The organism is Massilia sp. CMS3.1 (genome assembly GCF_051262535.1).
Taxonomy (GTDB): Bacteria; Pseudomonadota; Gammaproteobacteria; order Burkholderiales; family Burkholderiaceae_D; genus Telluria.
This window is the reverse complement of the sequence record NZ_JBIMES010000004.1, coordinates 288,357-345,566: the sequence shown is the minus strand read 5'-3', so window position 1 is coordinate 345,566 and position 57,210 is coordinate 288,357. Positions and strand designations below refer to the sequence as shown.

At 63.6% G+C, this 57,210-nt stretch carries 50 protein-coding genes (2 of these 50 running past the window's edge); 19 read left to right on the top strand and 31 right to left on the bottom strand.

The features are described 5' to 3' along the window. On the top strand, nt 1–1,269 hold the 3' end of the coding sequence (gene secA / locus ACHAC9_RS09260; RefSeq protein WP_435759357.1) for a preprotein translocase subunit SecA. It extends 1,512 nt beyond the left edge of the window; only the last 1,269 of its 2,781 coding nucleotides appear in the window; the start codon falls outside the window, past its left edge; its stop codon occupies nt 1,267–1,269. A 133-nt stretch (nt 1,270–1,402) separates the two neighbouring features. On the opposite strand, the gene ACHAC9_RS09255 is transcribed toward secA, so the two are convergent. Further along, entirely contained in the window at nt 1,403–2,425 is a 1,023-nt protein-coding gene (locus tag ACHAC9_RS09255; RefSeq protein WP_435759355.1) for a peptidoglycan recognition protein family protein, read from the bottom strand. A 12-nt stretch (nt 2,426–2,437) separates the two neighbouring features. Then, nucleotides 2,438–3,172, bottom strand: coding sequence for a hypothetical protein (locus ACHAC9_RS09250; RefSeq protein WP_435759353.1), 735 nt, complete (start codon nt 3,170–3,172; stop codon nt 2,438–2,440). Between the two features lie 289 nt (nt 3,173–3,461). On the opposite strand from ACHAC9_RS09250, the gene argJ reads away from it, so the two are divergent. The 4 genes from argJ to ACHAC9_RS09230 all read left to right on the top strand — a co-directional run bounded on the left by argJ (nt 3,462) and on the right by ACHAC9_RS09230 (nt 7,456). After that, complete coding sequence (gene argJ / locus ACHAC9_RS09245) at nt 3,462–4,700, top strand: bifunctional glutamate N-acetyltransferase/amino-acid acetyltransferase ArgJ (RefSeq protein WP_435759351.1); 1,239 nt, start codon at nt 3,462–3,464, stop codon at nt 4,698–4,700. A 5-nt stretch (nt 4,701–4,705) separates the two neighbouring features. Then, on the top strand, nt 4,706–5,593 hold the full coding sequence (locus tag ACHAC9_RS09240) for an ATP-binding protein (protein WP_435759349.1): 888 nt from the start codon (nt 4,706–4,708) through the stop codon (nt 5,591–5,593). Nucleotides 5,594–5,711: 118 nt separating this feature from the next. Next, complete coding sequence (locus ACHAC9_RS09235; RefSeq protein ID WP_435759347.1) at nt 5,712–6,122, top strand: NUDIX domain-containing protein; 411 nt, start codon at nt 5,712–5,714, stop codon at nt 6,120–6,122. 32 nt (nt 6,123–6,154) lie between these two features. Further along, entirely contained in the window at nt 6,155–7,456 is a 1,302-nt protein-coding gene (locus ACHAC9_RS09230; protein ID WP_435759345.1) for a D-amino acid dehydrogenase, read from the top strand. A gap of 201 nt (nt 7,457–7,657) precedes the next feature. Here ACHAC9_RS09230 and yacG read toward each other — a convergent pair whose 3' ends face one another. From yacG to ACHAC9_RS09210, 4 genes are all read right to left on the bottom strand, one after another. Next, nucleotides 7,658–7,849 (bottom strand): DNA gyrase inhibitor YacG, encoded by a 192-nt coding sequence (gene yacG, locus ACHAC9_RS09225; RefSeq protein ID WP_435759343.1) that lies wholly within the window; start codon nt 7,847–7,849, stop codon nt 7,658–7,660. Between the two features lie 17 nt (nt 7,850–7,866). Then, entirely contained in the window at nt 7,867–8,622 is a 756-nt protein-coding gene (gene zapD, locus ACHAC9_RS09220) for a cell division protein ZapD (RefSeq protein ID WP_435759341.1), read from the bottom strand. Between the two features lie 64 nt (nt 8,623–8,686). Continuing rightward, nucleotides 8,687–9,334, bottom strand: a complete 648-nt coding sequence (gene coaE / locus ACHAC9_RS09215) for a dephospho-CoA kinase (RefSeq protein ID WP_435759339.1) — start codon at nt 9,332–9,334, stop codon at nt 8,687–8,689. A gap of 4 nt (nt 9,335–9,338) precedes the next feature. Next, complete coding sequence (locus ACHAC9_RS09210) at nt 9,339–10,202, bottom strand: prepilin peptidase (protein WP_435759337.1); 864 nt, start codon at nt 10,200–10,202, stop codon at nt 9,339–9,341. A 176-nt stretch (nt 10,203–10,378) separates the two neighbouring features. Between ACHAC9_RS09210 and ACHAC9_RS09205 the strand changes: the two genes are divergently transcribed. The 3 genes from ACHAC9_RS09205 (at nt 10,379) to ACHAC9_RS09195 (ending at nt 12,985) form a co-directional block, all read left to right on the top strand. Next, nucleotides 10,379–11,053, top strand: a complete 675-nt coding sequence (locus ACHAC9_RS09205; protein ID WP_435759335.1) for a hypothetical protein — start codon at nt 10,379–10,381, stop codon at nt 11,051–11,053. Next, nucleotides 11,046–11,741 (top strand): RES family NAD+ phosphorylase, encoded by a 696-nt coding sequence (locus tag ACHAC9_RS09200; RefSeq protein ID WP_435759333.1) that lies wholly within the window; start codon nt 11,046–11,048, stop codon nt 11,739–11,741. The genes ACHAC9_RS09205 and ACHAC9_RS09200 overlap by 8 nt, the downstream gene beginning before the upstream one ends. Before the next feature lie 65 nt (nt 11,742–11,806). Beyond that, nucleotides 11,807–12,985 (top strand): pyridoxal phosphate-dependent aminotransferase, encoded by a 1,179-nt coding sequence (locus ACHAC9_RS09195; RefSeq protein WP_435759331.1) that lies wholly within the window; start codon nt 11,807–11,809, stop codon nt 12,983–12,985. Between the two features lie 20 nt (nt 12,986–13,005). On the opposite strand, the gene ACHAC9_RS09190 is transcribed toward ACHAC9_RS09195, so the two are convergent. The 6 genes from ACHAC9_RS09190 to ACHAC9_RS09165 all read right to left on the bottom strand — a co-directional run bounded on the left by ACHAC9_RS09190 (nt 13,006) and on the right by ACHAC9_RS09165 (nt 18,978). Continuing rightward, nucleotides 13,006–14,364: an ATP-binding protein gene (locus tag ACHAC9_RS09190; protein WP_435759329.1), complete on the bottom strand. Its 1,359-nt coding sequence runs from the start codon at nt 14,362–14,364 to the stop codon at nt 13,006–13,008. Next, entirely contained in the window at nt 14,340–15,002 is a 663-nt protein-coding gene (locus tag ACHAC9_RS09185) for a response regulator transcription factor (protein ID WP_435759327.1), read from the bottom strand. The genes ACHAC9_RS09190 and ACHAC9_RS09185 overlap by 25 nt, the downstream gene beginning before the upstream one ends. Continuing rightward, nucleotides 14,999–16,213: a YbdK family carboxylate-amine ligase gene (locus ACHAC9_RS09180; protein WP_435759325.1), complete on the bottom strand. Its 1,215-nt coding sequence runs from the start codon at nt 16,211–16,213 to the stop codon at nt 14,999–15,001. Before ACHAC9_RS09180 ends, ACHAC9_RS09185 begins: the two co-directional genes overlap by 4 nt. Next, nucleotides 16,210–17,409 carry a cation:proton antiporter domain-containing protein gene (locus ACHAC9_RS09175; RefSeq protein ID WP_435759323.1) on the bottom strand — a complete coding sequence of 400 codons (1,200 nt, stop codon included), beginning with the start codon at nt 17,407–17,409 and terminating at the stop codon, nt 16,210–16,212. The genes ACHAC9_RS09180 and ACHAC9_RS09175 overlap by 4 nt, the downstream gene beginning before the upstream one ends. A gap of 1 nt (nt 17,410) precedes the next feature. Next, complete coding sequence (locus tag ACHAC9_RS09170) at nt 17,411–18,415, bottom strand: hypothetical protein (protein ID WP_435759321.1); 1,005 nt, start codon at nt 18,413–18,415, stop codon at nt 17,411–17,413. A gap of 326 nt (nt 18,416–18,741) precedes the next feature. Next, a complete protein-coding gene (locus ACHAC9_RS09165; RefSeq protein ID WP_435759482.1) occupies nt 18,742–18,978 on the bottom strand; it encodes a hypothetical protein in 237 nt (78 codons plus the stop codon). Between ACHAC9_RS09165 and ACHAC9_RS09160 the strand changes: the two genes are divergently transcribed. Next, entirely contained in the window at nt 18,958–19,653 is a 696-nt protein-coding gene (locus ACHAC9_RS09160; RefSeq protein WP_435759472.1) for a serine hydrolase, read from the top strand. The two genes, ACHAC9_RS09165 and ACHAC9_RS09160, sit on opposite strands and share 21 nt — an antisense overlap. A gap of 107 nt (nt 19,654–19,760) precedes the next feature. On the opposite strand, the gene ACHAC9_RS09155 is transcribed toward ACHAC9_RS09160, so the two are convergent. The 9 genes from ACHAC9_RS09155 to ACHAC9_RS09115 form a co-directional block, all read right to left on the bottom strand. Next, nucleotides 19,761–21,737, bottom strand: a complete 1,977-nt coding sequence (locus tag ACHAC9_RS09155) for a TonB-dependent receptor (protein WP_435759319.1) — start codon at nt 21,735–21,737, stop codon at nt 19,761–19,763. Nucleotides 21,738–21,814: 77 nt separating this feature from the next. Continuing rightward, on the bottom strand, nt 21,815–22,168 hold the full coding sequence (locus tag ACHAC9_RS09150; protein ID WP_435759317.1) for a hypothetical protein: 354 nt from the start codon (nt 22,166–22,168) through the stop codon (nt 21,815–21,817). 37 nt (nt 22,169–22,205) lie between these two features. Then, nucleotides 22,206–22,556, bottom strand: coding sequence for a DUF3147 family protein (locus ACHAC9_RS09145; protein ID WP_435759315.1), 351 nt, complete (start codon nt 22,554–22,556; stop codon nt 22,206–22,208). 59 nt (nt 22,557–22,615) lie between these two features. Further along, nucleotides 22,616–22,990 carry a hypothetical protein gene (locus tag ACHAC9_RS09140; protein ID WP_435759313.1) on the bottom strand — a complete coding sequence of 125 codons (375 nt, stop codon included), beginning with the start codon at nt 22,988–22,990 and terminating at the stop codon, nt 22,616–22,618. Between the two features lie 60 nt (nt 22,991–23,050). Then, nucleotides 23,051–26,149 carry an efflux RND transporter permease subunit gene (locus tag ACHAC9_RS09135; protein ID WP_435759311.1) on the bottom strand — a complete coding sequence of 1,033 codons (3,099 nt, stop codon included), beginning with the start codon at nt 26,147–26,149 and terminating at the stop codon, nt 23,051–23,053. Between the two features lie 19 nt (nt 26,150–26,168). After that, nucleotides 26,169–27,284 carry an efflux RND transporter periplasmic adaptor subunit gene (locus ACHAC9_RS09130; protein ID WP_435759309.1) on the bottom strand — a complete coding sequence of 372 codons (1,116 nt, stop codon included), beginning with the start codon at nt 27,282–27,284 and terminating at the stop codon, nt 26,169–26,171. A gap of 1 nt (nt 27,285) precedes the next feature. Next, nucleotides 27,286–27,837, bottom strand: a complete 552-nt coding sequence (locus tag ACHAC9_RS09125) for a hypothetical protein (RefSeq protein ID WP_435759307.1) — start codon at nt 27,835–27,837, stop codon at nt 27,286–27,288. Beyond that, nucleotides 27,834–29,060: a TolC family protein gene (locus tag ACHAC9_RS09120; protein ID WP_435759305.1), complete on the bottom strand. Its 1,227-nt coding sequence runs from the start codon at nt 29,058–29,060 to the stop codon at nt 27,834–27,836. The genes ACHAC9_RS09125 and ACHAC9_RS09120 overlap by 4 nt, the downstream gene beginning before the upstream one ends. A gap of 78 nt (nt 29,061–29,138) precedes the next feature. Continuing rightward, entirely contained in the window at nt 29,139–29,465 is a 327-nt protein-coding gene (locus ACHAC9_RS09115; protein ID WP_435759303.1) for a hypothetical protein, read from the bottom strand. 247 nt (nt 29,466–29,712) lie between these two features. Between ACHAC9_RS09115 and ACHAC9_RS09110 the strand changes: the two genes are divergently transcribed. From ACHAC9_RS09110 to ACHAC9_RS09090, 5 genes are all read left to right on the top strand, one after another. After that, nucleotides 29,713–30,120 (top strand): hypothetical protein, encoded by a 408-nt coding sequence (locus ACHAC9_RS09110; RefSeq protein WP_435759301.1) that lies wholly within the window; start codon nt 29,713–29,715, stop codon nt 30,118–30,120. 77 nt (nt 30,121–30,197) lie between these two features. After that, nucleotides 30,198–31,490 (top strand): TolC family protein, encoded by a 1,293-nt coding sequence (locus ACHAC9_RS09105; RefSeq protein ID WP_435759299.1) that lies wholly within the window; start codon nt 30,198–30,200, stop codon nt 31,488–31,490. Then, nucleotides 31,487–32,695, top strand: a complete 1,209-nt coding sequence (locus ACHAC9_RS09100) for an efflux RND transporter periplasmic adaptor subunit (RefSeq protein WP_435759297.1) — start codon at nt 31,487–31,489, stop codon at nt 32,693–32,695. The genes ACHAC9_RS09105 and ACHAC9_RS09100 overlap by 4 nt, the downstream gene beginning before the upstream one ends. A gap of 10 nt (nt 32,696–32,705) precedes the next feature. After that, nucleotides 32,706–35,849 (top strand): efflux RND transporter permease subunit, encoded by a 3,144-nt coding sequence (locus ACHAC9_RS09095; RefSeq protein WP_435759295.1) that lies wholly within the window; start codon nt 32,706–32,708, stop codon nt 35,847–35,849. A gap of 372 nt (nt 35,850–36,221) precedes the next feature. Further along, complete coding sequence (locus tag ACHAC9_RS09090; protein ID WP_435759293.1) at nt 36,222–38,318, top strand: TonB-dependent receptor; 2,097 nt, start codon at nt 36,222–36,224, stop codon at nt 38,316–38,318. A 48-nt stretch (nt 38,319–38,366) separates the two neighbouring features. Here ACHAC9_RS09090 and ACHAC9_RS09085 read toward each other — a convergent pair whose 3' ends face one another. Continuing rightward, nucleotides 38,367–39,416: an ABC transporter ATP-binding protein gene (locus tag ACHAC9_RS09085; protein WP_435759291.1), complete on the bottom strand. Its 1,050-nt coding sequence runs from the start codon at nt 39,414–39,416 to the stop codon at nt 38,367–38,369. Between the two features lie 55 nt (nt 39,417–39,471). On the opposite strand from ACHAC9_RS09085, the gene ACHAC9_RS09080 reads away from it, so the two are divergent. Further along, complete coding sequence (locus tag ACHAC9_RS09080) at nt 39,472–41,112, top strand: ABC transporter permease (RefSeq protein WP_435759289.1); 1,641 nt, start codon at nt 39,472–39,474, stop codon at nt 41,110–41,112. An 85-nt stretch (nt 41,113–41,197) separates the two neighbouring features. Here the strand turns inward: ACHAC9_RS09080 and ACHAC9_RS09075 are convergent, their stop codons facing one another. Further along, nucleotides 41,198–42,220 (bottom strand): Fe(3+) ABC transporter substrate-binding protein, encoded by a 1,023-nt coding sequence (locus tag ACHAC9_RS09075; protein ID WP_435759287.1) that lies wholly within the window; start codon nt 42,218–42,220, stop codon nt 41,198–41,200. A 288-nt stretch (nt 42,221–42,508) separates the two neighbouring features. Beyond that, complete coding sequence (locus ACHAC9_RS09070) at nt 42,509–43,051, bottom strand: hypothetical protein (RefSeq protein ID WP_435759285.1); 543 nt, start codon at nt 43,049–43,051, stop codon at nt 42,509–42,511. A gap of 1,223 nt (nt 43,052–44,274) precedes the next feature. Between ACHAC9_RS09070 and ACHAC9_RS09065 the strand changes: the two genes are divergently transcribed. Then, nucleotides 44,275–46,251, top strand: coding sequence for an ice-binding family protein (locus ACHAC9_RS09065; RefSeq protein ID WP_435759283.1), 1,977 nt, complete (start codon nt 44,275–44,277; stop codon nt 46,249–46,251). A 264-nt stretch (nt 46,252–46,515) separates the two neighbouring features. On the opposite strand, the gene ACHAC9_RS09060 is transcribed toward ACHAC9_RS09065, so the two are convergent. The 7 genes from ACHAC9_RS09060 to uraH form a co-directional block, all read right to left on the bottom strand. Next, entirely contained in the window at nt 46,516–47,751 is a 1,236-nt protein-coding gene (locus ACHAC9_RS09060) for a type II secretion system F family protein (RefSeq protein ID WP_435759281.1), read from the bottom strand. 19 nt (nt 47,752–47,770) lie between these two features. Then, nucleotides 47,771–49,507, bottom strand: coding sequence for a type IV-A pilus assembly ATPase PilB (pilB, locus tag ACHAC9_RS09055; protein ID WP_435759279.1), 1,737 nt, complete (start codon nt 49,505–49,507; stop codon nt 47,771–47,773). Between the two features lie 321 nt (nt 49,508–49,828). After that, the gene (locus ACHAC9_RS09050) at nt 49,829–51,394 is read right to left on the bottom strand and encodes a methyl-accepting chemotaxis protein (protein WP_435759277.1); all 1,566 of its coding nucleotides are present in this window, start codon (nt 51,392–51,394) and stop codon (nt 49,829–49,831) included. Nucleotides 51,395–51,521: 127 nt separating this feature from the next. Then, nucleotides 51,522–51,929, bottom strand: coding sequence for a hypothetical protein (locus tag ACHAC9_RS09045; protein ID WP_435759275.1), 408 nt, complete (start codon nt 51,927–51,929; stop codon nt 51,522–51,524). Between the two features lie 10 nt (nt 51,930–51,939). Beyond that, the gene (locus ACHAC9_RS09040) at nt 51,940–53,166 is read right to left on the bottom strand and encodes a hypothetical protein (RefSeq protein WP_435759273.1); all 1,227 of its coding nucleotides are present in this window, start codon (nt 53,164–53,166) and stop codon (nt 51,940–51,942) included. Between the two features lie 237 nt (nt 53,167–53,403). Continuing rightward, nucleotides 53,404–53,961, bottom strand: a complete 558-nt coding sequence (locus ACHAC9_RS09035) for a ClpP family protease (protein ID WP_435759272.1) — start codon at nt 53,959–53,961, stop codon at nt 53,404–53,406. Nucleotides 53,962–54,042: 81 nt separating this feature from the next. Further along, on the bottom strand, nt 54,043–54,396 hold the full coding sequence (gene uraH / locus ACHAC9_RS09030) for a hydroxyisourate hydrolase (RefSeq protein WP_435759270.1): 354 nt from the start codon (nt 54,394–54,396) through the stop codon (nt 54,043–54,045). A gap of 107 nt (nt 54,397–54,503) precedes the next feature. Here uraH and puuE point away from each other — a divergent pair, with 107 nt between their 5' ends. The 3 genes from puuE to xdhB all read left to right on the top strand — a co-directional run. After that, nucleotides 54,504–55,451, top strand: coding sequence for an allantoinase PuuE (puuE, locus tag ACHAC9_RS09025; protein WP_435759268.1), 948 nt, complete (start codon nt 54,504–54,506; stop codon nt 55,449–55,451). A 96-nt stretch (nt 55,452–55,547) separates the two neighbouring features. Continuing rightward, nucleotides 55,548–57,014, top strand: a complete 1,467-nt coding sequence (gene xdhA, locus ACHAC9_RS09020; RefSeq protein ID WP_435759266.1) for a xanthine dehydrogenase small subunit — start codon at nt 55,548–55,550, stop codon at nt 57,012–57,014. Nucleotides 57,015–57,024: 10 nt separating this feature from the next. Beyond that, nucleotides 57,025–57,210: the beginning of a xanthine dehydrogenase molybdopterin binding subunit gene (gene xdhB / locus ACHAC9_RS09015; protein WP_435759264.1), read on the top strand. 2,154 nt of this gene lie beyond the right edge of the window; only the first 186 of its 2,340 coding nucleotides appear in the window; the start codon lies at nt 57,025–57,027; its stop codon lies beyond the right edge, outside the window.

Here is a 57,210-nt window from a genome sequence, read left to right as displayed (position 1 = left end):
GCGACCAACATGGCCGGCCGCGGTACCGACATCGTCCTGGGTGGCAACGTCGAGAAGCAGATCCAGATCATCGAAGCGAATGACACGCTGTCGGAAGCCGAGCAGGCGCATCAATCGCAGCAGCTGCGCGACGAATGGCAATCGCTGCACGACCATGTGGTGGGCGCGGGTGGCCTGCACATCGTCGGTACCGAGCGCCACGAGTCGCGTCGTGTCGACAACCAGCTGCGCGGCCGTTCGGGCCGCCAGGGCGACCCGGGCTCCTCGCGTTTCTATCTGTGCCTGGATGACACGCTGCTGCGCATCTTCGCCGGCGACCGCGTGCGCGCCATCATGGAACGCCTGAAAATGCCGGAAGGCGAGCCGATCGAGGCGGGCATCGTGAGCCGTTCGATCGAGACCGCCCAGCGCAAGGTCGAGGCCCGCAACTTCGACATCAGGAAGCAGCTGCTCGAGTATGACGACGTCGCCAACGACCAGCGCAAGGTGATCTACACCCAGCGTAACGAGTTGCTGGAAGCGGCCGACATCTCGGAACTGATCGCCTCCCTGCGTGCCGGCACCTACACCGACGTGGTGCGCACCCACGTGCCGGCCGAATCGGTCGAAGAGCAGTGGGACATCAAGTCCTTGCAGTCGGTACTGGCTTCGGAATGGGCGCTCGACGTCCCGCTCGAGCAGATGCTGGTCGACGAGCCGAACCTGAACGACGACGACATCCTGGAAAAGGTGCTGGCCGCGGCCGAGGCCTCGTACAGCAGCAAGATCGCTGTCGTCGGCAAGGAATCCTTCGGCGGCTTCGAGCGCAACGTCATGCTGCAAAGCGTCGACACCCACTGGCGCGAACACCTGGCCGCGCTCGACCATCTGCGCCAGGGCATCCACCTGCGCGGTTATGCGCAGAAGAACCCGAAGCAGGAATACAAGCGCGAAGCGTTCGAGCTGTTCGGCAGCATGCTGGACCAGATCAAGAACGAAGTCATTCGCACCGTGATGACGGTTCGCATCCAGTCGCGCGAAGAAGTCGAGGCGGCGGAAGCGGCCATGGCGGCGCAGCATGCGCAGCTGGAGAACATCAACTACCAGCACTCCGACTTCAACCCGTCGGCCGCGCCCGAGGAACTGCTGGCGCCGATCGCCACGCCGTCCTCCACGCCGGTCGCCGCCGAAGACCACAGCACCTACCTGGGTGTGAAGGTCGGCCGCAACGATCCATGCCCTTGCGGCAGCGGCAGGAAGTTCAAGCAGTGTCACGGCAAGCTGGCGTAAGCCTGCGCTCGTAGCATGAGGAGGCGCCCTGCGGGGCGCCTTTTTTTATGTCAGATGGGAGAACAAACCCGTAGGCTTGCTGGCAAAAAAAGCCCGCCAGGCGCAAACCGGGCGGGCTTTCTCACACCGGCAATCACCAGGCCATCTTGCTCCAGGTGTTGTCGCCGACGATGCCGTCCACGCCCAGTCCCTTCGAGCTCTGGAAGCTGCGCACCGCCGTATTCGTGCCGGCCCCAAAAACGCCGTCCACGGTCAGCCCATAGCCGCTTTCATTCAACTGGCTCTGCACCGCACGCACCTTCGCGCCCGAATCGCCCTGCTGGGTGACGACCGTCAGCGCCGGCCAGGTGGCGTTACCGACGATGCCGTCGGCGCCGAGACCGCGCGAGGACTGGAAGTTTTTCACCGCGTTCTGGGTGGCGGTGTCGAAGCTGCCGTTGACGGTGAGCGTGTAGCCCCATTGCTGGAGCAGGTACTGGATCGTGCGCACGCGTTCGCCCGTGTTGCCATACTGGACCAGCGGCCAGGTGAGCGCCGCATCGCTGCCGCCACCGCCACTCGTTCCCCCTGCGACAAGCGTCTTGTAGCGCGGCCAGTCCCAGCCCGAACCCGGATCCGTATGGCTCTGGCTGGCGAAGTTGACGTGGCCTTTGACGTTGTAGACGGAGTCGGACGGCACCGCGTTCCAGCCGCTGCTGCCGTCATACACCTTCTGCGACAGACCGCGCGAAGCGAGGATGTCGCGCGTCAGCGCGGCCGAGGCGTTGTACATGGCGCTGGTGTACCAAGTGGACGGGGCGTTCACATAGCCCTCGTGCTCGATGCCGATCGTGTAGCCGTTCGAGTTACCGACGTGCCAGGCCTTGTCGGTTTCGCGCACCATCTGCGTTACCTGGCCGTCCGAGGAGCGCACCACATAGTGCGCGCTGACGCCGGCCTGACAGTTCTGGAACCACGAGATCGAGCCCGCATACGAGCCTTGCGTGGTGTGGATCGTCACGTGGCTGATCGCCGCCGTGCGCGTCGAGTAGTTGCAGGTCGCTGCCGGGTTCCAGATCGCCGGCGGATAGTCGGTCGAGGCGCTGGCGGGGAGGGCCTGCAGGACAGAAGCGCCCAGGGCCAGGCTCGCGAGCAAGCCATTCATGCTTGTTTTCATGGATCGGTCTCCTTATTTGTTCTTGGCTGGCGCGTCGCTGAAATCGGGTGCCGAGATCTTCGGATCGGGCACGCCGGTCTCGATCGTGATGCGGCGCGCGGACAGCTTTTTCAGCTTGTCCTTGCCGTAGACTTTTTCCATCTCCACATGGCGCTGGTTGATTTTGTAGCCGCTGTCTTCGCGTCCCTGGCGGATCGCGGTCAGGATTTCATAGGTGTAGATCTGGGCGATCTCGGGCTGCGGGATGCCGGAAAGGCGCGCCACGGCGCCTTCCCAGTCCTCGAGCGGGAAGTGTTTGGTCTTGCGCGCGCCATACTGGGAGAGCAGGGCGGCGGCGGCGCGGATATTGCTGCGCGCGTCAGTAATGACGACATCGGGCGAGACCCGGATCAGGGCCGCTCCCTGCGTCAGGGAGCTGCCGAACCAGGTGTCGTTGCGCAGGCCCATGATGCCGTAGCTGGGCGGCATGCCGTGGTGCGGATCGGGATCGATTTCGATCTGCGGCTCGCCATTCTTTTTCAGTTGACCCTTCGGCACGTGCGAGGTCCAGCGGGTTTCGGCATAGGCGATCGATTCGAGCAGTTCGACCGGCACGTCGAACTCCTTGGACGCTTCCTGGAAGTATTGCTTGTAGAGCTTGGCGGACGCCGTCAGCTGGCGCGGCTGGCCATCGGCAAACACGGCGGGCGCGGCTGCGAGGCCGGCGCAGAGCGCGGCAAGCAGCCGCACTTTCATGGTGAACTTCATTTTCCGTCTCCTGATTTTTGATTTTCTAAGCCCGTGGAGGCCACAGGCACGCACCAGGCGACAGCCCGAACGAACGCCGCGCCAAGCCCGATCGAGTATAGGTATGTTGCTCTCGCGCACGATTGCACTGATGTATTTTATTGACGCTTCAAACGCGTAGTTGACAAAATACACATTCCAGACGTAAACGAAACCGGAGCATGGGAGGGCGCATGGCCGCCAGCGCCGCGCACCGCGTCCCGCGCGCGCAGTACAATATCGGATTCGAAATTTTTCCACTGAGACCACCATGGCCGTGAATTCCCCCCTGCCCGTCGCCGCCGACCTGAAACCGGTCGCCGGCATCGAGATCGGCTTTGCCCAAGCCGGCATCAAGAAGCCCAACCGCAAGGACGTGCTGGTGATGCGCCTGACTGACGGCGCCACCGTCGCCGGCGTGTTCACCCTGAATCGCTTCTGCGCGGCGCCCGTGCAGGTCAGCAAGGCCAACCTGGCAGCCGTCCAGAACGGCGGCAAGCCGATTCGCGCGCTGGTGGTCAACACCGGCAATGCGAACGCCGGTACCGGCGAACCGGGCCTGGCCAGTGCGCAGGCCACCTGCGCCGAAGTGGCGAAATTGTTGGGGTGCGACGCGCAGCAGGTGCTGCCGTTTTCGACCGGGGTCATCCTCGAGCCGCTGCCGGTGGCGAAAATCGTCGCCGGCCTGCCGGCTGCGGTGGCCAATCTCACCGCGGACAACTGGTTCAATGCCGCCGAAGCGATCATGACCACCGACACCCAGCCGAAGGCCGCCTCGCGTACCGTGACGATCGGCGGCCACACGGTCACCATGACCGGCATCAGCAAGGGCGCCGGCATGATCAAGCCGAACATGGCGACCATGCTCGGCTACCTGGCGTTCGACGCGAAAGTGGCGCAGCCGGTGCTCGACGAACTGGTGAAGTACGCCGCCGACCGCTCGTTCAACAGCATCACGATCGATGGCGATACCTCGACCAACGACTCCTTCATGCTGATCGCTACCGGCGCAGGCAGCCTGGTCGTGAATGAAGCGAGCGGACCTGATTACGAAGCCTTGAAGGAAGCGGTCACCGATATCTCGCGCAACCTGGCGCAGCAGATCATCCGCGACGGCGAAGGCGCGACCAAGTTCATCACCATCACGGTGGAAGAGGGCAATACGCTGGAGGAGTGCCGAAAGATCGCCTATGCGATTGCCCACTCGCCGCTGGTCAAGACCGCCTTCTTCGCCTCCGACCCGAACCTGGGCCGCATCCTGGCGGCTGTCGGTTACGCCGGCGTCGACGACCTCGACGTCACCAAGCTCGACCTGTACCTGGACGACGTCTGGGTCGCAAAAGCGGGTGGACGCAATCCGGGCTACCAGGAAGCGGACGGCCAGCGCGTGATGAAGCAGGCCGAGATCCTGGTGCGCGTGACCCTCGGACGCGGCGACGCCAGCGCCACCGTGTGGACTTGCGACCTGTCGCATGACTACGTGACCATCAACGCCGACTACCGCTCGTAACTCGCATGACGCCGCTCGAACAGTTCCTGCACCGCGCCGAAGGCTTGCTGGCACGGGTCGAGGCGGTGCTGCCGCCGGCGCCGCGCGAGCCCGACTTCAAACGCGCATTCGCCTTCCGCTGGCGCCGGCGCGCCACGGGCGGCGGCTGTTATCTGCAGCCCGTGCTGCACGCGTCGACCATCCGCTTCGAGGACTTGCAGCATGTGGAGGCGCAAAAAGCGCAGATCGAGCAGAACACGCGCCAGTTCGTGGCACGCCGGCCGGCGAACAACGTCCTGCTCACCGGCGCGCGCGGTACCGGTAAATCGTCCCTGATCAAGGCTTGCCTGAACGGCTTTGCCGACCAGGGCCTGCGCCTGATCGAGGTCGACAAGGCCGATCTGGCCGATCTGCCCGACATCGTCGACCTGGTGGCGGCGCGCCCCGAGCGTTTCGTCATCTTTTGCGATGACCTCTCGTTCGAGGAAGGAGAAGCCGGCTACAAGGCGCTGAAGGTGGCTCTGGATGGCAGCATCGCGACCCAGTCGGACAATGTGCTGATCTACGCGACCTCGAACCGGCGCCACCTGATGCCCGAGAAAATGTCGGACAACACGGGCTACGGCCACGGCGACGATGGCGAGCTGCATCCGGGTGAAGCGGTGGAGGAAAAGATTTCGCTGTCGGAGCGCTTCGGGTTGTGGCTGTCGTTCTATCCGTTCCGGCAGGACGATTACCTCGGGATCGTAGCGCACTGGCTGGCCAGTTTTGGCTGTACGCCTGAACAGATCGAGGCGGCGCGCGGCGCGGCGCTGCAATGGGCCTTGGCGCGCGGCTCGCGCTCGGGCCGCGTCGCTTGGCAGTTTGCGAAAGACTACGCCGGCAAGCTCGCCGACGCGGCTGATCGGGCGTAAGCGTTCTCCATTCATCCAGGTTATTCCACTCCTCCTTTTTGTACCGCCCACAGCATCGGCAGGCATGCCCTGCGCATCAGCCTAGCGTACAATATCGGATTTTCCGGACGGACCCGCCATGCAGGAAGTGACAGCCCGGCCGATCGATGTGGCGGTCGGCATCTTGATGCGCCCGAACGGCGACGTGCTGCTCGGCCAGCGTCCGGCGGGCAAACCCTATGCAGGCTACTGGGAATTCCCCGGCGGTAAAGTCGAGGCGGGCGAGGATATCTTTGCCGCCCTCCAGCGCGAATTCGTCGAGGAACTGGGCATCGGGATCGTCAGTGGCGAACCCTGGTGCTGCGTCGAACACGTCTACGAGCACGCCCATGTGCGGCTCCATTTTTATATCAGCCGCGACTGGCGCGGCGAACCGCAAAGCCTGGAAGGCCAGGCCTTTGCGTGGCAAGGGACAGTCGGCCTTATCCCGCTGCTGCCCGCCACCATCCCCCTGCTCGCGTGGCTCGATCAGCTGCGCTATGCGGGGTAAAAAGCAGTCAACCAATCTGTTGAAGGATCCCTGTGAAAATCATCGTCTTGGGTAGTGGTGTCATCGGCACCACCACGGCGTATTACCTGGCCCAGGCCGGGCACGACGTCACCGTCATCGACCGCCAGCCGGCCGCCGGCATGGAAACGAGTTATGGCAACGCAGGCGAGATCTCGCCCGGCTATGCGTCCCCGTGGGCCGGTCCCGGCGTGCCGATGAAGGCCGTCAAATGGCTGTCGATGCAGCACAGCCCCCTGGTCGTGCGTCCGAAACTCGATCCTGTTCAATGGCGCTGGATGCTCCAGATGCTGGCCAACTGCAATCACAAGAGCTACGCCATCAACAAGGGCCGCATGGTGCGCCTGGCCGAGTACAGCCGCGACGTGCTGGTGCAACTGCGCGCCGACACCGGCATCGCCTACGACGAACGCAGCCAGGGTACCCTGCAGCTGTTCCGCACCCAGAAGCAGCTCGATGGCGCGGCGACCGACATCGCCGTGCTGCAGCAGTATGGCGTGCCGTATAAAGTGCTGGACCCGGCCGGCTGCGAGGCGTATGAGCCGGCGCTGGCCAAGGTCCGCGGCAAGTTCGTCGGCGGCCTGCTGCTGCCGAACGACGAGACCGGCGACTGCTTCAAGTTCACCCAGTCGCTGGCGAAAATGGCGCAGGAGCTGGGCGTGAAATTCCGCCACGGCGTCGAGATCAAACGCCTCTCGATCGAAGGCGACCGCGTCACCGGCGTCGTGACCTCGCAGGGCGAGCTGAAAGCCGATTCCTTCGTGCTGGCGCTGGGCAGCTATTCGCCGCTGATCCTGAAGCAGATCGGCATCCATATTCCGGTCTATCCGGTGAAGGGCTATTCGATCACGGTGCCGATCACGGACGCCGCCGGCGCGCCGGAGTCGACCGTGATGGACGAGACCTTCAAGGTGGCGATCACGCGCCTCGGCGACCGCATCCGCGTTGGCGGCACCGCCGAGATCGCCGGCTACGACCTGAGCCTGCACAAGGCGCGCCGCGACACGCTGGAACACTCGGTGACCGACCTGTTCCCGCAGGGCGGCGACGTGTCGAAGGCCGAGTTCTGGTGCGGCCTGCGTCCGATGACGCCGGACGGCACGCCGGTCGTCGGCCCGACCCCGTACCGCAACCTGTTCCTGAACACGGGACACGGCACCCTGGGCTGGACCATGGCCTGCGGCTCGGGGCGTGTGCTGGCCGATATGGTATCGGGGCGCCAGCCGGAGATCGGGCTGGAAGGGCTGTTCATGGACCGCTACGGCCGCCGCAACAAGCCGGTGCTGGTGCCTGGCGGGATCAGCGTAACGGCGTAACGAAGCACGTCATTCTTCTTAGGGGGGCCGGGCGGCGAACCGCTCTCGAGCCCACGCGGTACCACGGGTAATAGTCGAAACGTGTCGGCGGGATGCCAAATCAATGATCCACTTCCGTACCGCGTGGGCACAAGTGCCCGGTGAACCCGTCGTTGAGGCCATTGGCCTCAACGACCCCATACGGTGCGCTATCGTTGCAGGCTAGTGCTTGTCTTCGTCGTCCAGCGGATTGTCCTGCAGCTCGTTCGGCGCAGCACCCGGGATGGTGTACTTCTCTTCGGCCCAGGCGCCCAGGTCGATCTGTTGGCAGCGCTCGGAGCAGAACGGGCGGAATTTGTTCTCCGCGGTCCATTCGACTTTCTTGGCGCAGGTGGGGCAGGCTACAACGGTCATGGCGGTACTTTACGACTTTAGAAATTACAGAGCGTCAGCTCGAACGGGACGTCTTCTTCCAGCGACTTCGGCTTCAAATCGCCGCCTTGCGTGGTGAAGCGTACCCATAGCATGTATTTGTTGGCCGAGATCTCGGGAATCGCGCCAAGCGACTCGTCCAGGCCCAGGCGCAGCATGTGGTAGACCTTCCCCTGCAGCATCTGCTGATAACTGCCGGCGGCGGCGATCATCTTGGTCGGGCGTCCCGAATCGCGCAGCAGGCGCAGCACGAGGGCGAGCGCATCGCACAGCGGAATCAAGGGGCCGAACCAGCCCATGATTTCGGCATGGCGCTGCTCGAACGGGCGTGTCTGCCAGGCGTGGTAGGAGGGCAGGTCGAATTCGCAAGCGCCGCCCGGAATGATGGTGCGGCCGCGGATGCTCATCAGCCACTCGTTGTCGCGCACGTTCTGGCCGGTCTTGCCCTGGCTTGCCACGAGGGCGCTGCTGACCTGGTCGAGTTCGGCGAGGATGGCGTCGAGCGCTTCGGGCGCGACATTCGGATTGCTGCGGTAGGCCAGCAGGCTCTGCTTCTGGCGTTCGAGTTCCTGCAGCAGGTCCGATTTCAGGTCGGCGCGGCCGGCCACTTCCAGCATGTCGAAGATCGTCGAGAGCGCGACATGGTGCTGCATCGGATGTTCCTGACGTACAAAGAACTTGAATTTCTCGTACAGGTCCTCCAGCCGCAACAACGTGCGAATGCGCTCGTTGAAAGGATATTCGTAGACGATCAAAGTGACATTCCCCGTAATGTGGGCTGGCGAGCAGCTCCGTGATTCTGAACCATGCGGAGCAAAATTACAAACCCTGCATCGTTGAAGCGGCGAGACGCGCAGTCTCGGCCATGTAAAACGCGTGCAGGCGCTCGACCTGGGGCCGTAATGCGGCGATTCCATCGTCGTTCAAGACGACGTCATCGGCTGCGGCCAGGCGCTGCGCGCGCGTTACCTGCGCCGCCATGATGGCGCGCACCTGGGCTTCCGACAAGCTATTCCGTGCCATGACGCGGGCGACCTGCGTCTCTTCGGAGCAGTCGATTGCCAGCACGCGCGTGACCCGCTCGCGCCAGGTGCCGGACTCGATCAGGAGCGGCACCACGAAGATCACGTACGGGCCGGTGGCGATGGCCGCTGCCGCAGCGGTCGCTTCGCGAATCCGTGGATGCAGGATCGCTTCGAGACGGGCGCGGGCGCCGGGGTCGGCGAACACGAGCTCGCGCATCTTCGCGCGGTCGAGGGCGCCGTCGGGCGTGGCGAAGTCTTCGCCGAACTCGGCGAGCAGGGGCGGCATGGCGGCTCCCTGCGATGCGGTGAGGGCATGGGCGATGGCGTCGGTGTCGACCAGCGAGGCGCCGAGCGCGCCGAACAGGTCGGCCACCGTGGTCTTGCCGCAGCCGATGCCGCCGGTCAGGCCGACGGAAAATGTGTGTGTCTGGCCCGATTCCATGGCGTCAAGCGAGGACGTTCTGGAAAATGCCGCCGATCTGTTCGCCATAGAGCAGGGCGATCAAGCCGGCTGCCGCCAGGTAGGGACCGAACGGGATCGGCTTGTCGCGTCCGCGCCGCGCGAACACGATCAGGCTGATGCCGACGATCGCGCCCACGACCGAGGACAGCAAAATAATAGTCGGCAGCATCGCCCAGCCGAGCCAGGCGCCGAGCGCCGCCAACAGTTTGAAGTCGCCATAGCCCATGCCTTCCTTGCCGGTCACCAGTTTGAACAGCCAGTACACGGCCCACAGCACCAGATAGCCGGCCACCGCGCCGATGACGGCGTCGCGCAGTGGAACAAAGGTGCCGTTCAGGTTGATGAGCAATCCCGCCCACAGCAGCGGGAACGTCAGGTCATCGGGCAGCAGCTGGGTGTCGACGTCGATGAACGTCATCGCGATCAAGAGCCAGGCGAAGAGCAGGGTGGCCATGCCGGCAACGCCGGAACCAAAAGTCCAGACCAGCAGGGCCGAGAGCACGCCGGTCAGCAATTCGATCGCCGGATAGCGCGCCGAGATCGGCGCCTTGCATTTGCTGCACTTGCCGCGCAGCGCCAGCCAGCTGATCACCGGGATGTTTTCCAGCGCCGTGATCTGGTGCCCGCAATGCGGGCAGGCGGATCGCGGCACCATCAGGTTGTAGCGGTCGGTGTGCGGCAACTCCTTGCCACTTTCGTGGGCCACGTAATTGTCCGACTCGCGCTGCATCATCTTCGGGATGCGGTGGATGACCACGTTCAGGAAACTGCCGATCAACAGGCCCAACAGGCCGGCAACCAGGGTGGGACCGAGCAAGCCCGGTGCGGCGAAGAGAAGAGTTTCCAATGCAGGCTTCCGAAATAGATGAATGGTTCCGTAGATCAACCTATTTTAGGGGGTTTCGGGTGATTTTGCGAAGGAAGCTTGCGCCTTGATCGGCGCCAGCACCGTGTCTGGCATGAAGCGGTTATATGGGTTAGTATGGAGTGATACCATCCAATCTAATCTCAGCAGGAGGCAGCATGCGCGTACTGGAATACGGAGTGCCCGGTATTTCGACCCTTGCGGGCAAACCGGGAGAGGTCAGCAGGGGCCTGGACGGATCGGATGCCGAACAGGTCGTCGCGGTGTCGATCGCCCATGCCACACCGCGCGAGGCGGCGGCGATGGCGCAAACATTTGCCAGCATCGCCGAGTTCGTAAAAACCATCGTCGGCAAGCACCATCGCGAATCGCTCGAAGCGATCGTCGAGGCGCTGGTGCCGAAGGTGCCGCCCACGCCAAACGAGCTGAAGGAAGCGGCCATGCTGGCGCGGGCCCGCACCGCCGTGATCGGCAGCGGCGACTGGATGACCGCGGCCGAGATTGCCCTGGCAGCAGGATTCAGCGCCAGCAACCCAAGCGCCCAGCCCAACAAATGGAAACGCGACGGCGCGATCTTCGCCATCCGCCACAATGGCATCGATTATTTCCCCAGCTACGGGCTCGACCCCCAGGCGGGTTACCGGCCGCGCAAGTCGCTGGCGCACGTGATTAAAACGTTCGGCGACACCAAGGACAGCTGGGGCTTGTCGTATTGGTTCATGTCCGCGAACAGCTACCTCGGCGGAAAAGCGCCACGCGACCTGCTCGCCCTCCACCCCGAACGGGTGATTGCCGCGGCCGCCGACGAATGCGAAGGCGTGCTGCATGGCTGACACGCCGGCCGCCAGGCCGGACGCTGCCGCCACCACCACTCCCGGCGCGGTACCCGCGCCACCGCCCACCCTGCACATCACGACCACCACCTGGCCGCAGGGCACGCTCATCCATCGTGTCCACCACCTCGACTATGAGGCGGTCCAGTTCAATCCCGGTGTCAAGGGCAATGCCCGTTTCAGTCCGATCGCGGACCTCCATGGGCAGCGCATCCCCACGCTCTACGGCGGCTCGAGCTTCGCCTGCGCCGCGATGGAAAGCGTGTTCCACGATGTCCCCTTCGTCCCCGTCTTCAAGTCGTATGACAAGGGCAAGCTCAGCGGGCAGGGGCATTCGCAGTTCAGCGCACGCCAGGACCTGCTGCTGGCCGACCTCGGCAGCAAGGCCTTGCGCAAACTCGGCGTGCCGCGCAAGTGCCTGATCGATACCGAGAAGGACCGGTATCGGCTGACCCGGGAGTGGGCCGTGGCGATTCACGCGGGGTTTCCGCAGGTGCAGGGTTTGTGCTGGATTTCGCGCCAGGACGACAGTGCTCTGGCGGTGGTCTTGTTCGGCGACCGGATCGGGGACGGAGTGCTGCAGCCGGGCGCGCCGACGCGCAGCCTGGTGGACGATCCGGCGGCCTATGGCGAACTGCTGGCGCTGGCCGAGCAGATTGGCGTGGATATCGTTCCGGGCAGGCGCTGAGAAAGCGGCCCGCCGGCATCACACGATAGAATCCGTTACGCCCAGCCTCACATCACACCACCACCATGAAAATTTCGCAACGCGCCCAATCGATCGATCCCTTCTTCGCCATGGAATTCGGCAAGCGTGCCGCCGCCCTGGAAGCACAAGGCCATCACGTCATCAAGCTCAGCCTCGGGGAGCCCGATTTCGGACCGCCGCCGGCCGTGCTGGAGGCAGCGCGCACGGCAGTCGATGGTGGTTCGCTTCCCTACACCGCGGCCCTTGGCATACCGGCCCTGCGCGCGGCGATCGCCGGTTTCTACCTGCGCGAGCATGGCGTCACGATTGCGCCAAACCGGATCATCGTCACCGCCGGGGCGTCCGCCGCGCTGCTGCTGGTCACCGCGGCGCTGGTCGATCCGGGCGACGAAGTGATCGTGGGAGATCCCTCCTACCCATGCAATCGCCAGTTCATGAGCAGCTTCGGTGCGCAGGTAAAACTCGTGAGCACCGATGCGCACAGCCGCTTCCAGCTCGACGCCGCCAGCGTGCGCGCCAACTGGAGGGCGCACACAAAAGGGCTGATGATCGCGACGCCCTCGAATCCGACCGGCACGTCGGTGCCTCCCGCGGAACTGCGCGCCATCTGCGCATGGACGCGCGAGCAGGGCGCGTGGCGCATCGTCGACGAGATCTACCTGAACCTGGGCGACCGCGATGGCGCGGGCCGACCGCCGCAGACGGTGCTGGCCGTGGACGATGGCGCCATCGTCATCAACAGTTTCTCGAAGTATTTCGGCATGACCGGCTGGCGCCTTGGCTGGGCCGTCGTGCCGGAGGAACTGGTACCGACCATGGAGCGCCTGGCCCAGAATTACTATATTTGCGCCTCGACCCTGTCGCAGCAAGCGGCCCTGGCATGTTTCACGCCGGCGTCGCTCGCCGTCTGCGAAGCGCGCCGGGTCGAGTTCGCAGGGCGGCGCGAATTGGTGCTGGACGGCCTTGCCCGTATCGGCTTGCCGGTGCCGGTGCCGCCGGATGGCGCTTTCTATGTCTACTTCGATGTGAGTGCGACCGGCTTGAACTCCTGGCAGTTCTGCGAGCGCGTGCTGGAGGAGATGCACGTCGCGCTCACGCCCGGCAAGGACTTCGGCCATTGTGGCGCGGACCGCTACGTGCGGCTTTCGTATGCCGCCAGCGCCGGAGACCTGAATGAGGCAATCGGGCGGCTGGGGGTTTTCATGGACCGCCTGGACAGGTGAACGCCGGCCGGGCCGGATGCCTATCGAGCCGGTGCCCGGCATGCGGGAAACACCACGCGTGCACGCAGTCCTTGCGTACCATCGGGTTTCCCGGTCAGCGAAATGGTGGCGCCGATCTGGTTCGCGATCGACACCGTGATCGCCAGCCCGAGGCCGGAGCCAATCTCCCCGTTGCCAAGCACACGGTAGAACGGGTCGAACACGCGTTCCCGTTCTTCCAGTGGTATGCCTGCACCCGTGTCGTCGACATCGAGCACGACGCCGTCTCCACCTCGCTCCACGCTGATGTCGACGCGCCCGCCTTCTGGCGTGTAACGGATGGCGTTGTCGACCAGGTTCTTGACGAGAATCCTGATATCGACAGGGCGCCCGGTGACCATCGGATCGGCTTCGCCTACCACGCCAAGATCGATTGCCTTGGCCTCCGCCAGCGGCACCAGGTCCTCCAGGCATTCCTGGATCGCCTTCTTCAGCGGAACCTGCGTCAAGCGGTCGCTGCCGGACTCCTGCGTGCGGGCCAGGGTCAGCAACTGGTCGAGCAGGATCCGGGTGCGCGACAGGCCCGCCGACAGTGTCCCCAGCCGTTTCCGCGCCTCGGACGGCATGTCGCTCGCCGCCAGCCTTTCCGCCTGCAGCGACATGGCTGTCATGGGCGAGCGCAGCTCATGCGCCGCATCGGCGATGAAGCGCCGTTGCAGCGCCAATGCGCGGACCGTGCGGGCAATGAGCTTGTTGATCTCGGTGACGAAAGGCCACACTTCCGACGGCAGTGCAGCCCGGTCGAGTTCGCCTATCTCGTGCTCGCGGCGCATGCCCAGTTGCGTGGCAAGCCGCTGCAGCGGCTGGAACATGGCGCGTACCAGCAGCGTCACCATCAGCACTAGGACCGGCCCCAGGAACAGGATCGGCATGACGCTGCGCCAGGCGTTCGAACGTGCGGCCGCATCGCGCACCGCCGTTTGCTGTGCTACCGCGACCCGCACGCCCTTCGCACTGGTACGGACGAAAACGCGCCACGTTTCCTTGCCGATAGTGACCGTCTGCAAACCGTCGGGTAGGGAAGTGGCGAAGCGCGGGGAGCGCTCCGGGTACGCCAATGCAGCGCCGGGAGCGTCGATGAAGCGCACCACCAGCCGCGCATCGAAGTCGATGTCGCCAACTCGTTCGCGCGCCATGGGCGACGTCGGCACGGCATCGAGCCTGCTGATCAGGTAGCCGACCTGCTGCAATTGCGTGTCCTGGCCGCGGTGAGCGTCTTCGGTGGCGGCAAGGTAGGAGTACAGGCCGGCAATGGCCGCGCCGGCCAGGATCACCGTTGAAATCCACAAGGAGAGCCTGAAACGCAGCGATGCCGCTATTGGCGCTTCGCGACCATCCATCCTACGCCTCGCACATTCTTGATGATCTCGCTGCCCAGTTTTTTTCGAATCGAGTGAATCAGGAATTCGATGGCATTGCTCTCGACTTCCTCGTTCCAGCCGTACACCCGGTGCTCGAGCTCCGAACGGGAAAGTATGGCGCCGGGCCGCACGAGCAGGGCCTGCAAGAGCGGGAATTCGCGCGCTGTCAGGCGTACCGTCGTCGCACCGACCCGGGCCTCGTGGGTCGCCGGATCCAGTTCGACGATGCTGTTCCCCAGTACCGTGCTGGTCGTTCCCTCCTTGCGCCGGGTCAGCGCGCGCATCCGTGCCAGCAGTTCGCTCATTGCGAACGGTTTTACCAGATAATCGTCAGCCCCGCCATCGAGGCCGGCCACGCGGTCTTCCGTCGCCTCGCGCGCCGTGAGCACCAGCACCGGCACATCGTTACGCGCCTTGCGGATCGAGTTCAGCACGGCCATCCCGTCGATGCGGGGCAGGTTAAGGTCAAGCAGGATCAGTTCGTACTCGAGGGCCTGCAGCGCCATCAGCGCGGCCTCGCCGTCGCGGACCCAGTCCGCCGCGTAGCTGGCATCGCGAAGCGCATGCTGGACCACGCTGCCGATCATGGGATCGTCTTCCACCAGCAGCACTCTCATTGTCGGGCTCCCCGGCCAGGTCTCAGCGGGTGTTCGAAAATTTCGCTGGCCATGCGCGCCAGGTCATTCATGCCGGCGCCGGCGGACATGTGGGCGCTCAGCCAGCCTGCCTGCCCGCCGTCGCGCAACAGCTCCTCGATCAACAGGCATGCCTCGGGGAAGTCGGGATCGTCCGACCGCGCGACCAGTCGCGCCAGGTCACTGCGCACCACGTGTTCGATCGCATGCTCCTTTCCCGAGCAGGGGTCGATCCAGCTGCCCCGGACTCCCTGTTTGGCCGCATTGAACCGGTTCCAGTTATACAATTCGCGCGCGTTTCCACTTGGCCAGGTACCGGGCCGGTCCGCTATTTCGATGCACAACTCCCGCGCGTAACAGGCAAGCGCCGCGGAATACGCCGGATGCAAGGGGGTGTCCAGCACCCTCAGCTCGATGGTTCCGTACTCCGGCTTGGGGCGCACGTCCCAATAGAAGTCCTTGATGCTGTTGACGATGCCGTGCTGCGCCAATCGTTCGAAGTGGTTCGCGAATTCCTGCCAGCTGCGCAGGTCCGGCGGCATGATGCCACTCATCGGGAACGCCCCGACCACGTTGCTGCGTGCACTGCAGAATCCCGAGTCCTCCCCCTGCCAGCATGGTGAGTTGGCCGACAGGGCGATGAACAAGGGCGCGCGCTGGGTCAGCCAGGCGCCAACGCGCACCGCCTCGTCGGCACTCGGCATGCCGATGTGGACGTGCATGCCAAACACGGTGAACAGTTTGGCCAGGTAGCCATATTTTTTCGCGGACTCGCGGTAGCGGTCTTTCGGATAGATGCGTTGCTCGTTCCATTTCTGGAACGGATGGGCGCCACCGCCGGAAATGGCGGCCCCAACCGTGAACGCGGCCCTTTGCACACTGGTACGGATTTCCTCCACCTGGGTCGCCGCCTCGCGATAGCTGCCCAGCACCGAGGTGGCAACCTCGAGCATCGATGTGGTGATCTCGGGGGTCGCGACCCAGGCCTTCTCCTGCTTGTCGAGCAGGAGCAGAATGTCCGGGGCTGCCGGCAGCAGGTCGTAGGTGAGACGGTCAAGTACCATCAGCTCCAGTTCGATCCCCATGCTGCCGAGCCGCGAATTGGCGAACGGGGGCAGGAATGCCGGGCCGGCGCCGGCGACCGCGCGTGCCTGCGCAGCTGCGCTGTCCAGGTCGATCACTGCATCTGTCATTTTTCACTCCCTTCATGTGTTTCACCGGCAAAGTGCAGGCCGGCCCATGTGATCGCCGGGGCTACCAGCACGTTCAGGGCCAATAGTGCCCCCATCAGCCTGGTGGCAGTGTCGCTCAGGTAGGCGGCGTTGGACATCGAGCTGTCGACGACCAGGGCGCTGAAGCTTACCAGCGAGCAGGCGGACAGGGCGATTGCATGCTTCTTGTGCGTGCTCCATGCCTGTCCGGGAACGAGCGCGAGGCGCGTCACCGCAATCCGCATGGCGAACACCAGCAGCGCCATCAGCAATATCTGCCAGTGAAGCACCTGTTCCAGCTGGACCAGTGCAGCCGAGGTCATGAACAACAGCGCATACCCGATATCCTGCACCGTTTTGAGCTGAGCCTGGAACACGTTCTCGCGCTTCTCCGCATTCCGCAGCAGCAGACCCATCAGTAACAGGGACAGCAGGGCGCTCGACGAGGTCACCGAGCACAGGCCCAGGTCCAGCATCAGCGTCGCAAGCAGGATGCCGGGGCGTACGCCGGCCTCCGCCCTCGAGACGCTCGACGCGAGCTTGTACACGCCGTAGCACAGCAGCGCGATGGCGGCGCCGAGCAGCAGCTTGCCGCCCTGGTGCAGGAGCTGGTCGCCGAACGGCAACTCGTCGGTGACGCCATGGCTGCGCAGCCAGGCCAGCGAGACCGACAGGGCCACCAGTGCCACCAGATGGCTCAAGCCGACGGCATTGGCGGCGGCATAGGTCGCCACACCGGTGGCGTTGTGGTCCGCCACCATCGAGGTAAACACCACGGGATTAATGGCGATCAGGATCGAGGCGATGAAGGCCGCATCGCTCCAGCCCACGCCAAACGGGACCAGCAAGGCGACGGTACAGGCGCCGCGCAACAGGCAGCCGAGCACGAGCGATAGGCCCTGGGCGCGGCTGCGCCACAGCCAGGCCAGGTCCATCTTGCGGCCGGCTTCGAACAATACCAATGCCGACGCTGCGTTGAGCAGCTCCTGGAAGTAGGTCAGCAGTGCGGCGTCGACCAGGCCGAAGCCGCTCACGCCCAGGATCAGTCCGGCTGCCACGGCGCCGTACAGCCGTGGCACGCCGCGCCTGTGCAGCAGCACGCCGAACATCTGCGACAGCAGCAGGCCGGCGCCGATAATGGCCAGCGGCGAAAAGAAAAACAGCGGCAGGGTGGACATGTCATTCATAGATGGCAGCCCACTGCACCGCAATTGCCGCGAGTTCGCGCTCGACGGCCTGTTTCGCCTGCAACATGACGCCTGTGTCGGCCTGGCCGCGCGGCAGCCGGGTGGTCACCCGCAGCCGCACCGTCGCCGCGTCGCTTTTCGCCGGCATCCAGAGCTGGCTTTTCAGCTCTTCGCCCTGGACCCAGGTTGCGAGGAACTTGGCGCCACTCGGCAGGTTCGCGGGCATGTCCAGCATCCTAAACTGCGTGAGCCATTTCGCATCCGGGTGCTGCCTGCTCAGTTGCAGGTGCATGGCGGCGCGCTGTTCCAGCCGGCTGTCGTTTGGACTATAGGACAAGGCAAGCTTCGGTTGGCCCGGTTGCGGGTTGCCAGCACGCAAGCACAGACCCGCCGCTTCCAGGACCAGGCCATCCGGACCGAGTTCGCCGGGCCGCGCACCGAGCACGCGACGAAACACCGGCTGCAAGCGCGCCGCATCGGACTTGCTGGCGGTGGCCATGTCCTGCTGGTGCCGGGCGGCAGCCTCGATCAGCAACTTCCAGCGGCGTTCCTGCCAGCGGCGGGTAGCGGGGCGCGGATTCGGGTTCCAGCGCCACTCGGTGGCGAGCCATTGGTCGGCACTGCCGCGCCGCAGTAGCAGTAACCGTTCTTCGCCGCCGGCGGCAAAGCGCAGCGTCTGTGCGCTCCAGCGGCTGTCCCAGACACTGCGCGGCGCGGCGGGCGGCAGCCCCGCCTGGGCCGCGTTCCACCAGCGGGCCTGCCTGCTGAGGCACGACGACGGCGCGCCCTCGCTCCAGCTCCAGCTTTGCTTGCGCAAGCGCTCCTGCCAGGCGCACTCGGCCTCGCCGGCCGGCCCGGCGGCGTTCGCTTGCGCACTTGCCTCCTTGCGGCACGTCCACGGATGTTGCTGCGCCAATGTACGGAAATCAGTGGCGACGTCGGGACGCGATGCCGCACCGCGCTGGGAAGGCGGAGCCGCATTCGCCGGTACGAGCACTGGCGTTGCCAGGACAATGCAGGCAGCGAAAAGCAGGCGTTTAGCCGTACAAAAATGTCGTTTTTTCAATTTGTGCACTTGGAAGGTTAGCCCGGCCGAACAACTGGCGAGCATGGCAATTGCAATGGTATGGAGAAACACTTAGCAAATACTTAGCGAATGCTGCGCTGGTGGGCGCCCTTGATGTGGCGCTTCCTGTTGTGGCTGGGCGCTAAGGGTTTGCTAAGTATGGTTGACTAGGATGCCCGAGATCGCGTGCCCCGACCTCAGTTCGCATGGGGGGCAGCCCGGATTTGGCTGATTCGAAAAAAATGACATTACTTGCTTCACTTCTTCTGGCATTGGCCTTGTTGGCCGGCCACACATCTTCGGTTCAGGCAGTCGAAGAGCGCATCTCCACAGTAACGAAAGCGAAAGCGGCGCAGCGGCACCGGGTCGTGGAAAAAGCCAGGCTGCGGCGTGCCAAATCCTCGTACGCCGCACAGCTGGGGGCGCTCAGGTCGAGCGCTGTCCTGATTCTCGATCCGCGCACGAAAAAAATCTTGTACCAGAAGAATGCGCATGCCGCGATGCCAATCGCCTCGCTTACCAAGTTGATGACGGCCCTGGTGGTGCTGGAAGCGAGGCAAAACATGGCGGAAAAACTGGTCGTCACGAGCGCCGATTTCGATCGGCTCAAGTATTCGTCATCCCGGCTGCGCGTTAGAACGCGTCTGTCACGCTCGGAGATGTTACATATCGCCTTGATGAGTTCTGAGAACCGCGCAGCATCCGCCCTGGGGCGCAACTACCCCGGCGGAACAAGAGCGTTTGTCGCGCGCATGAACGCGAAGGCACGGGCGCTGGGAATGCGCAGTACGCGCTATGTGGAACCGACCGGCCTATCGAGCGCAAATGTCGCGAGCCCGGCGGACCTGGCGAAGCTGGTCATGGCCGTCGAGAAGCACCCGCTTATACGGCGCTATTCCACGGACCGGAATTTTTCGATCAGGCAGGGCCGGCGCCAGACCGCTTATCACAACAGCAACCGGCTCACTGCGAGCCCGAACTGGAAGATCCGCGTGCAAAAGACCGGCTACATCTCGGAGGCTGGCCGCTGCATGGTGTTGCACGCAACCGTCAAGGGCCGGCCGACGGTCATGGTGTTCCTGGACGCGCAAGGAAAATTTTCACGCGCGGCCGATGCCAACAGCGTGCGTGCCTGGCTGTCCAGGTTCAATCCTTGGGCGCGGGGATAACGGCGAAAACGGAAACCGGCAGAGCCTGACCATCCTGGCGTCAGGAGTGTCAGGCTCACGCAGGGCCGGCGATCGGACGACGCAGGCCTTGCGAAGGTGCTGTCCTCTCAGAACGCCGCGCGCACGCCAACGGTGAGATTACGCCCTGGCAGAGGCGCGATATCCTTCAGCACCGAGGTCGACACGCGGATCTCTTCATCGAGCAGGTTCTTGCCGATGATGAACCAGGTCAGGTCGGTGTGCCCGAAGCGCTGGGTGTACGACAGGTTGGCGTCGAGCTGGGTATAGGCGCCGGTCGGCGTCGATTCGAAGGCCGCCAGGCGCTCCTGCTTCAATGCACGCAGCACCGACAGCCCGCCGCGCAGGGCGCCCGCCTTGTAGCCGGCTTCCGCACCCACGCGTTTGGCCGGCTGCAGCGGCAGGCTGCCGGCGTCGTCGAGCGAACCGCGCGACATGTCGCCGAAGGCGCGCAGCGACAGGCCTTCACGGTGCTGGTTGTAGCTGATCTCGGCCTCCGCGCCCCGGATCGTGGCATCGGCCTGGCGGAAGATGCGTTCGCGCAGTTCGTCGCCCGGATTGCCTTCATCGTCGAGCAAAGTATCACCCACCTCGCCATAGATGAAGTCGCGGACGTGGTTCTGGAACAGGTTCGCCTGCCAGCGCACCAACCCGGTCGTCTTGCGCAGCGACAGCTCGATATTGCGCGAGGTTTCTTTTCTGAAGTTCGGATTGCCGATGTCGAAGGTCAAGGTCGACTCGTGCGGGCCGCCCGAATACAGCTCGTCGGCCGCGGGTGCGCGCTGCGCCACGGACGCGGTCAGGCCGACGGTATAGCCGGGGACGACGGGGAAAATCGCGCCGGCCGAATACGACAGCAGGTCGAAGCTGCGGCGCGGGGCGCCGCCTTCCGGTTCACGCTTGACGGACTCCGCGCGCACGCCGGCATTCACGCGTGCAAGGCCGAAATCGCGCTCTTCGACCAGGAATGCGGCGTGGGTGTCCGACACGGTCACCGGCACCGTCGCCGATTCTCCGGTGTCGGCGGAGAGGCCCGAAAAGCGCGCGTGCTCGGTCTGGACGCCGAAGCTGCCCGACCAGCCGCGCACCGGCTTGTGCGTCATTTCCAGGCGGGTTTCCAGTGCGCGGTTCGAGAACACGGTTTCCGGCCCGCCTTCGGCATTGAGCTCGACGTGCCCGTAGTCGCTGTAGCCTGCCTTGAAGCGCAGTTTCTCGAAGCCGGGCAGGGGGGCGTCGAGCTGGCTGTCGATGTCGTAGCGCGTCTGCTCGAGGTCGATCTGGGCACCTTCGCCGCCGGGGATGCCATAGCGTTTTTTAAGGGTGCTGACCGAGGCCCCAAGATGGCCGCGCTCGCCGATATACGCGCCGCCGGCACCCAGGGTGTGCTGGCGCAGCGCGGAATTGGGCAGCGTGTCGCCGCCTGGTGCGTCCGGGATGTGGTAGTCGCCCGCATCGCGGCCGCTGCCGTCGACGTGGAGCGCCACCTTGCCGCTCGATGCATCGCCCGAGAACGAGACCGAACGTCCATGGTCGACGCTGTTGTAGCGCGACTCCACCACGCCGGTGGGCGTGTCGTGATGCTCGGTCGGGATCCGCTCGTTGACCACGTTCACCAGGCCGCCGATGGCGCCTGAGCCGTAGAGCAGGGCAGCAGGACCGCGCAGGATCTCGATCTGGCGCGCGGTGGCGCCTTCCCCGCTTACCGCATGGTCGTTTGACAGGCCGGACAGGTCGGACACGGCCATGCCGTTTTCCAGCACCTTGACGCGGTTGCCTTCCAGGCCGCGGATGACCGGACGCGATGCGCCGGCGCCGAAGGCCGAAGCGGATACACCGAGTTCGCTTGACAGGGTCTCGCCCAGGGAACTGCCGAGCTTGCTGCGCAGTTCGTCGCCGGCGAGCACTTTTGCCGGCGTCAGGATCTGGTCGCCTTCGGCCGCGTTGAAGGGGTTGGCGGTGACGACGACGGTCGCCATCGGTTGGTTTGCAGTCTGGGTCTGGGCAAACGAGAGTGGGGCGAGGGCGGCCAGAACCGCGCTCGCCAGGATAGTACGCTGGACGTGCATGATAATTCCTTGAAAAAATTGAACGGACTCGCGTGCGCGGGCATGCCGGCGCAAGCGGGTCAGGAAGTCAGGGGCAGTCAGGCGAGAGGGGGAGCGCGGGACGAAAAATAGCGTGTGAAAGGGGCATCCCATGAGGTGAATGCAGCCCATAGGGCCAGCACCCGGCCGCCCGGCAGGATGGCGGCCGTGCAGCCGGGCGACTGCAGCGCAGGGGCCACCGTAGCGGCGTCATAGGCGAGACAGGAATGCTGGACCGCCTTCTGGTCCGAGCCTGCAGCTATCGTCATGGCCAGCTCGGCCGCCGCGGATGGGAATTGCCACGCGTGCACAACCCGGTGCGACAAACCCTGCCAGTGCGCAAAGACCATGGCCAGCGTCAACAGGATGACGATGGCGAAGCGGGTCGATTCTTGGCGTTGAGGTGTGCGCATGAAGGTCGGCATTATACCGCGTTGGTCACGCGAATGATCAAAGCAGCACGATGCCGAAACGTTTCATCACCAGTGCAAATACCCCAAAACACGCCATGGTGATGAGCGCGCAGGACCCGAGGGTCCACCAGAAACCGAGCCGTTGCAGCAGCCACGGAAAGGCGAGAAACATCGGCAGGGTCGGCACCACATACCAGAAGGTGTACCAGGCATGATTGGCGAGTTTGACGTCCGGCTGGTGTTCGACATGCAGCCACACCAGGGTCAGCAGTGTGATCATCGGCAGGGCGGCGACGAAGCCGCCGAAGCGGTCACTGCGTTTCGCCACCTCCGATACCAGCACGACCACCGCCGCGGTAATCAGGTATTTCGTGATGAGCCATTTCATCGTTTCCCCTTTTTATGTGCTGATTCCGGTGGCCGTCGGAACGGCCACCGGAACTGCGCCTACTTGATCGAGAAGCGCACGCTGACCGCCTTCTTATCCGCGAAGGTGATGGCGGCAACCGCCTTGCTGCCGGGCACCAGGTTGGCATCGCCCTTGACGACCAGGGTGTTGGCGGCGCCAGCTGCGAGCGGCAGCGCGGTCTTTTGCGTGCCCTTGAGCACGGTCAGGGTACCGGTTGCGCCGGCGGTCGGCAGCGCCTTGCCGTGGTCGTCGACGTAAATCGTGGTGCCGCCGTCCTTCGCCACCAGTTCGAACGACAAATCGCCTGCGCTCTGCACGATGCCCCCATGCTTCGCCTTGGCGCCGTGTGCAAGAACGTTACCCGACAGGGCCAGGCTGGCCGTGAGGGCCACTACTGCAAGAATCTTTTTCATTCCAATGCTCCAGAAAACTTGGCGGCTCGGGATGGGCGCCGCCACTTGGCCCGTGTTGAATCAATAGGCATCGCTGCCTTTTTCAGCCAGCAGCCGCTCCAGCGGCCGGCGGCCGACTTTCCAGAAGATGAGCGGCGTCAGCAGCGAATCGAGCAGCGTGGAACTGATCAATCCCCCGAAAATTACGACCGCGACCGGATGCAGGATTTCCTTGCCCGGTGCATCGGCGGCCAGCAGCAGTGGCGTCAATGCGAAGGCTGCGACGAGTGCCGTCATCAGGACCGGCGTCAGGCGTTCGATCGAACCGCGCACGATCATCGGCCAGCCAAATGTCTCGCCTTCGAACTTGCAGAGGTTGATGTAGTGGCTCACCTTGAGAATGCCATTGCGGGTCGTAATGCCGGCCAGGGTGATGAAGCCGACCATCGAGGCGACCGACAGCGACACCCCGGCGATCCACATGGCGACCACGCTGCCGACCAGGGCGAACGGGATATTGCCCATGATGACGAGTGCCAGCGTCGAGGATCGATAGCGTGAATAGAGCACCAGGAAGATCAGCACAAGCGAGGCCAGAGAGAGGCCGACGATGAGCTGCTGCGCCTGTTCCTGGGCCTGGAACTGGCCTTCGACGCTCACAAAATAGCCGCCCGGGAGCTGGCTGGCGGACACTGTCTTGCGCACGTCTTCGATAATCCCCGACATGTTCGAGCCATCGGTATTGGCATACACGACGATGCGGCGACGTCCGTTCTCGCGACCGATCTGGTTCGGCCCATCGCCTTCCTCGACCGTTGCGACGGCCGATAATGGGATCTGTCCGGCGGGACTGGTGAGCATGACCCGGGCGAGATCCTGCGGCGAACGGTCGACGTCGGCCAGCCGCACTACCAGGTCGAAACGGCGCGCGCCGTCGATCACCTGGGTAACACGCGTGCCTTCTGCCAGCGCCTGCAGGGCCTGCAGCACGTCGCCCGCCGCCAGGCCGTATTGCGCGGCCTTGCGATAGTCGATGCGCACCTTGATCTGCGGGATCAGGACCTGACGCTCGACCGACAGGTCGACCAGACCCGGCACGGCGCGCAGGCGTTCCTGCAGTCCGTCGGCCAGGCCGCGCAGGGTGTCGATGTCGTCGCCATAGATTTTGAGGGCGATCTGCGCGCGCACGCCGGAGAGCAAGTGGTCGAGCCGGTGCGAAATCGGCTGCCCGATTGCCACCGATGCCGGAATGACAGAGAGCTGGTTGCGAATGCTGGCCATGATCTCTTCGCGCGACCGCTCGGAGGATTTCAGGTCGACGTCGATCTCGGATGAGTGAACGCCCTCGGCATGCTCGTCGAGCTCGGCGCGGCCGGTACGTCGCCCGACCCGGGTGACTTCCGGCACCTGGGCAATCAGGGTTTCAGCAAGTGAGCCCATGCGATTGGCTTCCGCAAGCGAGGTACCTGGCGTGAACGTCATGCCCATCACCAGCGAGCCTTCGTTAAACGCTGGCAGGAATGCGCGCGGGAAAAAAGGAACAGATGCGGCGGCCGCCACGACAGCGATGAGGGCAATTGCCAGCATCAGGCGGATGCGCGGCAAGGTCCAGTTCAGCGCAGCGGTATCCCATTGCTTCATGCGGCGCACGATCGGGCTGTCGCCACGGTGCAGAGACTTCATGCGGGGCAGCAGGTAGTAGGCCAGGGCTGGGGTCACTGTCATCGATACCAGCATCGACGCCAGGATCGAAGTGATGTAGGCAATGCCTAGCGGTGCAAACAGGCGGCCCTCGATGCCGGGCAGGGCGAACAGCGGCACGAACACGAGCACCACGATGACGGTTGCGTAGACGATGCCCGAACGCACCTCAACCGAGGCATGCCAGATCACCTCCAGCACCGACTGACCGTCATCTTTGCGCTGCTTGAGCCTGCGTACGATGTTCTCGACGTCGACCACAGCATCGTCGACCAGTTCGCCGATTGCGATCGCCAGGCCCCCGAGTGTCATCACGTTAATGGACTGCCCCAGCAGGTGGAAGGCAAGTGCAGTCACCGCCAGCGAAAGCGGGATGGCGATCAACGAGATCAGCGTGGTGCGGACGCTGAGCAGGAAGGCAAACAGGACGATCGCGACCAGGATGGCGCCGTCGCGTAAAGCTTCGACAACGTTGCCTATCGAGGATTCGATGAAGTTGGCTTGCCGGAAGAGGACCACCGGCTGCGATATGCCGGCCGGCAGGCCCTGCTTGAGTTCCGCCAGCGCCGTCTCGATGTCGCGCGTCAGGCGCACCGTGTCGCCCGCCGGCTGTTTCTGGACGCTGACGATGACTGCCGGTTTGCCGTTCAAACCCGCGTCGCCACGCTTGAAGGCCGCCGCGTAGCGCACGCTGGCGACCTGTTCGAGCAGGACCGGCGCCCCGTTGCGATATGCAACGGCCAGCCCGCTGATGTCTTCCAGGCGATTCGTGCGGCCCAGGTTGCGGATCAGGTATTCGCGGTTGTTCAGGTCAACGAAGCCACCGATGGTATTGGCCGCGAAGCCGCGTAGCGACGTCGTGACCTGTTCGAGTGACACGCCAAATTGCGCCATGCGTGCCGTATCCGGCTCGACCCGCAACTGGCGCACTTCGCCGCCGATTGGGATCACTTGCGACACACCCGGAATCGACAGCAGGCGCGGGCGCAACACGAAGTCGGCATACTCGCGCGCCTTCATCGGATCGGTTTTGGCGACGTCGATCGGCAAGGCGATCAGCATGATCTCGCCCATGATCGAGGATACGGGGCCCATCACCGGCGCTATGTTGCCGGGGAGTTGTTCCTTGACCAGCGTGATCCGCTCCGACACAAGCTGCCGGTTGCGGTAGATATCAGTGCCCCAGTCGAACTCGGCGTACACGATCGACAGGCCGACACCGGAGACCGAGCGCACCCGCGTGACGCCGGGCATGCCGTTGAGCGAGGTCTCGATCGGGAACGAGACCAGCTGCTCGACTTCTTCCGGCGCCATGCCGCCGGCTTCGGTCAGCACGGTGACAACCGGCTTGTTCAAGTCGGGGAAGACGTCCACCGGCGTGCGCCATGCGCTCAATGCACCGTAGGCCATCAGCATCAGCGCTGCCGCCAGGACGAACAGGCGGTTGTGGAGGCTGAAGCGAACTATCGAATTAAACATGGGTGGTCACCTGATCTGCTTATCTAATCTGATTAATCAGGGAAGTCCCGATGACCACCACCCTGTTGTCGGGGGTAAGCCCCTTGGTGACGATGACAGTACGTGCGTCGAGCGCGGTTGCCTCTACCGGCAGGGCGATGAAGCGCTGGGCACCGGATTTGATCCAGACCACCGTCTCATTGGCCGGATTGCGCGCCAGTGCCGCCGCCGGCAGCGCAATTCCCTTGACCTTCGTATCGAGCCTGGCCAGCACCGTGACCGGCTGACCTACTGCCAGGTCCAGGTTCGTGCCGCGCGCACGGAAATTGATCGGCACGGCGCCGTCGCGCAGGGTACGGCCGCCGCCCAGCAGAGTCAGCTCGACATCCGGCACGTCGACGAGCGTCGCCGTGCTGATTTTGCGGGCGATGCCGGCATCGGTGGACATAGCTTCGATCACCATGCGCTGCGGATCGACGATCTCGAACAGCACGTCCCGCGACTCGACGATCTGGCCGTTGAGCACCGAGGCACTGGCAATGATCCCGCTCGCGGGCGCAACAATCGCTTCGCTGCCGCTGAGCGACCCGGCCACCGCCCGTTCCTGGCCAATTGTGCTGGTCAGTTCTGCCTGGGCCGCTTCCATTTCCTTCGCCGGCACCACGCCTTCGAGCGATTTCAGGCGGGCTACCCGCTTTGCCAGCAAGGTCCTGTTGGCGCGCAATTCGGCAAGCTCCGCTGCCTGGTTGGCACGCTCGATGGCGGCACCGGTTGGGCGCAGGCGAGCCAGTACCTGGCCCTTGACCACGCGCTGGCCGGCGACCGGCAGCCCGTTCGGCCCCGGCGCAATTTGCCCGCCGAACGGCGCCTGCACCCGGCCGCCAGCGTTCGGGTCGATGCTCGCGCGGCCGTTCAAGGCCACGCTGCGCGCAAATTCCCCTTCCTTGACCATCAGCGTGCGCACGCCCATGCGGCGCTGCGCCAGTTTCGGCACATTGACGCTGCCGTCAGGCAGACGCGCCAGGCCGCCGACGCTGGCGGTGGCCTGGCCGTCCAGGTGTTCGCCGTTCGGGCCGTGCGCACCGGGCGCCGCCAGCAGGGAAGTCGCAAACAGGCTGGCGACAAGGCCGGCGACAATTCGTTGAGTCATCTTCATATCAAACTTCCTCCCGTTGGCGGCGGCGGGCGACGAATACTGCGGCGGCTGCGAGGATGGCAGCAGCAATCGCGGCGAGTAGCCAGCGGCGCACGCCGTGGCCGTGCCCGTGGTCGCCGGCCGCTGCGGCGACCGTCAGCGTGCCTTCGAGCAGATCGCTCTCTTCACCAGCGACCAGTGTGAACAGCAGGGCATGGCTACCCGGTTTGGCAATTGCCGCGAGGAATTTCGGATCGTCAATCGCGTAGTCACCGAGGTCGGCGTGGAACTTGGCTTTGGCCTTCAGGTCCTTGTACTGGACCTCAAGTGCACCATTGAGCACGGGTTCGTTGGTCTCGTAGCGGTCGATCATGATCGACAGCTCGCCACCGGTGAGGTGGCCGAGCAGCTCGAACGCTTCGGTAAATGTCTCGATGCGGGGGACGGTCGTAGTGGCATCCGTAGCGTTTGCCTGACCGTCTAGGTGTTCGCCATTCGGTCCGTGGGCGCCGGGGCTGGCGAATGCCGACGACATGGCGAGCATGGCGGCAAAAAGCAGGTTCAGGTATTTCATGGAAGGATTCCTAATGCTTGATTGAGTTGGGCATGGGCGAGCCCGAGGGCGACTTTTTGCTGGGCCAGGGCGACGTCGGCCTCGTGGGTGAGCGCGCGCGAGCGAAGCAACTCGGCCAGGCCCCGTTCACCCGCGCGGAACGCTTTTTCGAAGAGGCTCGTGTGCTCGTGCAGGGCCGTGGCGCGCTCAAGGGCGGTCTCCAGCGCGGTACGTGCATGCGCAAGCCGCTCCCTGGCGATCTCAATGTCGGCATCGGCATTCGCCTGCATTTCGGCCGCCTCGGCAGCGGCGGTTGCGATTACGGTTTGCGCCTGGGCTTCAGTGGCCCGATTGCCTGCAGCGGTTCCGATCGGGATCTGCAGGGCCACGCCGATGCTGTTGACGGGTTCGCGCATCAGCCTTTCGTCTTCCCGGCGAACCGACAAGGCAATGGTTGGCGGCGCGGAGCGGGTCGCTGCCGCCAGGCGCAGGGCGGCGCGTGCACGCTGTTCGGAAGCCTGCGCCGCCACCAGGCGCGGGTTGGCGGAAGCGGCCGTATCGTGCAGCGGCTCAGGTTCGAGTGCTGGCAGGTCCGGGAGACCCGTCGTGACCCGGTAGCGCGACAGTGCTTCGGTTGCTGCCGTGCGGGCATTCGTTACGTCGATCCGGGCGGCCAGGACTTCCTGCTGCGCGAGCAGGCTGTCGCTGCGTGCCAGGTCGCCGGCCTTGACGCGCTGCTGTACCTCGTCGCGGAGTCCCTCGAGATGGTGCAGGTGGTCCTGCTTTTCCTCGAGCCTGACCTGGGCGGCAGCGGCTTCCCACATGCGGTTGCGTACCAAGCCTGCAACAGCGAGCCGCGTTGCCCCGATGTGAGCGGCGACTTCGTCAGTGCTCCGTGCTGCCAGCGCTTCCCGGGCACTCTTCTGGCCTGGCAGCCAGAACGAGGACGATACCGCGATCTCGGATTCTCGCCCATCGCGTTCGGAAGCGCCTTGGTCCATACGCTGGGACAAGCCGAGCGTTGGGTTCGAGGCGAGCCAGGAACGGGCGTTGTCGCGCGCAGCAAGCACTTCGCCCTCGCGCGCTTCGAGCGTACGCGCGGCAGGCGCGCGCTGCCACGCACTCGCGACGGCTTGTTGCAATGTGGTGCCGATCACAGTCGGCGCGGGCGGTGCTGCAAGGACCAGGCACGGCAGGGTCAGGGCAGCACCGATAAGGTAAAGGGACAGGCGGCAGGGGCGCATGTGTTCTCCATCGGGTGATATTCGAATCACCGAGGGCGAGCACGTCGGCGCGACCTGAGCCGCGCTTCCATCTTTCGATTATGCGTGCAGCATTCCCCCGGCAGCATGGCCGAGGGCGCAAGCAGGGGGTCTGTGCGGCCCGTCCAGGAATGGTTCGGGGACCGCCTGGGCAAGATACGACCCCAGTTCGGACACCGCTTGTTCAGAAGGGACGATCAGGCGTGCGAGACCGAAGCCTACCGGCTGCAGGGGCGACGCGTGTTCCTGGGTATGCTCGACGGACTCGGCGGAGTCGTCGTAATGGACAGACCCGTCGTCCTCGTGGTGGTGATAGACGCTCTCGTCGTGGTCGACTTCGTGCACGATCGATGCTGCGCCCGCAACAGCCGGCAAGCTGCCGTGCATGGCGAAGCCATACAAGGGCAGGCATAACAGCAGGAGGAGGTGCAGGATCCGGCGCAAGTGAGTTACCAGGGGAAGCGTGTTGCGGGAGTATAGCAGCTGTCCCGAATGCGTTGTTTCCGAACAGCTTACAATTTTCGACCCATGATGCTTCACCTGTTGTACGCTTTCGGCAGCAAGTCCGCATGGCCTGATATTGCAGCAGCAGGTATCATGGCAATTCTCGGCCTTTCCGCGGCGCGCGACATAATTGGCCGCGCTCGTTCGGAAATGGCTTTACTACTTGAATGCCTTGAATCACATGCGCCGTTGGGTCCTCATCATCATGCTGCTGGTTTATCCGTTTCAGCTTGCCCTGGCAATGGCGGACCAGTGCTGCGTGTCGACCCCGACGGGCGTCACGCATCACAGCGCGGGGCAGGACAACAGCCCGGCGGCGGCCGAACCCGTGTTTCTGGATGATGATGCCCGCTCGACCCAGATCGATCCCCACTGTCCGGCATGCGTGTTCGGGCAAATATCGGGCGTTCCTTCGGGTGTCGCCCCCTTATCTGCCGTGGCGCATCAGGCAGCTGCAATCTCCTCCCTCACCCCCGTCCTGACCTCCGTGCCGCGGAGCCGCCCCGAGCGGCCCAACTGGCCTGCCGCCGCCAGGTAGCGCGCAGGCATTCGAATAGCGAGCCCGCCGGCTCGCGTGGTCCTGCGCGCCTGATCGACTTTTTTTCAGGAGCACACATGACCATCCGATCCAAGCGCATGCCGACGCTGGCTGCCATATCCATTCTGGTGTGGTGCTGCGGCGTGGCTGCGGAGCCATTGCCTAGCGTGGCGCCGGGCACGCCGGCACCGATCGACTTGCAGGCCGCGATCCGGCTCGCCCTCGAGCAGCCCGGGTTGCGCGCGGCGGCCTACGAAGTGGCCGCCAGCGAAGCAGCCGTCGACCAGGCAGGCAGGTATCCGAATCCCGAGCTGGAATATCTGCGCGAGGGCCAGCAAGCCGGTACCCGCACCACCACGGTCCAGATCAACCAACCGATCGAGCTCGGCGGCAAACGGCGTGCACGCCTTGCGCTCGCCCAGGGCGGCGTGACGCTGGCACGCGGCGAGCTTGCGGCGCAGCGTCAGGACATCCGTTCCGACGTGATTGCCGGCTATTACGCGGTGCTCGTCGCACAGGAACGGCAGCAGCTGGCACAGTCACTCATCGAACTGGCCCGCCGGGGTGTCGATGTGGCCAGCAAACGTGTTGCAGCCGGGAAGATCTCGCCGATCGACGAGACAAAGGCGCGGCTTGCCGCAGTCGACGCATCGGTCGAGCTGAGCCAGGCAAGCGGCGAGCTTGCTATCGCCAGGACGAAGCTCGGCGCTCTGATCGGCAAACGGGCGGACGCCATCACGCTGGCAGCGCATTACCCGGAACAGCTTCCCGATGTAAAACCGCTCGCGGCATTGCTGGCTGCGGTCGGAGACTCTGCCCCGGTACAGCGCGCACGCGGCCATCTCGCGGCCCAGGTAGCGCAAACGGACGTCGAACGCGCTGCCCGGATTCCCGATGTGACGGTCTCGGTCGGCCGCCAGCGCGACGACGAGGCCCGACGCCGGCAGACCGTCGTCGGGCTGTCGGTGCCGCTTCCGCTGTTCAACCGTAACGGGGGCAATCTGAGCGCGGCGCTGCGGCGATCCGACAAGGCACACGAGGAACTGGCAGCGGCCCAGGTGTCGGCCGCATCGGACCTGGAAAACGCCTACACGCGCTACGCGGTCGCGAGAAACGAGGTCGCGCTGCTGCGGCAGGACGTGCTTCCGAACGCCAGTTCCGCCTATGCGCTGACACTCAAGGGGTTCGAATTCGGGAAGTTTTCCTACCTCGATGTCCTCGACGCGCAACGTACCTTGTTCCAGTCCCGGTCGCGCCACTGGAACGCGCTGCTCGCGGCCTGGCGCGCCTTTGCCGACATCGAGCGCTTTGCAGGCGCTGCCACGACAACAACGCAACACAGATCAACCGAACTGGAATCACATCCATGACCACGAAACAGAAACTTCTCATTGCGCTGTTGTGCATGATCGCCGCGGTGCTGGCCGCCCTGATGCTGTGGCGCGCGCCGACCGCCCCTGGCGGGCAGGGCCACGAGACCCATGAGGATTCGCATGGCCATGACGACCGCCACGAGGAAGCAGGGGAACGACAAGCCGAGGCCGGCCAGGAACCGGGTGTCGCGATGACCGAGGCGCAGATCGAAGCCAACGGGATTGCCATCGACAGCGCCGGGCCGGCGATGATTCAGGAGCGATTGCACTTGCCGGCGCAGATCAAGGTCAATGCCGAGCGGACCGTCGCGCTCGCATCGCCTGCCCAGGGCATCGTGCAGTCGGTGCCGGTGTCGGTCGGTACGCAGGTCAAAAAGGGCCAGGCCCTGGTCGTCATCGGGAGCCCCATGGTGGCCCAGTGGCGCGCGGACCATGGCAGTGCGCAGCAGCGCCTGAAGCTCGCTAGGACGACCTGGCAGCGCGAAAAGACATTATGGGACGAGCGCATCTCTGCGCGCCAGGACCTGGATGCCGCGCAAGGCGCACTGAAGGAGGCCGAGATCACTGCCCAGGCGGCAGGGCAGCGCCTGCGCGCCTTGGGGATTGCGATTGGCGACGGGATGTCGGGCAGCGTGACTGTCCGCGCGCCGCTGGACGGCGTCGTGATCGAGAAGCCGGTGGTGGCCGGCCAGGCAGTCGACGAAACCAAGCCCCTGCTCACGATTGCCGATCTGTCGCAGGTCTGGGTCGAAGCGGCCGTGCCGGCCGACAGTCTGGCGCAGGTTGCCACCGGCATGCCGGCCCGGGTCAGCGTCAACGCAGCGCCGAAGCAGCTCGACGGGACGGTGTCCTTCGTCGGCCCCATCCTCGGAGAGGCAACGCGCATGGCCACGGCCAGGGTCGCCCTGCCCAATCCGGGGCTGCGCCTGCGTCCAGGCATGCTGGCAACCGTCGATCTCCTGGGGCAGCAGGGGAGCGTACCGGTGACGGTCGCGAGCGACGCCATCCAGACCATCCACGAGCGCAGTGTGGTGTTCGTTCGCACAGCAAGCGGCTTCCAGCCGCAGAACGTGACAGTCGGCCGCGCGGACGGGAAACGGACCGAGATCGTCAGCGGTTTGGCGGCGGGAACGAAGTACGCCGCGCGCGGCAGCTTCCTGCTGAAAGCAGACCTCGGTAAATCCGAAGCCGACCATCACTGAGCGGGCGACCATGTTCCAGAAACTCATTGAATTTGCCATCGCCCGCCGCTGGCTCGTCCTCTTTGTCGTCGCCTGTCTTGGCGCTTCAGGTCTCTACAGTTATGGGCGCCTGCCGATCGACGCGGTTCCCGACATCACCAATGTCCAGGTACAGATCAACACGAGCGCCGAGGGCTATTCGCCGCTCGAAGTGGAACAGCGCATCACGTTCCCGATCGAGACGGTGATGAATGGTCTACCCCGGCTCGAGCAGACCCGTTCGCTGTCGAAATACGGCCTGTCGCAGGTGACCGTCGTGTTCAAGGACGGCACCGACATCTATTTTGCGCGCCAGCTCGTGAGCGAACGCCTGCAGGAGGCGAAGGCCAGGTTGCCGGTCAACGTCGAACCCTCAATGGGGCCGACCGCGACGGGCCTCGGCGAAATCTTCTACTGGACCGTGGAGACGAAAGAGGGCGCCCGCAAGCCGGACGGCAGTCCCTACACGCCGGCGGACCTGCGCGAGATCCAGGACTGGATCGTGGCGCCGCAGTTACGCAGCGTCGCGGGCGTCACCGAAGTCAATACCATCGGCGGCTACCGGAAGGAGTACCAGGTCGCGCCAAGCATGGCCAGGCTGTCGGCCCACGGCCTGTCGCTCGCGACCCTGGTCAACGCCATCGACCGCAATAACGGCAATGCAGGCGCCGGCTACATCGAGCGTGGCGGCGAGCAGTTCGTCGTGCGCACGCCGGGCCAGGTCAAGTCGCTCGAGGAGATCCGCAATATCGTCCTCGATGTGGTCCAGGGTGCGCCGGTGCGGGTGCGCGACGTCGCCGATGTCGACATGGGCCGCGAGTTGCGTACCGGCGCTGCTACCGAGAATGGCCGCGAAGTGGTGCTCGGCGCGGTCTTCATGCTCATCGGCGAGAACAGCCGCGCCGTCGCCGAAGGAGCACGCTTGACGCTGGAGGAGGTGAATCGTTCGCTGCCCGCCGGCGTGCAGGCGCTGCCGGTCTACGACCGCTCGGTGCTGGTGAACAAGGCGATCGACACGGTGCGCACCAACCTGGTCGAAGGAGCCTTGCTGGTCATCGCGATCCTGTTCCTGTTCCTCGGTAATCTGCGCGCCGCCCTGATCACGGCCCTGGTCATACCGCTGACGATGCTGATGGTGTTTACCGGCATGCTCAACGCCGGGGTGAGCGCGAACCTGATGAGTCTCGGCGCGCTCGATTTCGGCATCATCATCGACGGCGCGGTCGTCATCGTCGAGAACTGTATCCGCCGTCTCGGCCTGGCCCAGAAAGCGGCAGGCAGGTTATTGAGTCGCGAAGAGCGGTTTGCCGAGGTGGCAGCCGCCGCCGCCGAGGCGCGGCGACCGCTGCTCTTCGGTCAGCTGATCATCATGACCGTCTACCTGCCGATCTTTGCCTTGTCCGGCATCGAGGGAAAAATGTTCCACCCGATGGCCATGACCGTCGTCATGGCGCTCGTCGCGGCGATGATCCTGTCGGTGACCTTCGTGCCGGCCGCGGTTGCGCTGTTCGTCAACAAGGGCGTCGCGGAGCATGAGAACAAGCTCATGCACAAGGCACGAGACCTGTATCAGCCCCTGCTCGATTGGGTGCTGCATAACCGGCCGGTCGCGTTCACCTTCGCGCTGCTGAGCATTCTGTTGTCCGGGATGCTGGCCACGCGGTTGGGGACGGAGTTCGCTCCCAACCTGAATGAAGGCGATCTTGCGGTGCTCACCATGCGCATTCCCGGAACCAGCCTGCAGCAGTCGGTCGCCATGCAGCAGCATTTGGAGAGCACGCTCCTGAAGCAGTTCCCGGAAATCGAGCGCATGTTCGCCCGCGTCGGCACCTCGGAAGTGGCGACCGACCCGATGCCGCCGAACGCCGCCGACAGCTACATCATGCTGCGCCCCGAGGACCAGTGGCCGGCGCCGCGCAAATCCCATGCGGAGCTGGTGCAGGCGATTACCGAGGCTGCGAACGGGATCCCCGGGAATAACTACGAGTTCTCCCAACCGATCCAGCTGCGCTTCAACGAGCTGATCTCGGGGGTGCGCAGCGATATCGCCGTGAAGGTCTTCGGCGACGACACGGACGCCATGACGGCAACGGCGCAGCAGATCGCGGGCGTGATGGGGAAGCTCGCCGGGGCGGCCGAAGTAAAGGTCGAGCAAACCGAAGGACTGCCCGCGCTCACGCTGACGGTGGACCGTATCAAGGCGGCGCGCTACGGCCTGAATGTCGCCGACGTGCAGGAGGCGTTCGGGACCCTCGTCGGCGGGCGCGATGTCGGCATGGTGTTCGAAGGCGATCGGCGCTTTGCCATCACCGTGCGCCTCCCGGAAGGCGCCCGCAACGATATCGACACGCTCAGGCAATTGCCGATTTCGCTACCGGCCCAGGACGGTCACTCGGTCAGCATTCCCCTGTCCGAGATTGCCACGTTGAGTTTCGTGCCGGAAGCGAACCAGATCAGCCGCGAGAATGGGAAACGGCGGGTCGTGGTCACGGCCAACGTCAGGGAACGCGACCTCGGATCGTTCGTGGCCGAGCTCAAGACCGCACTGGTGAAGGTAAAACTGCCGGCGGGGACCTGGATCAATCTCGGCGGTCAGTTCGACAACCTGCAGGCGGCAAGCGCGCGTCTGGCCATCGTGGTGCCGGCGGCACTGGCGATCGTGTTCGCGTTGTTGTACCTGATGTTCAACAGCGTCAAGGATGGCCTGCTGGTCTTCAGCGGCATTCCATTCGCCATGACCGGCGGCGTGCTGGCCCTGTGGCTGCGCGACTTGCCGCTGTCGATCTCGGCCTCGGTCGGATTCATCGCCCTGTCCGGGGTCGCGGTGCTCAACGGGCTGGTGATGATCTCGTTCGTGCGCTCGCTACGGGATCAGGGATACGCGCCGGAACTCGCCATGCGCGAAGGCGCGCAGGCGCGGCTCAGGGCGGTCCTGATGACGGCGCTGGTGGCTTCCCTGGGCTTCCTGCCGATGGCATTGGCGACGAGTACGGGCGCCGAAGTCCAGCGACCCCTGGCCACGGTCGTTATCGGCGGCATTCTCTCGTCCACCGCGTTGACGCTGCTGATTTTGCCGGCGTTGTATGCCTGGGCGCATGGGGTCAGGCGGCACAGCAGGGCGGAGCGCGTTGCCTAGCCCTGGCCTGGTGTAGGAACTCACAGAATCCCGCAGTGTCACCCCTTGATTTTTGGGTTCCTCTCGGCCATCTTGCAGTCGTTTTTTCATAAACCTTGCAGTTTTTAAGGTGTCAACGCGCGGAGGCTGCCGGGGTGAAACAGCAGCAGGCGTGTGACCCCGAGGGAGTTTGGCGGCGGAACTGGGGCCAGCGTCCCCTCAACGACCTGCAGTAAATATTAGGCTGTACGCCGCAGTGCCGGCATAGCGCCTAGCGGCACTACGACCTCCACACGGTGCCATTATTGACCACAAAATCTTTCTTGCAGATAAAGTGTTGCCGTAATAATATTAGGAATTATTCTCATTCTCATTCTCATCCTGATGCCAACCATGCGTTCTTCACCAATCTTCCTTCCGACTCCCATCGCCCTTGCCGTAGCAGGTATGCTGCTGAGCTGTGCAGCCCTCGCCAACGACGACCAGCCTGCCCCGGTGTCGGTAGTTGAAGTGCTCGGCTCAGCCGACCGTGGCTATGCCGAAAAAGCGACCGTTAGCGTGATGAAGACCGATACGCTGCTGCGCGACTCGCCGCAGTCGGTGACGGTGATCACGCGCCAATTGATGGACGACCAGGCCATGCAGAGCATTGCCGACGCCATCCGCTACGTGCCGGGCATCGTCACGGCCCAGGGAGAAGGCAACCGTGACGCAGCCGTGTTCCGCGGCAATAGCTCGACCGGCGATTTCTTTATCGATGGCATGCGCGACGACGTCCAGTACTACCGCGATTTCTACAACATCGAAAGCCTCGAGGCCATCAAGGGCGCCAATGCCATGATCTTCGGCCGCGGCGGTTCGGGTGGCGTGATCAACCGCGTCAGCAAGCAGGCGCGCCGGGTACCCGTGGCCGATGTGAACCTCTCCGTCGGCTCGTATGGCCACAAGCGCGCCGCCGTCGATGTCGGTGGGGCAGTGAGCCCGGACGTGGCAGTGCGCGTCAATGCCATGGCCGAGCGGTCGGACAGCTACCGCGATGGCGTTACGCTCGAACGCAAAGGCATCAATCCGACCATGAGCCTGCGCGCCGGCAGGAACACCCGCATCAGCCTCGGCTACGAGCACTTCCGCGACGACCGCATCGCCGACCGCGGCGTGCCCTCGTTGAATGGACGTCCATTCGACACCGACGTGTCGACTTTCTTCGGCAATGCCGAGCTGAGCCCGACCGGTGCGCGCGTGGATGCCTTCTCGGCCTACGTCGAACACGATTCCGGCAATGGTTTCATGCTGCGCAACCGTACCCGTGTCGCCAAGTACGACAAGTATTACCAGAATGTGTATGCCAACAGCGCCGTCAACACAGCCACCGGCCGTCTTGCCGTGGGCGCCTATCTCGACACGACCGAACGCAACAACTTGTTCAACCAGACCGACCTGAGCTACGCGCTGGCGACCGGCGGCATCACCCACAAGATCGCCGCCGGCGTCGAGCTCGGCCGCCAGGAAACCGATAACGCGCGCCGCGCCGGTGCCTTCGCGGCCCCCGCGAGTGTTCTCGCCAGTAACCCAATCTATACCGGGGGCGTCAGCTTCCCGACGGCGACGACCAGCAACTACAGCGAGGCCAAGGTCGCGTCCGTCTACCTTCAGGACCAGATCATCTTCTCGCCCCAGTGGCAGGCAGTGGCGGGCTTGCGCTACGACCGCTTCAGCGTCGACTTCAACAATCGCCTTGCCACCAGCAATGGCCAGTTCGAGGTGACCGATACGCCGGTCTCCCCACGTTTCGGCCTGATCTACAAACCGGTGGAAGCGATGTCGGTATATGCCAGCTACAGCCGCGCCTACCTGCCACGCGCCGGCGATCAGCTTACCTCGCTTACCGCAAGCAACCGTGCTTTCGATCCCGAGAAATTCGACAATGTCGAACTCGGCGTAAAGTGGGACGTGACCCCGCTGCTGGCCGCCAGCGCCGCCGTCTATCAGCTCGACCGCAGCAACGTCGTCGTGCCGGGCGCGGTGGCCGGTACCAGCATCCTGGTCGATGGCCAGCGCAGCAAGGGCGTCGAACTGGATCTGACGGGACGCGTGACGCAAGCACTCAGCATCATGGGCGGCTACGCTTACCAGCACGCGGTGCTGACCGCCGACCAGTCGGCCACCGTGCGCTCCGGCGCCACGCTGGCGATGGTACCAAAGCACACGTTCGCGCTGTGGAGCCGCTACGACTTCAGCGCACCGCTGGCTGCGGCCCTGGGCGTGGTGTATCGCGACAGCCTGTACACCTCGACCTCGAACACGGTGATGCTGCCGTCGTTCACCCGCGTCGATGGCGCCGTCTTCTACCGTCTCAGCAAGCAATACCGCTTGCAGCTGAACGTGGAAAACCTGTTTGACAAGAAGTACTGGGCATCGGCCCACAACGACAACAACATCACGCCGGGCGCGCCCCGCAGCGTGAAACTGTCGCTGTTCGCGAGTTTCTAAACCTGGCGTGAGGTCCTGCCGCCGGCCTCGCTTGGGGGCCGGCGTCGATCAGGCGGGGAAGGCGACCACGTGGTTGACGTCGAGGCGGATGCCGATCCGTTCGCCCGGCGCGTGGTCATGGTGGCTCGGGACCAGCGACAGCACTTCCTGACCGCTGCCGAGCTTGAGCGTATAAAGAAATTCGGCGCCGCGAAACGCCTTTGCCACCACCTCGGCTGTCACGGGGCTGGCGTCGTCGTGCACGACGTCGTCCGGGCGCAGCAGGACGGTGACAGCGTCTCCTGGCTGCCACGCTGGCGCGCTGCCTGCCACGGCGTTGCGCAGCGCGCCCAGCTCGATGCCGATGGCGCCGCCAGCCAATACCTGGCCGGGAACGAAGGCGCCCTGGCCGATGAAATCCGCCACGAAGCGGTTGGCCGGCCGGTGATACAGGTTATACGGGGTGTCCCACTGCTGGATGCGGCCCCCGTGCATGACGCCCACCTGGTCGGCCATCGCAAACGCTTCGTGCTGATCGTGCGTGACCAGGACCGCGGTCGTGCCCTCCGCGCGCAGGATGGCACCGACTTCAGCGGCCAGACGTTCGCGCAGATCCACGTCGAGGCTGGAAAAGGGTTCGTCCAGCAGTAGCAGGCGCGGCCGCGGGCCCAGGGCCCGCGCCAGCGCGACGCGCTGCTGCTGGCCGCCGGAGAGCTCGTGCGGATACCTGCCGGCCTGGCTCGGCAGTCCGACCAGTTCCAGCAAGGCGTGCACACGGGCCTTGCGCTGGGCGGAGGGCAGGTCCTGCAAGCCGAAGGCGATATTCGCCGCCACGCTCAGGTGCGGAAAGAGCGAATAATTCTGGAAAACCATGCCGATGCGCCGGCGCTCGGGCGGCACGTGGGTGGACATCGCGCTGACCACTTCTTCGCCCACCCGGATGGTACCGGCATCGGGGCGCTCGAATCCGGCAATGCAGCGCAGCACGGTGGTCTTGCCGCAGCCGGACGGTCCGAGCAGGCAGCCGATCGTGCCGGGCGCCAGGTCGAGCGACAAGCCGTCGACGACAAGGTGGCCGCCGTAAGCATGAGAAAGCTGCTGCAGTTCAAGAAGCGCCATGGTGGTCCGGGGGAGTAAAGGACCCATTATAATTGCTTTATTTCCTTAGGTTATCGTGGCGAAATCGGCGTTCAACTCCCTGCAAGCGGCGGCACTGGTGGTCGCGGTCTTGATAGCGGTGCCCTTGCTGACCGTGGCGGCATCGCTGCTGCCCGGCGCCGGCGGCGCGACCTGGACCCACCTGGCCGACACCGTGCTCGCCTCGTATATCCTCAGCACTCTGTACCTGTGCGCGGTCGTCGGCACCGGCACGATTGTCATCGGGACTGGTGCCGCCTGGCTGGTCACGATGCACGACTTTCCCGGGCGGCGCCTGTTCGAGTGGGCGCTGGTGCTGCCGCTGGCGGTGCCGACCTACGTGATGGCCTATACCTACACCGATCTGCTGCAGTTCGTCGGGCCGGTCCAGACCTGGCTACGCGCCACGTTTGCGCTCACGCCAGGCAGTTACTGGTTTCCCGACATACGGACCCTCGGCGGCGCGGCCGTGATCTTCACCTTCGTGCTGTATCCGTATGTGTACCTGCTGGCGCGCGCGACCTTCCTGGAGCGGGCGGGCGACATGCTCGATGTCGGACGGTCGCTGGGACTGGGGCCATGGCGGCGCTTCTTCACGATCGCCGTACCGCTTGCGCGTCCCGCGATTGCCGCCGGCGCCGCGCTGGCCCTGATGGAAACGCTGGCCGACTATGGCGCGGTTTCGTATTTCGGCGTTCAAACCTTCACGACAGGCATCTACCGTGCGTGGTTTTCCCTGGGCGACCGCGAGGCGGCGGCGCAGCTGGCGGCCGCCTTATTGGGCTTCGTGGCGCTGCTGCTCCTGATCGAGAAAATCAGCCGCGCCCGCGCCCGCTTCGACGTCGTCGGCGCTCGCCAGGCCATCCATCCGGGCGACCGCCTGACGGGCCTGCACGCTGGAGCGGCCGTCGTGTTCTGCAGCGTTCCGCTTGGCGCTGGCTTCCTGCTGCCCGCTGCGGTCTTGCTGCACATGGCAATCACCAGTGGCGACGCCCAGTTCGGCGACCGCTTCCTTGTGCTTGCCCGGAACAGCTTCGTGCTGGCCGCGCTGGCGGCGGTCCTGGCGGTGGCGATCGCGGTGCTGCTGGCGTATGCGGCGCGCACCGCGCGCGGCAACCTGCACCGCAACGTGAACCGCCTGGCCGGGCTTGGCTACGCGCTGTCGGGCACGGTGATCTCGGTGGGCGTGCTGCTGCCGGTGACGAAGCTCGATACCTGGCTGGCCTCGGCCTGGATGCAGCTGACGGGAACCAATCCGGGCCTGCTGCTGACCGGCGGCATCGCAGCGCTGGTGTACGCCTATCTGGTGCGTTTCCTGGCCGTCTCGCTGCAGACGGTGGAGGCGGGCCTGGGCAAGATCACGACGTCGATGGACGACGCCGCGCGTTCGCTCGGCCACGGCGCGCCGTCCATGCTCTGGCGCATCCACATCCCCATGCTGCGGGGCAGCTTGCTGACGGGCGGCCTGCTGGTGTTCGTGGAAGTCATGAAGGAATTGCCGGCAACCCTGGTCATGCGGCCCTTTAATTTCGATACCCTGGCTACCCAGGCCTATGTGCTGGCCTCGGACGAACGCCTGACCGAGGCCTCGACGGCGGCACTGGCGATCGTCGCCGTCGGCGTGCTGCCGCTGATGGTGCTGACCCGCGAGATCGCGCGCAGCCGCCCCGGGCGCTGAGCGGCGCAGCGCTTTAAATGAACAATGCCGTCCGGTGCGAACGGGACGGCATTGTCGACGTAACGCCAGTCTGTGAAGAAGCGGATCAGCGCCAGCCGGCGCGGTCGTAGATCTTCTGGACTTCGGCTTGTTTCGCGGCCAAGGCGCCAACTTTCACGGTATCGGCCTTGAAGTTGCCCATCGCGGCCAGACCGGGATTGCTGGTCTTGACACTGGCGACGACCGGCCACTCGTTATTTCCGTCAGCAAAATACACCTGTGCCTGGTTTGATGCCAAGTATTCCAGGAACTTGACCGCGGACTCTTTGTTCGGCGCGGTTTTGAGCATGCCACCGCCGGAAATGTTCATGTGGGCGCCCGTGGTCTTCTGGTCCGGCCAGATGACCGTCACGTTCTCCATGACCTTCTTGTCTTCCGGCTTGTCCGAGCGCAGCATGCGCGCGACATAGTAGGAGTTTGCCAGCGCAACTCCGCACTCGCCGGCAGCGACGGCCTTGATCTGGTCGGTGTCGCCGCCCTTAGGCGCGCGCGCGAAGTTCTCCACCAGCCCCTTGGCCCAGGCCTGCGTCTTTTGTTCGCCGTGGTGATTGAGGATGGCGGCGCCGAGCGACAGGTTATACGGATGGGCGCCGGAACGCACGCACACCAGGCCCTTGAGCTTCGGATTGGCGAGGCTCTCGTAGGTCTGGACATCGGCCGCGTTCACGCGCGTTTTGTTGGCGACAATCACGCGCGCGCGCTGCGAGAACGAGAACCAGGTGTCGGTGCGCAGATGCGCTGGGATACGCTGCGTCAGCACTGCCGATTTAACCGGTGCGAACAGGCCCATTTCCTCGGCCTTGCCCAGCCTGGCCGCATCGACCGTCAGGAAGACGTCGGCCGGGCTGTAGGCGCCCTCGTTGCGCAGGCGCTCGAGCAGCTCGTTTTCACCCGCTTCGATGCGATTGATCTTGATTCCGGTCTGCTTCGTGAAATCCGTGTACAGCGCTTCATCGGTCTGGTAATGGCGCGCGGAATACAGGTTCAGTACTTTGTCCTGGCTAATGGCAGGCAAGGCCACCAGCGAGGCCAAGGCAAGGGCGGCGATTTTGTTCGGGCTCACGATCATCCTGTCGTTACTTAAAACTGCAGGGTAACAAAACGAGCCGGAAGATGCAAATGACACTCATTTACCTCATCGTTGAAAAAACCAGATTCCGATAACTGAACACCGCAAGCAGCTTGAGGTGACGCGACAACTACGTTGACAAACACCGTTACTGCAAAGCGCAACAGTTGTTGAGGTGCCTTTCTTGCATGAAAGTGTCATCAAATCAGAATGCCCACCTAAGATTTTCGAGACGCTCTGTTCTTGGAAAGTCCCAACTAATTTTGGCGACGGTAGCACATTAATTTCTCAGCACGCTAAAGTCTTCAATGGTGGATGGGAGCGACGCACTTCCTGACGAAAGCACTTGGCGATCCGCTCGCCGGCCTGAGCAAGCATGTCGACTTTTCCGCACTGGCCGACGAAATCGATACCGCCTTGCCGCGTCCATCGCGTGCCAAAGGTGGCCGGCCGCCGTACCCCACGGTCCTGATGACCAAAATTCTGGTACTGCAGCAACTCTACAATCTGGCCGACGACGCACGCGAGTAGCAGCTGCTCGACCGACGCGGTTTCCTGCAATTTCTCGGTCTTACCGAGAGCAGCACGATCCCCGATGCCAAGACGATCTGGCTGTTCCGCGACCGGCTGGCGCAGGCCGGTCTGGGTGGCAACACCAGCCGCGACGTCTACGCCGACTGTGGCTATCCTATTGCCGAGCGCGAGGCATCGTTGACAGCGGCTGGCTGGCGCGTCCAGATCCAGCGCAAAAGCAGTGCGACCAAGCCGATCTCCGACACGCAAAAGCAGCGCAACTGGCGAATCCCCCCGCCGCGTGCCCGTGTCGAACACGTCTTTGGCGCGCTGCGCCACATGGGGGGAGTAAACTGGTGCGCTGCATGGGAATCGTGCGCACACCTTCGCGTTGCACCTCAAAACTGCCAGCTACAACTTGCAGCGGCACGTGTATTTGAAAGAACGCGGCCTCCAGGCGTTCTGAAATGCGAAACCCAGCGTGATTCCGGCGCGCTCGCCGTTCAGCGAAGCATGTCGTTGCACCAGCCGCCCGAGAACACGCACCGAAACTACCAGGAAATCGGACCCAAATCACGCAGAAGATTCCGGCCGCCTCTCTAACTATGCGAAATTCGGGTTATTCGAGGTGGCCAGGAAGGTACCTGTCTTCCAGAAATGTCAATAAGGATCAGTTCGGACCAACGAGCGGCGGAATGATTTCGATTATTCAAGGAGCCATATCAAATTGAGATAAATTTCTTTATAACCCATATTCTAAAATTCAATTAATTAATGTGCATTGACCATCCTGCATTGCGCTATTTCGTTTGATTGCAAATCCTGTTCCAAAAATATTTCATCAAGGACTGATTTGGCCGAGCAGGTCATTGCTTTTCAGGCTGACATAGCGGCGTCAGAATTTGGCATGCTTCGATAAGATCGCGATACGGTTGAGTGCTAGACAGCGGCGCTGCGAATGGGCGCATGGGAAGAACTAAGCATTGATTTGAATGGGAAAAATGTTTGTAAAGGACATGTACTTGCCATTTCGTCGCAAGCATGCTCTACCCTTTGATCGACCGATTTTTAGCCTTGGCAAGAAACTGAGCACTTCCGAACGGTTATCTAAAAATTTCAATTTAAATATTTCCAGTTATGAAGATTTCACATAATTCATATGAGTATAAGAATATCCCTGTCCGGAGCGAATCTATATTTTTTTCGATCGCTTAGAATCTTTGTTAAACATCAAATGCCGTGAACGTACGACACATATCTTTATCTTGCGCTCAACGCGTTTTACATCAAGCTATAGGGCCGGCTATCGCATCATCGCCGTTCGTTTCCAAATGGTATAGAGATAATCGGTGGCAATTCGAAAAATACCGCGAAGGAGGTGGTAAAAGTCAACTGAATTTTTTCGAGCCAGAGTAATTGTTTTTCCCAGTTTCTTCCGGCGAACTCAAGCAATTCTCGCCTCTTGACCTAAAATTTTCCAAACCCTGGTTTTTACCGAGAGCGGTTCGCAGGGCTTTGTCAGTCTGAAAATGGAGAACATTATGCATGCAGCACTAAAACACAATTCTGATGAATTCGATCCCGATCCTGGAGTATTCTGTACCTCCGAAGCGTTACCCGAAAAGACTGCCCGACCACGCATGCGAACATGGCTTTCTGGACGACTTTCGGCTTTACTCATGCTGATCCCGCTGCTCTCTGTCGTTCCATTTGATTCCGCATTTGCCCAAGTGGCACCAACACTGGGTACCGCTGGAAGTTTTGCAGTACTGGGCGGCCAGACAGTCACGAACACTGGCCCGACCGTCCTCAACGGTGACCTGGGTGTCTTCCCTGGCACCGCGATCACGGGCTTTCCACCCGGCATCGTGACCGGTATGACATACGCAGGCGATACGGTCGCACAAAATGCGCAGGCGGACACCACGATTGCCTACAACAACTTGGCGAGTCAACCGTGCAACACCACATTTGGCGTGCCAACCGATCTCGCGGGCATGACGCTGGTACCGGGCGTCTACTGCTTTGCGTCATCGGCGTCGTTGAGCGGCACCCTGACGCTCGACGGGCAGGGTAACCCCAATGCGGTCTTTATCTTCAAGACCGGGAGCACCCTTATTACCGGCAGCAACGCATCCGTGGTGTTGGTGAATGGCGCTCAGTCCTGCAACGTGTTCTGGCAGGTCGGCAGCTCCGCCACCATCGGTACCGGCACGACTTTCGCGGGCAACATCCTCGCACTCACGAGCGTTACGTTGACGACCAACGCAACCCTTGCGGGAAGGGCTCTGGCGCAAAACGGGTCCGTGACGCTCGATTCGAACATCGTCACCCCGGCCACTTGTGCCGCGGCGTCAGTGTCGGTGAGTAAGGCGTTCAATTCGGCAACTATCGCCGCCGGTGGAACGTCAACTCTTACGCTCACCTTGAGCAACACTGGCGGCACATCAACCGCCCTGACTGCTCCGTTGACCGACAATCTGCCCGCCGGTCTCGTAGTTGCGGCAACGCCCAACGCCACCAACACCTGCGGTGGTGTAGTCACGACCTCGACCTCGTCGGTGACGCTGACCGGTGGCGCAATCCCCGCGAATGGCTCATGCACGGTGAACGTGAACGTGACGGCGGCTACTGAGGGAGCCTATATCAACACCTTGGCCACCGGGTCCTTGCAGACCACCAACGGCAGCAATACCGGCCCGGCCACTGCAACGCTTACCGTGACTCCTGTGACGCCGGTCTCGACCGTCTCACTCGGCAAAGCGTTTAGCCCGGCAACCATCAGCACCGGTGGCTTCTCGACGCTTATCCTTACGTTGAGCAACACCGGTACACTTCCCGCCATCATGACGGCGCCGCTCATCGATACCTTGCCCAGCGGTGTTGTTAATGCTTCGCCAGCGAACGCAGTCACCACCTGCGGCGGGAGCGTCGCAGCCGCTGCCGGTGGATCGACGGTGACTTTGACTGGGGGGATTATTCCGGCAGCCGGTTCCTGCACAGTGACGGTCCGGGTGACTGCGAATGCCGCAGGCTACTTCAAAAATACCTTGCCTGTCGGCGCCTTGCAGACTTCAAACGGCAGCAATACCGCTCCGGCGGTGGCAACCCTGACGGTCACCGCCAAAGTGAAGCCGCCGGTCGTGAAGAAATCCTTCTACCCGTACACCATCAAGCAGGGGCAGCTTTCGGTGCTAACCATCACGTTGACCAACCCCAGCAACGTGCCCGCCATCCTGACCGCACCCCTCGTCGACACGCTGCCCTACCGCGTGACGGTCGCAGGCTATGCCAGCACCACTTGCCGTGGTACGGTGACGGCGCCCATTGGCGGCTCCACGGTGACCTTGAAGAATGGCACGATTCCTGCCAACGGTTCATGCACGGTAACGGTGAAGGTGACCTCGAAATACATTGGGACCTACGTGAACAAGCTGAAGCCGGGCGCCTTACGCACCTGCAACGGCAGCAACCTGTATGAAGCAACCGCGACCCTGTACGTCACCAAAGCGTACTAATTAGCGCTGACATCCCCCCGGCGCTCGTTGCACTGTCATGCCGCCCAGTTCAGCCTGGGCGGCATTTTCATTGTCCGGAGCTCAATGAACGGCGGAAGAAGCTGCGGATCTGTTCGTCAACCACCACGCTTATGATCAAACCCGACTCGAAGAATAGCGGCATCTCCGCTTTCTGATGAGTAGCCACAAACGGGCGAACCACTGCGGATTCACCGCGAAGTTTTCTGAGAAACTGCGAACTATTCTGAGAACCTACACTGCCCCTTACACCACCGAACCGAGCTTGAAAATTGGCAAATACATCGCCACCACCAGCCCGCCGATCAGCACGCCCAGGATGACCATGATGAGCGGCTCCATCAGCGACGACAGCGCGGCGACGGCCTCGTCGACTTCTTCCTCGAAGAAGTCGGCGACTTTACCGAGCATGCCGTCGAGGGCGCCGGATTCTTCGCCGATGGCCACCATCTGGGTGACCAGGCTCGGGAACACGTTCACGTTCTGCATCGCGACCGTCAGGCTGGTGCCGGTGGAGACTTCGGTCTGGATGCGGCGCGTGGCGTCCAGGTAGACCGCGTTGCCCGAGGCCCCGCCGACCGAGTCGAGTGCTTCGACCAGCGGCACGCCGGCCGCGAACATCGTCGCCAGGGTACGGGTCCAGCGCGCGATCGTGGCCTTGCGGATCACGCTGCCGAAGATCGGCAGACGCAGCAGCAGGCGGTCCATGGCCTGCTGCATTTTCAGCGAGCGGCGCCAGGATTCGATGAAGAAGTAGATCGAGCCGAAAATCGAACCGAAGATCAGGTACCACCAGTCGACAAAGAATTCCGACATGCCCATCACGATCAGGGTCGGGGCCGGGAGGTCGGCGCCGAAGCTCTGGAATACCGACTTAAAGGCCGGCACCACCCAGATCATGATCACGGCGACCACGATGAAGGCGACCGAGAGAATGGCGATCGGGTAGGTGAGAGCGGACTTGATCTTCGACTTCAGCGCCAGCGTCTTTTCCTTGTAGACGGCCAGGCGGTGCAGCAGGTCTTCCAGGATACCGGCCTGTTCGCCGGCGCCGACCAGGTTGCAGAACAGCGGATCGAAATAGCGCGGGTACTTGCGGAAGGCGTTGTTCAGGCTGGTGCCGGTCTCGATGTCGGAGCGGATATCGAGGATCAGTTTCGACATCGACGGATTCGCATGGCCCTTGCCGACGATGTCGAAGGCCTGCAGCAGCGGGACGCCGGCCTTCATCATCGTCGCCAGCTGGCGCGTGAACATGGTCAGGTCCTTGTCGGTGATCTTCTTGCCGCTGCGGTAGACCCGCTTCTTGACCTTGGTGACCATGATGCCCTGGCGGCGCAGGGTCACGTTGACGATCGCCTCGCCGCCGGCGCGCAGCTCGCCGCGCACGGTCTTGCCGGTCTTGTCCTTGCCTTCCCAGGCGTAGATTGCTTCCTTGATTTGCGCGCCGCCGCGGCTTCTGGTGGTGAGGGAGCTTGCCATAGTTGTTTTCTACATTCGCCTATTCGTTGGTGCAGCCGAGCACTTCTTCGAGGCTGGTCAGCCCCTGTTTCACTTTCAGCAGGCCCGAGCGGCGCAACGAATTGACGCCGTCCTTCTCGGCCTGGGCGGCGATCTGCATCGAGTTGCCGTGCGTCAGGATCAGCGCCTCGATCGCCGGCGAGATCGGCATCAGCTGGTAGATGCCGACGCGCCCCTTGTAGCCTGAGCCGAGGCAGCGTTCGCATCCGACCGGGCCATAGGGCTTCCAGTCGGTGTCGAGGTCGCCCTCGCGGTAGCCGGCCGCCAGCAGGGCCTCGCGCCCGAGCTCGAGCGGCTGCTTGCAGGTGCACAGGCGCCGCGCCAGGCGCTGCGCGGTAATCAGGATCACCGACGAGGCGATGTTGAACGCCGCCACCCCCATGTTCATCAGGCGCGTCAGCGTCGACGGCGCGTCGTTCGTGTGCAAGGTTGAAAACACCATGTGCCCGGTCTGCGCGGCCTTGATCGCGATGTCGGCCGTCTCCAGGTCGCGGATCTCGCCGACCATGATGATGTCGGGATCCTGGCGCAGGAAGGATTTCAGCGCGACCGGGAAGGTGAGGCCGGCGCGGTCGTTGACGTTGACCTGGTTTACGCCGGGCAGGTTGATCTCGGCCGGGTCTTCCGCGGTCGAGATGTTGATGCCGGGTTTGTTCAGCACGTTCAGGCAGCTGTACAGCGAAACAGTCTTGCCGGAACCGGTCGGCCCGGTCACCAGCACCATGCCGTAGGGACGCGAGATGGCGCCCAGCAGCAGTTCGCGCTGGTCCGGGTCGTAGCCGAGCGCGTCGATGCCCATCTGGGCCTGGGTCGCGTCGAGGATACGCATCACGGTCTTCTCGCCGAACAGCGTGGGTAATGTACTGACGCGCAGGTCGATGGTGCGCGTGGCCGACATGATGAGGCGCATGCGGCCATCCTGCGGCACGCGTTTTTCCGAGATGTCGAGTTTGGCCAGCACCTTGATGCGCGAGACAAGCTTGTCGCGGATCGACAGCGGCGGCATCGCATGGTCGCGCAGCACGCCGTCGACGCGCATGCGGATCCGGTAGTACTTTTCGTAGGGCTCGAAGTGGATGTCGGAGGCGCCCAGGTTCACGGCGTCCATCAGGATCTTGTTCAGGAAGCGCACGATCGGCGCGTCTTCCACTTCGTTGGTCGCTTCCAGCGGCGTGGCGGTCTGCTCTTCCTCGGCGAATTCGATCTCGCTGTCCTCGCCAGCCATGTCGTTCAAGCTCTGCTCGGCGCTCTTGGTGAGCGTGGCCAGCAGGGCCAGCAGGGCGTCATGCGCGACAATCACCGGCTCGACCGCCGCTTCGCTCTGGAACTTGATCTGGTCCAGGGCCTGGGTATTGGTCGGATCGGAAATCGCCACCGAGAGCCGGTTGCCGCGCTTGGCCAGGGCCACCACGCGCTGCGCGGTCATCAGTTTGGCGTCGATGGCGCCGGCCGGCAGTGCTTCGATGCTGAAGGTGGCCAGGTCGAGCAGCGGATAGCCGAAGGTCTCGGCGCAGAAGGCCGCCAGCGACTGTGTGTCCAGGACCTTCTCGGCGATGATGGCGTCGATGAAGGCAGTGCGGTCGCCCGCGGCTTTCTTTTGCAGCGTGTCGGCCTGCTGCGGCGTCAGGCGGCCAGCTTGTACGAGCGCGCGCGCCAATCCCGACATAGGCGCCGACATCGGTGTGCCTGAGCTCGGGTTCGGGAGGACTGCTGCCATATGAGCCGTGTGATTAGAGGAACAACAAGAGGGCCGCCCAAGGCTGTTTCGGGGCGGCAGACTCCTTGGATGATGCCTACAGGCATCAAATTTGTAAAGCGTTTCAACAGGACGGAGATGCGTGCGCGCCACGTAGACGAAATGCCATGAAGCCCCGTGGATACGCGTTCGTTGGCGCGATGCCAAGAGCTGTTATCGGCATGTATAGCCTTGTCTTTAATAGTCTTGTCTTCATGACACGCTGTGCACCCTACGTCGCCCAAAACAATACCGGCGCCCTCAGGCGCCGGTACGGACTTCACGCAATCGTGCGCGGATGGCTTACCGCAGTGCCAGTCGCGTCGAACGGCTCAGCGTCGGCGCATCCGCGTGCTCGGCCAGCTTGAACACCGACAGCGCCCCGGTCAGCTGCGTGGTCTGCTCGGTCAGCGATTCCGCTGCCGCCGACGCTTCCTCGACCAGGGCCGAGTTCTGCTGGGTCATTTCATCCATGCTGTCGATCGCGCGGCCGATGTCCGCGATGCCTTCGCTCTGGCGCTGGCCGGCCAGCGTGATCTCGGCCATGATGTCGTGCACCTTCTTGACCGAGTCCACGATCTGGCCCATCGTCACGCCGGCCTGGTCGACCAGCGCGCTGCCGGCGTTGACCTTCGACACCGAGTCGCCGATCAGTTCCTTGATTTCCTTGGCCGCCGCGGCGCTGCGCTGGGCCAGGTTGCGCACTTCGCCGGCCACGACCGCGAAACCGCGACCCTGTTCGCCGGCGCGCGCCGCCTCGACTGCCGCGTTCAGCGCCAGGATGTTGGTCTGGAAGGCGATGCCGTCGATGACCGAGATGATCTCGACGATCTTCTTGGCCGAGGTGTTGATGTCGCCCATCGTACTGACCACGCCGCCGACCACCTGGCCGCCGCGGGTGGCGATGTCGGTGGCGGTCACCACCAGCGCATTCGCTTCGTTGGCGTTGGCCGCGTTCTGGCGCACTTCGCCGGTCAGGTCGACCATGGCGCGCGCGGTGCGCTCCAGGTTTGACGCCTGCGATTCGGTGCGGCCGGCCAGGTCGGCGTTGCCGCTGGCGATTTCCGCGCTGGCGACCGCAATCGTCTCGGCCGAGGTCTTGATCTCGGACACCATCGTGGCCAGGCGCGCGCGCATGTCCTTCAAGGCGACCAGCAGGCTGGTCGTGTCCTTGGCGTCGATATGGATGTCCATCGCGAGGTCGCCGTTGGCCACGGCACGGGCGATCTCGCGCGCATATTCCGGCTCGCCGCCTAGCTGGTGCCAGATGGCGCGCACCACGAACCACGACACCACGGCCAGGCTCAGGATGACGACCAGCGCAGTCAGGATCATGGTCCACAGCACGCGGCGCACGTTCGCTTCGCTGCTGGCGATGCCGCCCTTGAACTGGTCCTTGGCTTTCGCCTGGGTCTGCTCGAGATCCTTGGTCAGCGTACCCAAGGTGCTCTGCATCTTCGACACCACCGCTTGCGGGTCGCCCTGCTCGAGCTCGAGCATGATGCGCGCGGCCGACAGCGCCGGCGCATAGTAATCGTTGAATTCCTTCAGCAGGCGCGCGCCGTTCTCGCCCTGGCCGTCGATCTGGCCGAATTGCTTGAGGTTGGCGCGCACGGCATCGGCCTGCTTGCCGACCGCATCGATGCGCTCCTTGTCGCCTTCGGTGACCGCGTCACGCAGGCCGGCCGTGATGTCGCCGATCTCTGAAGCGAGTGTCTTCGACGCGTCGAGCACCGGATAGTCGACGCTTTCGGTGGAATTGATCGACTCGAGGGCGTTGTTCGCGATGGTCGCGGAGAGGCCCACGCCGAGGCCGAAAATCAGGGTCGAAATGACCGGTAATGCCCAGATTGTGCGCTTGATGCTCATGTTTTTTGTCTTTCTTTTCGACTCGCTGCTGACGATGACAACCGACTGTGTGCTGTTTCAGTCAAAAAGCCCTGCCGGCTTGTGAGCGGGCAGGGCTGGCTTGCAGAAGCGATGCTTCCGGCACTGTTTACGGTGCGGTGTAGACAACCTTGACGGTGGCGTCGACGGCGCTCTTTTCCATGTAGCCGATCGCTTTCGGGTTGGCGGCGACAGCAGCCTTGACGGCGGCGCTGTTGGCGACTTCCTTCGGCATCGTGGCCTTGCCGGTAAATACCAGCTTCGACCACAGGGCCTTGGCCTGCGAGGCTTCCTTGTCGGTCACCTTCTTGTAGAACTCGGCGCGGACCGGCGCATCTTCCGGCTGGTCGATCGGGGTCATGGTGCTCGACTTACCGAGGAAGAACTGGGCGATCTGGTCTTTCGACATCGTCGCTTCAGCGGCCTTCGGGTTCACCACGACGACAACTTCGGCCAGTGCCGGCATCGAAGCGGCGAGGACGGCTGCGGTGAGAAACGTTTTCAATTGTTTGTTCATGGCCTGTTCCTTAGAAGACGAAGTCGATGGCGACGGCGCCGACGGTCACGTCACGGTTGAAGCCAGGGGTCGGGTTCAGCAACAGGCCGCTGCCGACGGCTGGTTTGACGCGGTCGATCTGCGCCTTCAATGCCAGCGAACGGTAGAAGTCCCAACGCACGCCGATCGAGGTCGTGCTTTGCTCGCCTTGGCCGACGCCGGTGTATGGCAGGCGGGCAGCGCCGGCGCGCAGCGGAGCCAGCGAGGCGACGCCGGCCGGAACGCGGTTTTCCGGATGGCCGTCGATCGAGACCTTGCTCTGGATGAAGTACGGCAGGACCTTGCCGAAGCGGTAGCCGCCCATGACGTACCACGAGCTGGTGTCGTTGACATAGGTATCGGTCTTGCGCTTGGCGAACTCGGTCTGGGCCACGATGTTGTTCCAGTCCATGCCCAGGCCAACCGAGGTGAACGAGGCTTTCTTTTCGTTCGCCGACAGTTCGTTCGCCATGGTGTTCAGCTGCGACAGACCCGGGTTGGCGCTGAGCGCGCGCAGGGTACCGAGCAGACCGGTCAGTGGAGCGGAGCCGGTAATGGTGATCTTCGCATCGACGCGGCCGAAACGCGCCGTGAACGGGCCGTGTTCCGCAACCAGGTTCAGGGCGATCATGTCCTTGCCCTTGGCCTTCAGGCCGCCAGCGACCTTGACTTCGGCGCCGCCGAAGGCCAGCTGGCCGGTGACGCTCGTATCGCCGAAGCTGTGCTGGTAGGTGGCATCGATACCGTCGAGGCTATTGAACGGCACTTGCGAATACATCTCGACCGGCGGACGCAGGAAGGTATTGGCGTAGCCGACGTTGCGGTAATCCGAGATCATGAATGCCGGCAGGCCGATACGACCCACGCGCACGCTGAACTGGTCGCTGATCCTGGCTTTGGCGAACGCCCATGCCAGTTCCGCGCCGAAGTCGTCTTCCGCATCGCGGCGCACCAGGCCCTGGCCGGTGAAGGACAGCCAATTGTTGACGGTGACGTCGGCCTGCAGGCCGAGGTTCGAGTCGACGCCGGTATAGGGGTTCTTTTTTGCGCCGCTCGCCTGGTTCGGACGGCCGAATTCTGCTTCGCTGGTGTTGGTCCAGGTGAGGGCACCGGTGCCGAAGCCGCTGACCTTGACGGTTGGGCCTTGGGCTTCTTGCGCGAAGGCCGATGTAAGTGCCAGTGGCAGGGCCAGGACGGCGGCGATAATCTGCTTATTCATGAGACAACCTGTAACAGATGCTGCGTTTATAAGATTAACTTCTTGTTTTTTACTGTCGGTGACGCGATGCGCGAAGTGACGGAAATTATTGTATCCATACGGCAAAATTGCTGACAAGAAAAAGCGCGCCATGTAGGACAAATACCCGTCCTAGATGGCGCGCTGTTGTTTTGCTGAAACAATAAGGTCAGTAATCGATATGTTCTCTATAACCCCTGATAAGTAATAATACGTACATTAATTCCACCAGTGCGAAGTCGTTCCCATATCGGGCAAGCGCGCCTGGACGGCTTCGTGGATCAGCCCGGCGCGCACGGCTTGTTCGGCCGTGTAGATGCGGGCGTTGCCGAACAGGTGAGGGCGGATGTCGTGCGCTTCCGGTGCGCCCCGGGTCGCTTCGTCATAGATGGCGGCATAGCGTTCGGCGTCGAAATCGAGGCATTCGCGCCACTCCGACACACGCGAGTGATCGGCCGCCACCAGGTTGCCGAAGCCCCAGTGCAGCGGATGCACGAGAAAGCGCGCCCCCGGACAGGCATAACGCTTCGCTCCGGCCAGGAAAATGACGATGCCCACCGATTCCACGCTGCCGATGTTGAAGGTGGTGAGCGGGACCGGCAGGGATTTCAGAAAGAAATAGAGCGCGAAGCCGGCCGTCATGTTGCCGCCTTCGGTCGACAGGTGCAGCTCGATCTCGGTGGCGCCGTTTTGCAGCGCCTGCAGGCACAGGTTGCGCACGCAGCTGGCAGAGTTATGGTTGATCGGTCCGATGAAGTGAACGATGTGCAAAGCCATAGGGCCTCCTGTCCTGAACGCTCAGGATAGCAATGTTTTGCAGGAAAAGGTGCTCGTCTTCGGTCGCGCCGCAGGCGGAGCTCAGCTGCCGCGGTAGGTCGAATACGACCAGGGCGTGACGACCAGCGGCACGTGGTAGTTCTGGCCCGGGTCGGCCACGCCAAAGGCGATCGTCACGCGGTCGATGAAGCGCGGCTCGGCCACGGCCACGCCATGCGCGGCGAAATAGTCGCCCGCCGCGAACACCAGTTCGTAGCGTCCTGCCTGCAGGGCGTCGCCTTCCAGCAGCGGCGCGTCGCAGCGTCCGTCGATATTCGTGCTGGTATTCACCAGCAGCCTGCGTTCCCCATCCGTGACCGCGTACAGCTCGACCGCGACATGCGCGGCCGGACGGCCGTGCGCGGTATCGAGAACATGGGTGCTGAGTTTGCCCATCGCTTCCCCTATACGAAGGTGATGAAAGTCTCTATTTCCCGGATCATATACCGATACCCTTGCGTCATTATATGATCGACAATATACCGCTCATCCCCGGGACCCCCATGCCACCCGATTACCCGCGCGATCTCATCGGCTACGGCCGCACGCCACCGCATGCCCGGTGGCCCGGCGAAGCCAGGGTCGCCCTGCAGTTCGTCCTCAACTACGAGGAGGGCGGCGAACATTCGACCCTGCATGGCGACCCGGCCTCGGAAACGTTTTTATCCGAAATCATCGGCGCCCAGGCCTTCCCGATGCGCCACATGAGCATGGAGTCGCTCTACGAATACGGCTCGCGCGCCGGACTGTGGCGCTTGCTGCGCATGTTCGAGGAGAGGAAACTGCCGCTGACCGTGTTCGGCGTGGCGATGGCGCTGCAGCGCAATCCGGACGCCGTCGCCGCTTTCCGCGAGCTCGGCCACGAGATTGCCTGCCACGGCCTGCGCTGGATCTCGTACCAGAACGTCGACGAAGCCACCGAGCGCGCCCACATGGCGCAGGCTGTCGCCATCCTGCGCGAGCTGACCGGCGAGGCACCGCTCGGCTGGTACACCGGGCGCGATTCGCCCAACACCCGGCGCCTCGTCGTCGAGCACGGCGGCTTCGCCTACGACGCCGATTACTACGGCGACGACCTGCCGTTCTGGCAAAACGTGGCGCACACCGGTCCCGACGGTTTGCCGGCGGAGACGCCGCACCTGGTCGTGCCGTATACCCTCGACACCAACGACATGCGCTTCGCCGCGATGCAGGGTTTTAATTCCGGCACCCAATTCTTCGACTACCTGAAAGACGCCTTCGACCTGCTGTATGCGGAAGGCGACCCGAATGGCCTGAACGCGCCTAAAATGCTCTCGATCGGACTGCATTGCCGCATCGCCGGACGTCCGGCGCGCGCCGCCGCGCTGGCGCGTTTCCTCGATTATGTGTTGCAGCATAAACACGTGTGGATCACGCGCCGCATCGACATCGCCGAGCATTGGAGAACGACCCATCCATCCACCGGTTAATATATCGATTTTATGATAATCAACATCTGTTGTTGGATATAGTTTGTCCAGGTCCCGAGGGAGTATCCTGCACGCTGCACCCAATCCGAGAAGAGCATGGCCGATCCGATCCGCTTTTATTTCCGCAACGTCATCCACGAAGTGACGAACGTGGCGCCGACGCAAACCATCCTGCAGCACCTGCGGGAGGATCTGCGCTGCACCGGCACCAAGGAAGGCTGCGCCGAGGGCGATTGCGGCGCCTGCACGGTCGTCGTCGGTTCGCTCGAGAACGGCGCGCTGGAACTCAAAGCCGTTAATTCCTGCATCCAGTTCACGCCCACCCTCGACGGCCGTGCCCTGTTCACAGTCGAAGATTTGCAGCTGCCCGACGGTCGGCTGCATCCGGTCCAGCAGGCGCTGGTCGACTGCCACGGTTCGCAATGCGGCTTTTGCACGCCGGGTTTCGCCATGTCGCTGTGGGGCATGTACCTGAAGCATGACGGGCAGGCACCTTCACGCTGCCAGATCGACGATGCCCTGTCGGGCAACCTGTGCCGCTGCACCGGTTACCGCCCGATCATCGCGGCGGCAGGGCGGATGGTGGAACTGCCGCGCGCCGAGTTCGACCGCGCCGCGGTGGCCGATGCGCTGCGTGCTTTGCAGCGTAGTGAAGGAAGCAGCTATGCCTTTGATGGCCGCAGCTTCCATGCACCGCGCACCCTGGACGAACTGGTGGCGCTGCGCAGTGCACACCCGCAGGCCTTGCTCCTCGCCGGCTCGACCGACGTCGGCCTGTGGGTCACCAAGCAGATGCGCGAGCTGAACGACATTATTTATATCGGCAATGTCGCCGAGCTGAAGTCGGTGGCCCAAAGCGAGGGTACGCTCGAGATCGGCGCCGGCGTCACGCTGCAGGATGCCTATGCGGCGCTCTGCCGGCATTATCCCGATGCGTTGTCCGACATGTGGCAGCGCTTTGCCTCGCTCCCGATCCGCAATGCCGGCACGCTGGGCGGGAATGTGGCGAATGGTTCGCCAATCGGCGACTCGATGCCCTGGCTGATCGCACTCGGCGCGCGCATCGTGCTGCGCGGTCCTGGCGGCGAGCGCGCACTGGCGATGGAAGATTTTTATCTCGGCTACCAGCAGAAGGATTTACAGCATGATGAATTCGTCGCGGCGCTGCGCGTGCCGCTGGCGCGCGATAACGTGCGATTCCGTACCTATAAGCTGGCCAAGCGCTTCGACCAGGATATTTCGGCCGTCTGCGCAGCGTTCGCATTGACCTTCGAGGGCGACATCGTCAAGGAAGCGCGCATTGCGTTCGGCGGCATGGCGGCCACGCCGAAGCGCGCCGCCGCTGCCGAAGCCGTCTTGAATGGCCGCGCCTGGAGCGAGGACGCGCTGAAGGAGGCGATGGCCGCACTGGCGCAAGACTTTGCGCCACTGTCGGACATGCGGGCGTCGAGCAGCTACCGCATGAAGACCGCGCAAAACCTGCTGCGCCGCTTCTGGCTTGAAACGCGTCTCGATCATCCGCTGCCGCCGTCGGCCGTCAACGCATTCGCAGCGCAGGCTTGAGGAGAACATCATGAACGACGCAGGCGCACCAGCAATCAAGCAGGCGGCGTGGAGCGCGGTCGGCCGGGCCCGGCCGCACGAGTCGGCCACGCTGCATGTGCTCGGCCAGGCAACGTACACCGACGACATCGCCGAAGTGGCAGGCACGCTGCACGCGGCGCTCGGCCTGTCGGGCAAAGCGCATGCGAACATTCTC

Bases quoted from the DNA above. Each gene is read 5' to 3' on its own strand.
- ACHAC9_RS09255 (WP_435759355.1), bottom strand. From the start codon at position 2,425: ATGAAAACAAGCATGAATGGCTTGCTCGCGAGCCTGGCCCTGGGCGCT.
- ACHAC9_RS09250 (WP_435759353.1), bottom strand. From the start codon at position 3,172: ATGAAGTTCACCATGAAAGTGCGGCTGCTTGCCGCGCTCTGCGCCGGC.
- argJ (WP_435759351.1), top strand. From the start codon at position 3,462: ATGGCCGTGAATTCCCCCCTGCCCGTCGCCGCCGACCTGAAACCGGTC.
- ACHAC9_RS09240 (WP_435759349.1), top strand. From the start codon at position 4,706: ATGACGCCGCTCGAACAGTTCCTGCACCGCGCCGAAGGCTTGCTGGCA.
- ACHAC9_RS09235 (WP_435759347.1), top strand. From the start codon at position 5,712: ATGCAGGAAGTGACAGCCCGGCCGATCGATGTGGCGGTCGGCATCTTG.
- yacG (WP_435759343.1), bottom strand. From the start codon at position 7,849: ATGACCGTTGTAGCCTGCCCCACCTGCGCCAAGAAAGTCGAATGGACC.
- coaE (WP_435759339.1), bottom strand. From the start codon at position 9,334: ATGGAATCGGGCCAGACACACACATTTTCCGTCGGCCTGACCGGCGGC.
- ACHAC9_RS09205 (WP_435759335.1), top strand. From the start codon at position 10,379: ATGCGCGTACTGGAATACGGAGTGCCCGGTATTTCGACCCTTGCGGGC.
- ACHAC9_RS09200 (WP_435759333.1), top strand. From the start codon at position 11,046: ATGGCTGACACGCCGGCCGCCAGGCCGGACGCTGCCGCCACCACCACT.
- ACHAC9_RS09195 (WP_435759331.1), top strand. From the start codon at position 11,807: ATGAAAATTTCGCAACGCGCCCAATCGATCGATCCCTTCTTCGCCATG.
- ACHAC9_RS09190 (WP_435759329.1), bottom strand. From the start codon at position 14,364: ATGGATGGTCGCGAAGCGCCAATAGCGGCATCGCTGCGTTTCAGGCTC.
- ACHAC9_RS09185 (WP_435759327.1), bottom strand. From the start codon at position 15,002: ATGAGAGTGCTGCTGGTGGAAGACGATCCCATGATCGGCAGCGTGGTC.
- ACHAC9_RS09180 (WP_435759325.1), bottom strand. From the start codon at position 16,213: ATGACAGATGCAGTGATCGACCTGGACAGCGCAGCTGCGCAGGCACGC.
- ACHAC9_RS09175 (WP_435759323.1), bottom strand. From the start codon at position 17,409: ATGTCCACCCTGCCGCTGTTTTTCTTTTCGCCGCTGGCCATTATCGGC.
- ACHAC9_RS09165 (WP_435759482.1), bottom strand. From the start codon at position 18,978: ATGCGCATTCTTCTGGTACAAGATTTTTTTCGTGCGCGGATCGAGAAT.
- ACHAC9_RS09155 (WP_435759319.1), bottom strand. From the start codon at position 21,737: ATGCACGTCCAGCGTACTATCCTGGCGAGCGCGGTTCTGGCCGCCCTC.
- ACHAC9_RS09150 (WP_435759317.1), bottom strand. From the start codon at position 22,168: ATGCGCACACCTCAACGCCAAGAATCGACCCGCTTCGCCATCGTCATC.
- ACHAC9_RS09145 (WP_435759315.1), bottom strand. From the start codon at position 22,556: ATGAAATGGCTCATCACGAAATACCTGATTACCGCGGCGGTGGTCGTG.
- ACHAC9_RS09140 (WP_435759313.1), bottom strand. From the start codon at position 22,990: ATGAAAAAGATTCTTGCAGTAGTGGCCCTCACGGCCAGCCTGGCCCTG.
- ACHAC9_RS09135 (WP_435759311.1), bottom strand. From the start codon at position 26,149: ATGTTTAATTCGATAGTTCGCTTCAGCCTCCACAACCGCCTGTTCGTC.
- ACHAC9_RS09130 (WP_435759309.1), bottom strand. From the start codon at position 27,284: ATGAAGATGACTCAACGAATTGTCGCCGGCCTTGTCGCCAGCCTGTTT.
- ACHAC9_RS09125 (WP_435759307.1), bottom strand. From the start codon at position 27,837: ATGAAATACCTGAACCTGCTTTTTGCCGCCATGCTCGCCATGTCGTCG.
- ACHAC9_RS09120 (WP_435759305.1), bottom strand. From the start codon at position 29,060: ATGCGCCCCTGCCGCCTGTCCCTTTACCTTATCGGTGCTGCCCTGACC.
- ACHAC9_RS09115 (WP_435759303.1), bottom strand. From the start codon at position 29,465: ATGCACGGCAGCTTGCCGGCTGTTGCGGGCGCAGCATCGATCGTGCAC.
- ACHAC9_RS09105 (WP_435759299.1), top strand. From the start codon at position 30,198: ATGACCATCCGATCCAAGCGCATGCCGACGCTGGCTGCCATATCCATT.
- ACHAC9_RS09100 (WP_435759297.1), top strand. From the start codon at position 31,487: ATGACCACGAAACAGAAACTTCTCATTGCGCTGTTGTGCATGATCGCC.
- ACHAC9_RS09095 (WP_435759295.1), top strand. From the start codon at position 32,706: ATGTTCCAGAAACTCATTGAATTTGCCATCGCCCGCCGCTGGCTCGTC.
- ACHAC9_RS09090 (WP_435759293.1), top strand. From the start codon at position 36,222: ATGCGTTCTTCACCAATCTTCCTTCCGACTCCCATCGCCCTTGCCGTA.
- ACHAC9_RS09085 (WP_435759291.1), bottom strand. From the start codon at position 39,416: ATGGCGCTTCTTGAACTGCAGCAGCTTTCTCATGCTTACGGCGGCCAC.
- ACHAC9_RS09075 (WP_435759287.1), bottom strand. From the start codon at position 42,220: ATGATCGTGAGCCCGAACAAAATCGCCGCCCTTGCCTTGGCCTCGCTG.
- ACHAC9_RS09065 (WP_435759283.1), top strand. From the start codon at position 44,275: ATGCATGCAGCACTAAAACACAATTCTGATGAATTCGATCCCGATCCT.
- ACHAC9_RS09060 (WP_435759281.1), bottom strand. From the start codon at position 47,751: ATGGCAAGCTCCCTCACCACCAGAAGCCGCGGCGGCGCGCAAATCAAG.
- pilB (WP_435759279.1), bottom strand. From the start codon at position 49,507: ATGGCAGCAGTCCTCCCGAACCCGAGCTCAGGCACACCGATGTCGGCG.
- ACHAC9_RS09050 (WP_435759277.1), bottom strand. From the start codon at position 51,394: ATGAGCATCAAGCGCACAATCTGGGCATTACCGGTCATTTCGACCCTG.
- ACHAC9_RS09045 (WP_435759275.1), bottom strand. From the start codon at position 51,929: ATGAACAAACAATTGAAAACGTTTCTCACCGCAGCCGTCCTCGCCGCT.
- ACHAC9_RS09040 (WP_435759273.1), bottom strand. From the start codon at position 53,166: ATGAATAAGCAGATTATCGCCGCCGTCCTGGCCCTGCCACTGGCACTT.
- ACHAC9_RS09035 (WP_435759272.1), bottom strand. From the start codon at position 53,961: ATGGCTTTGCACATCGTTCACTTCATCGGACCGATCAACCATAACTCT.
- uraH (WP_435759270.1), bottom strand. From the start codon at position 54,396: ATGGGCAAACTCAGCACCCATGTTCTCGATACCGCGCACGGCCGTCCG.
- puuE (WP_435759268.1), top strand. From the start codon at position 54,504: ATGCCACCCGATTACCCGCGCGATCTCATCGGCTACGGCCGCACGCCA.
- xdhA (WP_435759266.1), top strand. From the start codon at position 55,548: ATGGCCGATCCGATCCGCTTTTATTTCCGCAACGTCATCCACGAAGTG.